55 protein-coding genes (1 of these 55 only partly in view) are annotated in these 56,700 nt (G+C 63.3%); 30 read left to right on the top strand and 25 right to left on the bottom strand.

The genetic code is table 11. The annotated features are described in order from the left end of the window. The 8 genes from hisG to RR51_RS04505 all read right to left on the bottom strand — a co-directional run. Positions 1–385, bottom strand: the 5' portion of a protein-coding gene (gene hisG / locus RR51_RS04540; protein WP_003257924.1) for an ATP phosphoribosyltransferase. The gene continues 251 nt to the left of window position 1, outside the view; the window shows 385 of its 636 coding nt (coding positions 1–385); the start codon lies at positions 383–385; its stop codon lies off the left edge, out of view. A 123-nt stretch (positions 386–508) separates the two neighbouring features. Next, complete coding sequence (gene murA, locus RR51_RS04535; protein ID WP_013971085.1) at positions 509–1,774, bottom strand: UDP-N-acetylglucosamine 1-carboxyvinyltransferase; 1,266 nt, start codon at positions 1,772–1,774, stop codon at positions 509–511. A 23-nt stretch (positions 1,775–1,797) separates the two neighbouring features. Next, a complete protein-coding gene (locus RR51_RS04530) occupies positions 1,798–2,037 on the bottom strand; it encodes a BolA family protein (RefSeq protein WP_003255121.1) in 240 nt (79 codons plus the stop codon). 117 nt (positions 2,038–2,154) lie between these two features. Beyond that, entirely contained in the window at positions 2,155–2,457 is a 303-nt protein-coding gene (locus RR51_RS04525) for an STAS domain-containing protein (protein ID WP_015269065.1), read from the bottom strand. Next, on the bottom strand, positions 2,454–3,101 hold the full coding sequence (locus RR51_RS04520) for an MlaC/ttg2D family ABC transporter substrate-binding protein (RefSeq protein ID WP_003257922.1): 648 nt from the start codon (positions 3,099–3,101) through the stop codon (positions 2,454–2,456). Before RR51_RS04520 ends, RR51_RS04525 begins: the two co-directional genes overlap by 4 nt. Before the next feature lie 9 nt (positions 3,102–3,110). After that, positions 3,111–3,596: an outer membrane lipid asymmetry maintenance protein MlaD gene (gene mlaD / locus RR51_RS04515; RefSeq protein ID WP_003257921.1), complete on the bottom strand. Its 486-nt coding sequence runs from the start codon at positions 3,594–3,596 to the stop codon at positions 3,111–3,113. Continuing rightward, the gene (gene mlaE / locus RR51_RS04510; protein WP_039612747.1) at positions 3,596–4,393 is read right to left on the bottom strand and encodes a lipid asymmetry maintenance ABC transporter permease subunit MlaE; all 798 of its coding nucleotides are present in this window, start codon (positions 4,391–4,393) and stop codon (positions 3,596–3,598) included. The genes mlaD and mlaE overlap by 1 nt, the downstream gene beginning before the upstream one ends. Continuing rightward, entirely contained in the window at positions 4,393–5,202 is an 810-nt protein-coding gene (locus RR51_RS04505; protein WP_012270662.1) for an ATP-binding cassette domain-containing protein, read from the bottom strand. The genes mlaE and RR51_RS04505 overlap by 1 nt, the downstream gene beginning before the upstream one ends. 248 nt (positions 5,203–5,450) lie before the next feature. Between RR51_RS04505 and RR51_RS04500 the strand changes: the two genes are divergently transcribed. The 10 genes from RR51_RS04500 (at position 5,451) to RR51_RS04455 (ending at position 12,463) form a co-directional block, all read left to right on the top strand. Continuing rightward, positions 5,451–6,425 (top strand): KpsF/GutQ family sugar-phosphate isomerase, encoded by a 975-nt coding sequence (locus RR51_RS04500; protein WP_003257920.1) that lies wholly within the window; start codon positions 5,451–5,453, stop codon positions 6,423–6,425. Positions 6,426–6,437: 12 nt separating this feature from the next. Next, positions 6,438–6,962 (top strand): KdsC family phosphatase, encoded by a 525-nt coding sequence (locus RR51_RS04495; RefSeq protein WP_039612746.1) that lies wholly within the window; start codon positions 6,438–6,440, stop codon positions 6,960–6,962. Between the two features lie 8 nt (positions 6,963–6,970). Beyond that, positions 6,971–7,543: an LPS export ABC transporter periplasmic protein LptC gene (gene lptC, locus RR51_RS04490; protein ID WP_003257918.1), complete on the top strand. Its 573-nt coding sequence runs from the start codon at positions 6,971–6,973 to the stop codon at positions 7,541–7,543. Then, positions 7,530–8,054, top strand: coding sequence for a lipopolysaccharide transport periplasmic protein LptA (gene lptA / locus RR51_RS04485; protein ID WP_015269063.1), 525 nt, complete (start codon positions 7,530–7,532; stop codon positions 8,052–8,054). The genes lptC and lptA overlap by 14 nt, the downstream gene beginning before the upstream one ends. After that, complete coding sequence (lptB, locus tag RR51_RS04480; protein WP_003257916.1) at positions 8,055–8,780, top strand: LPS export ABC transporter ATP-binding protein; 726 nt, start codon at positions 8,055–8,057, stop codon at positions 8,778–8,780. It abuts the gene before it with no gap. 175 nt (positions 8,781–8,955) lie between these two features. Then, positions 8,956–10,449, top strand: a complete 1,494-nt coding sequence (locus RR51_RS04475; RefSeq protein WP_015269061.1) for an RNA polymerase factor sigma-54 — start codon at positions 8,956–8,958, stop codon at positions 10,447–10,449. 79 nt (positions 10,450–10,528) lie between these two features. Continuing rightward, the gene (gene hpf / locus RR51_RS04470) at positions 10,529–10,837 is read left to right on the top strand and encodes a ribosome hibernation-promoting factor, HPF/YfiA family (RefSeq protein ID WP_003255135.1); all 309 of its coding nucleotides are present in this window, start codon (positions 10,529–10,531) and stop codon (positions 10,835–10,837) included. A 12-nt stretch (positions 10,838–10,849) separates the two neighbouring features. Beyond that, a complete protein-coding gene (gene ptsN, locus RR51_RS04465) occupies positions 10,850–11,314 on the top strand; it encodes a PTS IIA-like nitrogen regulatory protein PtsN (RefSeq protein WP_015269060.1) in 465 nt (154 codons plus the stop codon). Positions 11,315–11,316: 2 nt separating this feature from the next. Further along, positions 11,317–12,171 carry an RNase adapter RapZ gene (rapZ, locus tag RR51_RS04460; protein WP_013971076.1) on the top strand — a complete coding sequence of 285 codons (855 nt, stop codon included), beginning with the start codon at positions 11,317–11,319 and terminating at the stop codon, positions 12,169–12,171. A gap of 19 nt (positions 12,172–12,190) precedes the next feature. Then, on the top strand, positions 12,191–12,463 hold the full coding sequence (locus RR51_RS04455) for an HPr family phosphocarrier protein (protein WP_039612745.1): 273 nt from the start codon (positions 12,191–12,193) through the stop codon (positions 12,461–12,463). Between the two features lie 350 nt (positions 12,464–12,813). On the opposite strand, the gene RR51_RS04450 is transcribed toward RR51_RS04455, so the two are convergent. From RR51_RS04450 to pmbA, 4 genes are all read right to left on the bottom strand, one after another. Further along, a complete protein-coding gene (locus RR51_RS04450; RefSeq protein WP_039612744.1) occupies positions 12,814–13,425 on the bottom strand; it encodes a superoxide dismutase in 612 nt (203 codons plus the stop codon). Between the two features lie 75 nt (positions 13,426–13,500). Then, positions 13,501–14,877, bottom strand: a complete 1,377-nt coding sequence (locus tag RR51_RS04445; protein WP_039612743.1) for a class II fumarate hydratase — start codon at positions 14,875–14,877, stop codon at positions 13,501–13,503. Next, entirely contained in the window at positions 14,870–15,271 is a 402-nt protein-coding gene (locus RR51_RS04440) for a hypothetical protein (protein ID WP_039612742.1), read from the bottom strand. Before RR51_RS04440 ends, RR51_RS04445 begins: the two co-directional genes overlap by 8 nt. Before the next feature lie 242 nt (positions 15,272–15,513). Further along, positions 15,514–16,860, bottom strand: a complete 1,347-nt coding sequence (gene pmbA / locus RR51_RS04435; protein ID WP_039612741.1) for a metalloprotease PmbA — start codon at positions 16,858–16,860, stop codon at positions 15,514–15,516. 108 nt (positions 16,861–16,968) lie between these two features. Between pmbA and yjgA the strand changes: the two genes are divergently transcribed. After that, on the top strand, positions 16,969–17,490 hold the full coding sequence (gene yjgA, locus RR51_RS04430; RefSeq protein ID WP_003255152.1) for a ribosome biogenesis factor YjgA: 522 nt from the start codon (positions 16,969–16,971) through the stop codon (positions 17,488–17,490). 108 nt (positions 17,491–17,598) lie between these two features. Here the strand turns inward: yjgA and tldD are convergent, their stop codons facing one another. The 8 genes from tldD to mreB form a co-directional block, all read right to left on the bottom strand. Continuing rightward, complete coding sequence (gene tldD / locus RR51_RS04425; protein ID WP_024086333.1) at positions 17,599–19,038, bottom strand: metalloprotease TldD; 1,440 nt, start codon at positions 19,036–19,038, stop codon at positions 17,599–17,601. 2 nt (positions 19,039–19,040) lie between these two features. After that, the gene (locus tag RR51_RS04420) at positions 19,041–19,892 is read right to left on the bottom strand and encodes a carbon-nitrogen hydrolase family protein (protein ID WP_039612740.1); all 852 of its coding nucleotides are present in this window, start codon (positions 19,890–19,892) and stop codon (positions 19,041–19,043) included. A gap of 8 nt (positions 19,893–19,900) precedes the next feature. After that, positions 19,901–23,734, bottom strand: a complete 3,834-nt coding sequence (locus RR51_RS04415) for a YhdP family protein (protein ID WP_039612739.1) — start codon at positions 23,732–23,734, stop codon at positions 19,901–19,903. An 82-nt stretch (positions 23,735–23,816) separates the two neighbouring features. Further along, positions 23,817–25,274 (bottom strand): ribonuclease G, encoded by a 1,458-nt coding sequence (gene rng / locus RR51_RS04410; protein WP_013971067.1) that lies wholly within the window; start codon positions 25,272–25,274, stop codon positions 23,817–23,819. Between the two features lie 54 nt (positions 25,275–25,328). Further along, complete coding sequence (locus tag RR51_RS04405; protein ID WP_039612738.1) at positions 25,329–25,940, bottom strand: Maf family protein; 612 nt, start codon at positions 25,938–25,940, stop codon at positions 25,329–25,331. A 33-nt stretch (positions 25,941–25,973) separates the two neighbouring features. Then, positions 25,974–26,462 (bottom strand): rod shape-determining protein MreD, encoded by a 489-nt coding sequence (mreD, locus tag RR51_RS04400; protein WP_015269051.1) that lies wholly within the window; start codon positions 26,460–26,462, stop codon positions 25,974–25,976. Beyond that, on the bottom strand, positions 26,462–27,496 hold the full coding sequence (gene mreC / locus RR51_RS04395; protein ID WP_236693253.1) for a rod shape-determining protein MreC: 1,035 nt from the start codon (positions 27,494–27,496) through the stop codon (positions 26,462–26,464). The genes mreD and mreC overlap by 1 nt, the downstream gene beginning before the upstream one ends. A gap of 196 nt (positions 27,497–27,692) precedes the next feature. Next, positions 27,693–28,730, bottom strand: coding sequence for a rod shape-determining protein MreB (gene mreB, locus RR51_RS04390; protein WP_003255163.1), 1,038 nt, complete (start codon positions 28,728–28,730; stop codon positions 27,693–27,695). 205 nt (positions 28,731–28,935) lie between these two features. Between mreB and gatC the strand changes: the two genes are divergently transcribed. The 6 genes from gatC to RR51_RS04360 all read left to right on the top strand — a co-directional run bounded on the left by gatC (position 28,936) and on the right by RR51_RS04360 (position 34,154). Next, the gene (gene gatC, locus RR51_RS04385) at positions 28,936–29,223 is read left to right on the top strand and encodes an Asp-tRNA(Asn)/Glu-tRNA(Gln) amidotransferase subunit GatC (protein WP_003255165.1); all 288 of its coding nucleotides are present in this window, start codon (positions 28,936–28,938) and stop codon (positions 29,221–29,223) included. Between the two features lie 15 nt (positions 29,224–29,238). Next, positions 29,239–30,690 carry an Asp-tRNA(Asn)/Glu-tRNA(Gln) amidotransferase subunit GatA gene (gene gatA, locus RR51_RS04380; RefSeq protein ID WP_039612736.1) on the top strand — a complete coding sequence of 484 codons (1,452 nt, stop codon included), beginning with the start codon at positions 29,239–29,241 and terminating at the stop codon, positions 30,688–30,690. Positions 30,691–30,701: 11 nt separating this feature from the next. After that, the gene (gatB, locus tag RR51_RS04375) at positions 30,702–32,147 is read left to right on the top strand and encodes an Asp-tRNA(Asn)/Glu-tRNA(Gln) amidotransferase subunit GatB (RefSeq protein ID WP_039612735.1); all 1,446 of its coding nucleotides are present in this window, start codon (positions 30,702–30,704) and stop codon (positions 32,145–32,147) included. Positions 32,148–32,290: 143 nt separating this feature from the next. Continuing rightward, entirely contained in the window at positions 32,291–32,665 is a 375-nt protein-coding gene (locus RR51_RS04370) for a septal ring lytic transglycosylase RlpA family protein (protein ID WP_023662789.1), read from the top strand. A 60-nt stretch (positions 32,666–32,725) separates the two neighbouring features. After that, positions 32,726–33,769 (top strand): calcium/sodium antiporter, encoded by a 1,044-nt coding sequence (locus RR51_RS04365; RefSeq protein ID WP_039612734.1) that lies wholly within the window; start codon positions 32,726–32,728, stop codon positions 33,767–33,769. A gap of 10 nt (positions 33,770–33,779) precedes the next feature. Beyond that, positions 33,780–34,154 carry a carboxymuconolactone decarboxylase family protein gene (locus tag RR51_RS04360; RefSeq protein ID WP_013971059.1) on the top strand — a complete coding sequence of 125 codons (375 nt, stop codon included), beginning with the start codon at positions 33,780–33,782 and terminating at the stop codon, positions 34,152–34,154. A gap of 126 nt (positions 34,155–34,280) precedes the next feature. Here the strand turns inward: RR51_RS04360 and RR51_RS04355 are convergent, their stop codons facing one another. The 4 genes from RR51_RS04355 to RR51_RS04340 all read right to left on the bottom strand — a co-directional run bounded on the left by RR51_RS04355 (position 34,281) and on the right by RR51_RS04340 (position 38,668). Then, the gene (locus tag RR51_RS04355; protein WP_013971058.1) at positions 34,281–35,639 is read right to left on the bottom strand and encodes an amino acid permease; all 1,359 of its coding nucleotides are present in this window, start codon (positions 35,637–35,639) and stop codon (positions 34,281–34,283) included. A 55-nt stretch (positions 35,640–35,694) separates the two neighbouring features. Then, complete coding sequence (locus tag RR51_RS04350; RefSeq protein WP_015269046.1) at positions 35,695–36,636, bottom strand: AEC family transporter; 942 nt, start codon at positions 36,634–36,636, stop codon at positions 35,695–35,697. A 215-nt stretch (positions 36,637–36,851) separates the two neighbouring features. Continuing rightward, positions 36,852–37,412, bottom strand: a complete 561-nt coding sequence (locus RR51_RS04345) for a response regulator transcription factor (protein ID WP_015269045.1) — start codon at positions 37,410–37,412, stop codon at positions 36,852–36,854. Next, complete coding sequence (locus tag RR51_RS04340; RefSeq protein WP_003257889.1) at positions 37,412–38,668, bottom strand: ATP-binding protein; 1,257 nt, start codon at positions 38,666–38,668, stop codon at positions 37,412–37,414. The genes RR51_RS04345 and RR51_RS04340 overlap by 1 nt, the downstream gene beginning before the upstream one ends. A gap of 202 nt (positions 38,669–38,870) precedes the next feature. On the opposite strand from RR51_RS04340, the gene RR51_RS04335 reads away from it, so the two are divergent. The 13 genes from RR51_RS04335 to RR51_RS04275 all read left to right on the top strand — a co-directional run bounded on the left by RR51_RS04335 (position 38,871) and on the right by RR51_RS04275 (position 54,868). After that, positions 38,871–39,587: an SIMPL domain-containing protein gene (locus tag RR51_RS04335; protein ID WP_015269044.1), complete on the top strand. Its 717-nt coding sequence runs from the start codon at positions 38,871–38,873 to the stop codon at positions 39,585–39,587. A 470-nt stretch (positions 39,588–40,057) separates the two neighbouring features. Further along, positions 40,058–41,683 (top strand): ABC transporter substrate-binding protein, encoded by a 1,626-nt coding sequence (locus RR51_RS04330; protein ID WP_013971054.1) that lies wholly within the window; start codon positions 40,058–40,060, stop codon positions 41,681–41,683. Positions 41,684–41,829: 146 nt separating this feature from the next. Continuing rightward, positions 41,830–43,422, top strand: coding sequence for an ABC transporter substrate-binding protein (locus RR51_RS04325; protein ID WP_039612733.1), 1,593 nt, complete (start codon positions 41,830–41,832; stop codon positions 43,420–43,422). A 233-nt stretch (positions 43,423–43,655) separates the two neighbouring features. Then, positions 43,656–45,035: an OprD family porin gene (locus RR51_RS04320; RefSeq protein WP_025337802.1), complete on the top strand. Its 1,380-nt coding sequence runs from the start codon at positions 43,656–43,658 to the stop codon at positions 45,033–45,035. 77 nt (positions 45,036–45,112) lie between these two features. Next, positions 45,113–46,723 carry an ABC transporter substrate-binding protein gene (locus RR51_RS04315; protein ID WP_177328641.1) on the top strand — a complete coding sequence of 537 codons (1,611 nt, stop codon included), beginning with the start codon at positions 45,113–45,115 and terminating at the stop codon, positions 46,721–46,723. A 91-nt stretch (positions 46,724–46,814) separates the two neighbouring features. After that, positions 46,815–47,825: an ABC transporter permease subunit gene (locus tag RR51_RS04310; protein WP_012316108.1), complete on the top strand. Its 1,011-nt coding sequence runs from the start codon at positions 46,815–46,817 to the stop codon at positions 47,823–47,825. Positions 47,826–47,835: 10 nt separating this feature from the next. Then, on the top strand, positions 47,836–48,762 hold the full coding sequence (locus RR51_RS04305; RefSeq protein ID WP_015269040.1) for an ABC transporter permease subunit: 927 nt from the start codon (positions 47,836–47,838) through the stop codon (positions 48,760–48,762). A 10-nt stretch (positions 48,763–48,772) separates the two neighbouring features. Beyond that, a complete protein-coding gene (locus RR51_RS04300) occupies positions 48,773–49,741 on the top strand; it encodes an ABC transporter ATP-binding protein (RefSeq protein WP_003257886.1) in 969 nt (322 codons plus the stop codon). Continuing rightward, positions 49,741–50,709, top strand: a complete 969-nt coding sequence (locus RR51_RS04295; RefSeq protein WP_024086321.1) for a peptide ABC transporter ATP-binding protein — start codon at positions 49,741–49,743, stop codon at positions 50,707–50,709. Before RR51_RS04300 ends, RR51_RS04295 begins: the two co-directional genes overlap by 1 nt. Positions 50,710–51,080: 371 nt before the next feature. Then, complete coding sequence (locus tag RR51_RS04290) at positions 51,081–51,890, top strand: AraC family transcriptional regulator (protein ID WP_039612731.1); 810 nt, start codon at positions 51,081–51,083, stop codon at positions 51,888–51,890. 64 nt (positions 51,891–51,954) lie between these two features. Continuing rightward, positions 51,955–53,361, top strand: a complete 1,407-nt coding sequence (locus tag RR51_RS04285) for an NAD(P)/FAD-dependent oxidoreductase (protein ID WP_039612730.1) — start codon at positions 51,955–51,957, stop codon at positions 53,359–53,361. Between the two features lie 33 nt (positions 53,362–53,394). Then, positions 53,395–53,736 (top strand): cupin domain-containing protein, encoded by a 342-nt coding sequence (locus tag RR51_RS04280; RefSeq protein WP_039612729.1) that lies wholly within the window; start codon positions 53,395–53,397, stop codon positions 53,734–53,736. Positions 53,737–53,788: 52 nt separating this feature from the next. After that, entirely contained in the window at positions 53,789–54,868 is a 1,080-nt protein-coding gene (locus tag RR51_RS04275; RefSeq protein ID WP_039612728.1) for a polyamine ABC transporter substrate-binding protein, read from the top strand. Positions 54,869–55,005: 137 nt separating this feature from the next. Here RR51_RS04275 and RR51_RS04270 read toward each other — a convergent pair whose 3' ends face one another. Further along, positions 55,006–56,589, bottom strand: a complete 1,584-nt coding sequence (locus RR51_RS04270) for a peptide chain release factor 3 (protein WP_003257876.1) — start codon at positions 56,587–56,589, stop codon at positions 55,006–55,008. Positions 56,590–56,700: the final 111 nt, after the last annotated feature.

The following is a 56,700-nucleotide window of genomic DNA, read 5'->3' as shown; positions in this document are numbered from 1 at the left end:
GGCCCTGTTCGGCGTAGTAGCGCTTGGCTACGTTGACGAACTTGGTAGCCACGCGCAGACGGCCCTTGGGCTCGGGTGCGCCGACCACGCCAGCGGTCATCAGCTTGCAACGGGCAATCTGCAGGTCCAGGGGCTCGTAAAGGCCCTGGCCGCCGTACTCCATCAGCACATCCTTGCCGGCCACACCCAGGTCGGCGGCACCATGCTCGACATAGGTCGGCACGTCGGTCGCACGCACGATCAGCAGGCGCACATCGTCCTGCGTGGTGGGGATGATCAGTTTGCGGCTCTTGTCCGGGTTCTCGGTCGGCACGATACCGGCCTCGGCCAGCAACGGCAGGGTATCGTCGAGAATACGGCCTTTGGAAAGCGCGATGGTCAACATTGGAACGTCGGTCCTTAAGCGGCTACTGCCGGCCGGGCGTCGAGCCCGACCGCATTCAATTCGTTAGGCACATCCTGTGAAAGCGGGCAAATCCCACCCCCACAGGATGCACCAGGCAGACGACTAGCCCGGTACGCGACGGATCTTCGCGCCCAGCATCTGCAGTTTTTCTTCGATGCACTCGTAACCACGGTCGATGTGGTAGATGCGATCGATCAGGGTATCGCCTTCGGCTACCAGCGCCGACAGCACCAGGCTGGCGGAAGCACGCAGGTCGGTGGCCATTACCGGGGCACCCTTCAGCGCCTTGACGCCAGTAACGATGGCAGTGTTGCCTTCGACCTGGATCTGCGCGCCCATGCGGTGCATTTCATAGACGTGCATGAAGCGGTTTTCGAAGATCGTCTCGATCACTGCACCGGTGCCTTCGGCAATGGCGTTGAGCGAAATGAACTGCGCCTGCATGTCGGTCGGGAACGCCGGGTACGGGGCGGTACGCAGGTTGACGGCTTTCGGCCGCTTGCCGTGCATGTCCAGCTCGATCCAGTCTTCGCCAGTGTTGATGTCGGCGCCGGCTTCCTTGAGTTTTTCCAGTACGGCTTCAAGGATGGTCGGATCAGTGTCCTTGACCTTGACGCGGCCGCCGGTCACGGCAGCGGCAACCAGGTAGGTACCGGTCTCGATACGGTCCGGCATCACGCGGTAGTTGGCCGAGTGCAGGCGCTCGACGCCATCGATGACGATGGTGTCGGTACCAGCGCCCTGGACCTTGCCGCCCATGGCGTTGATGAAGTTGGCCAGGTCGACCACTTCCGGCTCGCGCGCGGCGTTCTGCAGCACGCTGCGGCCCTTGGCCAGGGCAGCGGCCATCATGATGTTCTCGGTACCGGTCACGCTGACGGTGTCGAAGAAGAAGTGCGCACCGCGCAGGCCACCCTCAGGTGCCTTGGCCTTGATGTAGCCGCCTTCGACTTCGATCTTCGCGCCCATGGCCTCGAGGCCACGGATGTGCAGGTCGACCGGGCGCGAACCAATTGCGCAACCGCCAGGCAGGGCCACTTCGGCCTCGCCGAAACGGGCAACCATCGGGCCCAGCACCAGAATCGAGGCGCGCATGGTCTTGACCAGCTCGTAAGGTGCAACCAGTGTCTTGATGGTGCGAGGGTCGATCTCGACCGCCAGCTTTTCGTCGATCACCGGCTCGATGCCCATGCGGCCGAAGAGCTCGATCATGGTGGTGATGTCGTGCAGGTGCGGCAGGTTGCCCACGGTGACCGGGCCGTCGGCCAGCAGGGTCGCCGCCAGGATTGGCAAGGCTGCGTTCTTCGCGCCCGAAATGCGGATCTCGCCATCAAGGCAAGCGCCGCCAGTAATAATCAGTTTGTCCATTGGAATCTCGCCGCCACGTTGGCTCAGGTGCGCTCAGCCCAGGCTGCGCTGCTGAAAAATTTCATGGTTACCGCATGGATGCTGCCATTGGCGATCCACGGATTCAGGTGAGCATAGATCGCCTGCTGGCGTTTGACCGGGCTCAGGCCAGCCAACTCGTCGCTGATCACGTTCAACTGGAAGTTGCAGCCTTCGCCTTCAACTTCGACCCGGGAACCCGGCAATTTCTCTTCAAGGAAGCTTTTAACTTCTACGGCCTGCATGCTCAACCTCAATCGGCGCCCGATGCGCACGGGTCGGCCATCATACAAAAAAGCCCCTCGCCTGCGAAGCCCAACGAGGGCTTCGCTGACCGAGGGGCCATCATCCGTGCCAGGCCATCAGGTTGCCAGCACTTCATCGAGGTCATAGACCTCGGCAATTTCCCGCATGTCGTCTGGCATGCTGCGCACCTGGCAACCCTTGCCTGCGGCCTGGGCATCGCGCATGAAGGCCAGCAGCAACGACAGGCCGACACTGGTGGAACGCTGCACTGCCGAACAATCGAGCACCAGCTGCGCCTCGCGGCAGGCCGCGATCAGCGCCTTGCCCTGCTTGCGCAGGACCGGCCCGCTGCGGTAGTCCAGCACGCCGGCCAGGCGCAGCACGCCCGGCTCGGCCATGCTTACACCGGCCTCACTCATTTGACGGTCTTCTCCGGCGAGTTGTCGGCGGCCTGCTTGGCCTTGGCCACTTCGCCGGCCCAGCCGTCGATGGTCTTGTCCAGGTCGTTGCCATTGCGCTGCATGGCGTCGGCGAACTGGTCGCGGAACAGCTTGCCGATGTTGATGCCGTTAACGATCACGTTGCGCACCTTCCACTCGCCACCGATGTTCTCCAGGGTGTACTGCACTGGATACACGGCACCGTTGTTGCCGGTGACTTTCATACCAACGCTGGCGCGCTTGCCGTCATCAGCCTTGGCCGGGTCGACGGTGATGCCCTGATTGTTGTACTCGAGCAGGGCATTGCCATAGAACTGCATCAGGCTGCGCTTGAAGTTTTCCTGGAAGCGCTGCATCTGCTCGGGGGTAGCCTTGCGCGAATACTTGACGGTCATGATGCTTTTGGAAATACCGTCAGCGTCCACCACCGGGCCGAGGATGCGGTTCAGCGCATCGTAGAAGGCGTTGGGGTTGGACTTGTACTGTTCCTTGTTGGCCTTGAGGTCGCCCAGCAGCTCAGTGGTGGTGCCCTGAACCACATCGTGTGGCGTCTGCGCAGCCACGGTCAGCAGGGGGAAGGCTGCCAGCAGGACCAGCAGGCCACGTCGCAGGATGGAAATCATGGAAACTCCTTAATTAGCCGGTTGCGCTTCTTTCGGTTCCTTGCCAACGGAGTTGAGCAGGAACTTGCCAATCAGATCTTCCAGCACCAGTGCCGACTGGGTGTCGTGGATGGTCCCGCCGTCCTTGAGCACCTGGTCCTCACCGCCGACGCTGATGCCGATGTACTTCTCGCCAAGCAACCCGGCGGTCAGGATCGAGGCAGTGGAGTCGGTCGGCAGGTTGTCCACCGACTTGTCCAGCTGCAGCGTCACCCGACCGGTGTACGAGTCACGGTCCAGATCGATGGCGGTAACCTTGCCGATGGTCACACCGGCCATGGTCACTTTAGCTCTGACCGTCAAACCGGCGATATTGTCGAAGTAGGCATAAACTTTATAGGTATCGCTGCTCGGGCTGGCCGACAGCCCGCTGACACGCAGGGCGAGCAGCAGCAGCGCCAGGATCCCGGCCAGGAGGAACAGGCCGACACCGATTTCCAGGGTGCGGTTTTGCATCAGAAATCTCCAAACATCAAGGCGGTCAGAATAAAGTCCAGACCCAGCACTGCCAACGAGGCATAGACCACGGTCTTGGTGGTGGCACGGCTGATCCCTTCTGAGGTGGGCTCACAGTCATACCCCTGGAATACGGCGATCCAGGTCGTGACGAAGGCAAATACCAGGCTCTTGATCAGCCCGTTGAGCACGTCGTCGGTGAACGAAACACTGTTCTGCATGTTGGCCCAGAACGAGCCCTCGTAGACGCCCAGCCAGTCCACCGCCACCCACGAGCCACCCCAGATGCCGACCACGCTGAAGATCAGCGCCAGCAACGGCAGCGAGATGAAACCGGCCCACAGGCGTGGCGCGACGATGTACTTGAGCGGGTCGACGCCGATCATTTCAAGGCTCGACAACTGCTCGGTGGACTTCATGTTGCCGATTTCTGCGGTCAGCGCCGAACCGGCACGGCCGGCGAACAGCAATGCCGTCACCACCGGGCCGAGCTCACGCAGCAGGGTCAGGGCGACCATCTGCCCCACTGCCTGCTCCGAGCCGTACTTGGTCAGGATGCTGAAGCCCTGCAGCGCCAGCACCATGCCGATGAACACGCCGGACACGACGATGATCGCCAGCGATAGCACGCCCACCGCGTACAGCTGCTTGATCAGCAACTGGAAGCCGCCACCGATGCCGCCACGGCCGATCAGCGCATGGAACAGGAACAGGCAGGAGCGCCCCAGCACCGCCAGCACGTCGATGGCCGAGCGCCCCAGCAGGCGGACACGTTCGAGTAAGGATTTTCTGCGCATCAACGCGCTCCCAGCAGGTCGGCGCGGTAGTCAGGCGCAGGGAAATGGAAAGGCACCGGGCCGTCCGGGTCGCCCTTCATGAACTGGCGAATGCGCGGGTTATCCGAGCCCATCAGCTCGTCAGGCGTCCCCTGGCCCAGCACCTGGCCGTCACCAACCACATAGATGTAGTCGGCGATGCTGGCGGTTTCCGCCAGGTCGTGGGAAACGACGATGCTGGTGATACCCAAGGCATCGTTGAGCAGGCGGATCAGACGCACCAATACACCCATGGCGATCGGGTCCTGGCCGACGAACGGCTCGTCGTACATGAGAATCTGCGGGTCCAGGGCAATCGCACGGGCCAACGCCACACGGCGTTTCATGCCACCGGACAGCTCGTCGGGCATCAGGTCGATGGCACCGCGCAGCCCCACGGCCTGCAGCTTCATAAGCACGATATCGCGGATCATCTCATCCGACAGCTGGGTATGCACGCGCAGCGGGAACGCGACGTTCTCGAACACATCGAGATCGGTGAACAGCGCGCCGCTCTGGAACAGCACCCCCATTTGCTTGCGGGCGTCGAACAGGTCGCTGCGCGACAATGTCGGCAGGTTCTGCCCGGCAACCCAGACCTCACCGCTGGAGGGGCGCAACTGCGCGCCCATCAGGCGGAGCAACGTGGTCTTGCCGCAACCCGATGGCCCCATGATGCCGGTGACCTTGCCGCGCGGGATGCGAATGTCGACGTTGCTGAAAATGCTGCGCGAACCACGTTTGAAGGTAACCCCCTTCAACTCGACCGCGTAGGCGCTATCCACACTCATCTAGACTCCTTGCTGGTGCAGCCTCGTCCTAATGGACGCCGGCCTCCACCTGGAAGGCACAAGCGCCCCTGGCAGGCCGAATAGCGGCGAACTATAGCACCGCTGACAGCGCCGCCCCAAGGTCGGCTAGCGAGTCGTTCAGCCCTGCGACAGGCTGGCGAGACATTCACCACGGCAATCGAAAGCGTGAGGGTTTCTTTCATTGCAGCTATAATCGCCGCCTTTTCATCAGGCATTGCTTTTTCGACATGAGCCAATCCAGCGAGCTGATCCAATCCGCCCAACGCACCCTGCGCCTGGAACTCGAGGCCGTAGAGGCCCTGCTGGCGCGCATCGACGACAATTTCGTCAAGGCCTGCGAACTGATCCTGGCCAGCAAGGGCCGGGTCGTCGTGGTCGGCATGGGCAAGTCCGGGCACATCGGCAACAAGATCGCCGCCACCCTGGCCAGCACCGGCACACCGGCATTTTTCGTGCACCCGGCCGAAGCCAGCCATGGCGACATGGGCATGATCACCCGCGATGATGTCATCCTTGCCCTGTCGAATTCCGGCAGCACCGCCGAAATCGTCACCCTGCTGCCGCTGATCAAGCGCCTGGGCATCAAGCTGATCAGTCTGACCGGCAACCCGGACTCGCCCCTGGCCCAGGCTGCCGAGGTCAACCTCGACGCCCGCGTCGAACAAGAGGCCTGCCCGCTGAACCTGGCCCCTACCTCTTCCACCACCGCATCGCTGGTGCTGGGCGACGCGCTGGCCATTGCCCTACTCGAAGCCCGCGGCTTCACCGCCGAGGACTTTGCCTTCTCGCACCCGGGTGGTGCACTGGGCCGCCGCCTGCTGCTCAAGGTGGAGAACGTGATGCACGCCGGCGACGAACTGCCCCAGGTGCCCCGCGGCACCCTGCTCAAGGACGCACTCCTTGAAATGTCCCGCAAAGGCCTGGGCATGACCGTGATCGTCGAAGCCGACGGCAAGCTGGCCGGGATCTTCACCGACGGCGACCTGCGCCGCAGCCTGGACCGCAACATCGACGTCCACACCACCCTGATCGATCAAGTCATGACCGTGCACGGCAAGACGGCCCGCGCCGAGATGCTCGCGGCCGAGGCCCTGAAGATCATGGAAGACCACAAGATCGGCGCCCTGGTGGTGGTGGACCGCGAGGACCGCCCCACCGGCGCCCTGAACATGCACGACCTGCTGCGCGCCGGTGTGATGTAAAGGAGCAATGGAATGAACCAGGACCTCATGCAACGCGGCAAAGGCATCAAGCTGGCAGTGTTCGACGTGGACGGCGTGCTCACCGACGGGCGCCTGTACTTCCTCGAGGACGGCAGCGAGTTCAAGACCTTCAACACCCTCGACGGCCAGGGCATCAAGATGCTCATGGCCTCGGGCGTGACCACCGCGATCATCAGCGGGCGCAAGACCCCGGTGGTCGAGCGCCGGGCGAAGAACCTCGGCATCCCGCACCTGTACCAGGGCCGCGAGGACAAACTGGTGGTGCTGGACGGCCTGCTCGCCGAACTGGGCCTGAGCTATGCTCAAGTGGCCTACCTTGGCGACGACCTGCCCGACCTGCCGGTGATCCGCCGGGTCGCACTGGGCATGGCGGTGGCCAACGCCGCGCCGTTCGTTCGCCAGCACGCCCATGGCGTGACCCAGGCACGTGGCGGCGAAGGCGCGGCCCGTGAATTCTGCGAACTGATCATGCAGGCCCAGGGCACCCTGGACGCTGCCAACGCCAACTACCTGTAAGGCTGCCCATGTTCAGCAAGAAAGCCCGCAACATTGCGCTGCTCGCGGTGATCGCCGCCCTGCTGGTGGCGATCGGCTACTGGAATGTCAGCCCGGAAAGCTTCCTCGACAAGCCTGTGGCCCAGGTCGACGAAAGCGCCATCGACTACTACGCAGTCAACGCCCACAGCGTGCAGTTCCTGCCCGACGGCAAGCTGCAGTACGAAATGACCGCCGACAAGGTCGAACACCTCAAGGCCAGCGAAATCACCCTGCTGACCACGCCGGACCTGCACCTGTACCGCGGTACCGAATACCCGTGGCACGTACAGAGCACCCGCGCCGAGGTCAACCCGGACGGCAGCGAAGTCGAACTGATCGACAACGTACGGGTCGCCCGCACCGACGAAAAGCAGCGTGAAATGATCATTACCAGCTCACGCATGACCGTGTTCCCGCAGAAGCAATATGCGCAGACCGAGCAAGCCGTTAGAATCGACGGCGCCGGTGGCACAACTACGGGCAAAGGAATGAAAGCGTATTTGAAAGAAGGCAAGATGGACTTGCTCTCTAACGTAAGAGGACAGTATGAGGCTCGTTAAAACCCTCCCCCTTTTGCTCAGCCTGAGCGCAGCACTGGGAAGCGCGAGCGCCCTCGCCCTGCCGAATGACCGTGACCAGCCTATCCGCATCCAGGCCGACAACGCCCACCTGGACGACAAGCAGGGCGTGGCCACCTACACCGGCGACGTGATCATCACCCAGGGTTCGATGATGATCAAAGGCAACACCGTGACCATCACCCGTTCCGCCTCCGGCGACATCGACGTGGTGACCTCGGTGGGCAACCTGGCCTACTTCGAGCAGCAGCAGAGCGCAGCCAAGCCGGACAAGATGAAAGGCTGGGCGGTGACCATCCAGTACCAGTCGCAGAAGGACATGGTGATCCTCACCGACCGCGCCAAGGTCGAGAACGAAGGCAACACCACCGAAGGCGAGAAGATCGTCTACAACACCCAGACCCAGGTGGCGACCGCCGGTCGTGGTGGCAACGTGACCTCGCCGCGTCAGCGTATCGACATGGTGATCCAGCCCAAGAAGAAGGCCGAGTAAATGGCAACCCTCAAAGCCCAGCACCTGGCCAAGAGCTACAAGGGGCGGCAAGTCGTACGCGACGTCAGCCTGTCTATCGACAGCGGCCAGATCGTCGGCCTGCTCGGCCCCAACGGCGCCGGCAAGACCACCTGCTTCTACATGATCGTCGGCCTGGTCCAGGCCGATCAGGGGCGCGTGCTGATCGACAACCTCGATGTCAGCCACCAGCCCATGCACGGTCGCGCCCGCGCGGGCATCGGCTATCTGCCGCAGGAAGCCTCGATCTTCCGCAAGCTGTCGGTGGCCGACAACATCATGGCCATCCTCGAGACCCGCAAGGACCTCGACCGCGACGGCCGGCGCAAAGAGCTGGAAAGCCTGCTGCAGGAATTCCACATCAGCCACATTCGCGACAACCTCGGCATGAGCCTGTCCGGTGGTGAGCGCCGCCGCGTGGAAATTGCCCGCGCGCTGGCGACCGCACCCAAGTTCATCCTGCTGGACGAACCGTTTGCCGGTGTCGACCCGATTTCGGTCGGCGACATCAAGCAGATCATCCATCACCTCAAGGCCAAGGGCATCGGTGTACTGATCACCGACCACAACGTGCGTGAGACCCTGGATATCTGCGAAACCGCCTATATCGTCAATGATGGCCGGCTGATCGCCGAAGGCGACGCCGAAACCATCCTGGCCAACGACCTGGTCAAAGAAGTTTACCTGGGCCACGAGTTCCGGCTCTGAGCCCGGCACGCGCCTGGAGTACTGGCAAATAGCCCTGGAACCTGGGGTAAAGTGTTACGGTACTCTAGGCAAACGCTACAATTTAAGGCATAAAACTTGCTTGATCTGGCGCCCCGGCGCCCTCGTGTAGTGGATGGCGCATGCGCGCCGGCGAACAAGGTATTAAGCCCCAGCCATGAAACCATCGCTCGTCCTAAAAATGGGCCAGCAACTGACGATGACACCGCAGTTGCAACAGGCCATCCGCCTGCTCCAGCTCTCCACCCTGGACCTCCAACAGGAAATCCAGGAAGCGCTGGAGTCGAACCCGATGCTCGAACGTCAGGAAGACGGCGACGACTTCGACAACAGCGACCCGATGGCGGACAACGCCGAGAACAAGCCGGCCGCTGAAGTCCAGGACAACAGCTTCCAGGAAAGCACGACCAGTGCCGACACCCTGGAAGACGGTGAATGGAGCGAGCGCATCCCCAACGAACTGCCGGTCGACACCGCCTGGGAAGACATCTACCAGACCAGTGCCAGCAGCTTGCCGAGCAACGACGACGACGAGTGGGACTTCACCACCCGCACATCGGCCGGCGAAAGCCTGCAAAGCCACCTGCTGTGGCAACTGAACCTGGCTCCGATGTCCGACACCGACCGCCTGATCGCCGTCACCCTGATCGACAGCATCAACGGCCAGGGCTACCTGGAAGACACCCTCGAGGAGATCTGCGCCGGTTTCGATCCGGAGCTGGATATCGAGCTGGACGAGGTCGAAGCGGTACTGCACCGCATCCAGCAGTTCGAGCCAGCAGGCGTTGCCGCCCGCACCCTTGGCGAATGCCTGTTGCTGCAATTGCGCCAGCTGCCCGCCAGCACCCCGTGGATGGCGGAAGCCAAGCGCCTGGTCACCGACTTCATCGACCTGCTCGGCAGCCGCGACTACAGCCAGCTGATGCGTCGCATGAAAATCAAGGAAGACGAGCTGCGCCAGGTCATCGAGCTGGTACAAAGCCTCAACCCGCGCCCCGGCTCGCAGATCGAGTCCAGCGAGCCTGAGTACGTGGTGCCCGACGTCATCGTACGCAAGGACAGCGACCGCTGGCTGGTGGAGCTGAACCAGGAGGCCATTCCGCGGCTGCGCGTAAACCCGCAGTACGCTGGCTTTGTGCGCCGGGCCGACACCAGTGCCGACAACACCTTCATGCGCAACCAGCTGCAGGAAGCGCGCTGGTTCATCAAGAGCCTGCAAAGCCGCAACGAAACCCTGATGAAGGTGGCCACGCAGATCGTCGAGCACCAGCGCGGCTTCCTCGACCACGGCGACGAAGCGATGAAGCCCTTGGTGCTGCATGACATAGCCGAAGCGGTGGGCATGCACGAGTCGACCATTTCGCGGGTAACCACGCAGAAATACATGCACACCCCGCGTGGCATCTACGAACTGAAATACTTTTTCTCCAGCCACGTCAGCACCTCCGAAGGCGGAGAATGCTCGTCTACGGCTATCCGCGCGATCATCAAGAAACTGGTTGCGGCGGAAAATCAGAAAAAGCCATTGAGTGACAGCAAGATCGCTGGTTTACTGGAGGCACAAGGCATCCAGGTAGCCCGTCGCACCGTCGCCAAGTACCGCGAGTCCCTCGGCATCGCACCGTCGAGCGAGCGCAAGCGACTGATGTAGCCCCTGAGATGTGCCACAGCGTTTGTGGGGCAGGTGCAAGACCTGCCTCTTTATGCACGGGCAACAAAGGAGAAGCTGTATGCAAGTCAATATCAGTGGACAGCATGTAGAAGTCACCCAGCCACTGCGCGATTATGTGCTTGAAAAGCTCGCTCGCGTGGAAAGTCACTTCGACAAGATCACCAACGTGCAGGTCATCATGAAAGTCGAGAAGCTGCAGCAGAAGGTCGAGGCGACCTTGCAGATTCCCGGCGGCGAAGTGGTTGCCAACGCCGAACACGAAGACATGTATGCAGCGATCGACGCCTTGGCCGACAAGCTCGACCGCCAACTGAAAAAACACAAGGAAAAACAGCAAAGCCTGCTGCAAGGTGCAGCTGCCCGCTGATCCCCCTCATCCATGATCCGACTTGAAACCATCCTGACCCCCGGCCGTTCCCTCGTGAACGTGCCGGGCGGCAGCAAGAAGCGCGCCCTGGAAAAGGTCGCCACCGTCATCGCCGAACAAGTGCCCGAACTGGAGATGCAAGACGTCTTCGAAAAACTGGTCGCCCGGGAAAAACTCGGTTCGACCGGTTTCGGCAACGGCATCGCCATCCCGCACTGCCGGCTTGAAGGATGTTCCGCTCCGGTCAGCGCCCTGCTGCATCTGGAAGCGCCTATCGACTACGACGCCATCGATGGCGCGCCGGTGGACCTGCTGTTCGTCCTGCTGGTGCCAGAAGCCGCCACCGATGCCCATCTGGAATTGCTGCGCCAGATTGCCAGCATGCTCGATCGCAAGGAGGTCCGTGATCGCCTGCGTGCGGCCACCAGCAGCGAGGCCCTGTTCCAGGTTGTCCTGGACGTACAGAACGAGCACTGAACATGCGCCTGATCATCGTCAGCGGCCGGTCCGGCTCCGGCAAGAGCACCGCCCTCGATGTCCTGGAAGACAACGGTTTCTACTGCATTGACAACCTGCCCGCCGGGCTGCTGCCGCAACTGGCGGAAAATGCGCTGATCAACACCGAGTTGCAGCAACCCAAGGTCGCCGTGTCGATCGACGCGCGCAACTTGCCCAGCCACCTGACGCGTTTCCCCGAGTTGCTCGAAGAAGCCCGCGCCCGGCATATCCAGTGCGACGTGCTGTACCTGGATGCCGACGAAGACGTACTGCTCAAGCGTTTCTCGGAAACCCGCCGACGCCACCCGCTGACCAACGCCAACCGCTCGCTCGCGGAAGCGATCCGGGTAGAAAGCGAATTGCTGGGGCCGATTGCAGACCTGGCCGACCTGAAGATCGACACCACCAGCCTGAACCTGTATCAGCTGCGTGATTCGATCAAGCTGCGCCTGCTCAACCAGCCCGAGCCTGGCACCGCGTTCCTGGTCGAGTCGTTCGGTTTCAAGCGAGGAATGCCGGTCGATGCCGACCTGGTGTTCGATGTGCGCTGCTTGCCCAACCCCTATTGGAAACCCGAGCTGCGTGAGCATTCCGGCCTCGACCAACCGGTAATCGACTACCTGGCCGCACAGCCGGATGTCGAAGAGATGTTCAACGACATTTCCAGCTACCTGCTCAAGTGGCTGCCCCGCTTCGCCGCTAGCAACCGTGCCTACGTCACCATTGCCATTGGCTGCACCGGCGGCCACCACCGCTCGGTGTACATCACCGAACGCCTTGGCCAACTGCTGCAGCAATCCCTGAAAAACGTCCAGGTCCGCCACCGCGACCTCTAGCCCAAGGATCCGCCCCACGATGCCCGCCCGTGAAATCACCATCATCAACAAGCTGGGTCTGCATGCCCGGGCGGCAGCCAAGTTCGTCGGCGTTGCCGGCCGCTTCCCCTGCCAGGTCAGGGTTGGCCGTGCGCCGGACAAGTTGGTGGATGGCAAGAGCATCATGGCGGTGATGATGCTGGCGGCCGGCAAGGGCACCCAGGTGCACCTGCATACCGAAGGCGAGCAGGACGACGATGCCATGGCAGCGCTGGTCGAACTGATCAACAACTTCTTCGACGAAGGCGAATGAATTGCAAGCGGTACGCTTACCCTGTGGGAGCGGCTTTAGCCGCGAAGAATCCAACGCGGTGCATGGCACCGGCTGCGCCGGTGTTCGCGGCTAAAGCCGCTCCCACAGAGCCCCCGCTAATTCAATGAGTTATGTGCCGCTCCCACAGCGAAACCGGTGAACACCCCATCATCCGGCGCAAACCGATGCACAGCCCCAAGCGGGCCAGGCCAGGTCCAACCAGGCGAAGCCGCGCGCCAATAGCAATGCAGTCCCTGCGAGCAACAGCAAAGTCCCAAGCGTCATGCGAAACAGGCGAAACAGGCGCACGCGGCTGACGGACATCATCTGGGAGCGCATACCGGGGAGACTCACTTCAGGGTTTCGAGGTAGCGGCGCTCCACTTCCGCCCAGTCAATGACGTTGTAAAAGGCACCGATGTATTCCGGACGACGGTTCTGGTACTTCAGGTAATAGGCATGCTCCCACACGTCCAGGCCGAGGATTGGTGTGTTGCCGTGCATCAGCGGGCTGTCCTGGTTGCCGCTGCTTTCCACTACCAGCGTTTTCTGCGGGGTCACGCTGAGCCAGGCCCAGCCACTGCCGAAGCGGGTCAGCGCAGCCTTGGTGAAGGCCTCCTTGAAGGCATCGAAGCCGTCCAGTTGGGCGTCGATGGCCTGCGCCAGAGCACCCTGCGGCTCTCCCCCGCCCTGCGGCGACATCACGGTCCAGAACAGGCTGTGGTTGGCGTGCCCGCCGCCATGGTTGGTCACCGCACCACGCAGGTTTTCCGGCAGTTGCCCGACCGCGCCGAGCAGTTTTTCCACCGGCCACTCAGCCCACTCGGTGCCTTCGATGGCGGCGTTGAGGCCAGTGACGTAGGTCTGGTGGTGCTTGGTGTGGTGGATTTCCATGGTCTGCGCGTCGATGTGCGGTTCCAGCGCAGCGTAGGCGTAAGGCAGTGCAGGCAAGATATGGGGCATATCAGTGAATTCCGTAGGCATAGGTTGCGCGATGACCAACGCGGCCACCGCTGGCGCTTGGGCCGTGACTCAGTGTCAGATACCACCGGCGGTGAGTTTTTCCGGGTCCAGTAGCGCTTCCAGCTGGTCACGCGATAGGTCGGTGTGCTCCAGCGCCACGTCGATGATCGGACGGCCCTGCTTGTAAGCGGTCTTGGCGATTTCAGCGGCCTTGAGGTAGCCGATGATCGGGTTCAGCGCCGTGACCAGAATCGGGTTGCGTGCCAGGGCTTCCTTGAGCTTGCTTTCGTTGACCTTGAAGCTGGCGATGGCCTTGTCGGCCAGCAGGCGGCTAACGTTGGCCATCAGCTCGATGCTCTCCAGCAGGTTGCGGGCGATCACCGGCAGCATCACGTTCAGCTCGAAGTTGCCGGACTGGCCAGCGATGGCAATGGTGGCGTCATTGCCGATCACTTGGGCGGCGACCATGGCGGTGGCCTCTGGAATCACCGGGTTGACCTTGCCAGGCATGATAGAAGAGCCCGGCTGCAGACCTTGCAGCTCGATTTCGCCCAGCCCGGCCAGCGGGCCAGAGTTCATCCAGCGCAGGTCGTTGGCAATCTTCATCAACGCCACGGCGGCAGTCTTGAGCTGGCCGGACAGGGCCACTGCGGTGTCCTGCGAGCCGATCAGGGCGAACAGGTTTCGCCCGGGGGTGAACTCGACCTGGGTCAGGCCGCTGAGCTGGCGGGCGAAACCGGCAGCGAACTGTGGGTGGGCGTTGATGCCAGTGCCCACAGCGGTGCCACCCTGGGCCAGCGCCTGCAGGCTGGGCAGGGTCGCTTCGATGTGTGCCTTGGCGCCATTGATCTGTGCCGCCCAGCCATCCAGCACCTGGCTCATGCGCACCGGCATGGCGTCCATCAGGTGGGTGCGGCCGGTCTTTACGTACTGATGCACCTGTGCCGACTTGGCCTCGATCACCTGTACCAGGTGCGCCATGGCGGGCAGTAGCTGCTCGTGCAAGGCCAGGGCGGCGCTGACGTGAATCGTGGTCGGGATGATGTCGTTGCTGCTCTGGCCGCAGTTGACGTGGTCGTTGGCGTTGACGGCCTCACCCAGCACGCGGCTGGCCAGAGTCGCGATCACCTCGTTGGCGTTCATATTCGAGCTGGTGCCGGAGCCTGTCTGGAACACATCCACCGGGAAATGCTGGATGAAGTCACCCGCCAGGAGTTGCTCGACTGCCGTGACGATGGCCTGGCCCTGCGCGGTCGACAGCTGTTCCAGTTCGACGTTGGCCTTGGCCGCGGCAGCCTTGGCCAGCAGCAGCGCACGAATGAACTGGGCCGGCATGCGCTGGCCGCTGATCGGGAAGTTGTCGACCGCGCGCTGGGTCTGGGCACCGTACAGGGCCTGGGCCGGCACCTGCAATTCGCCCATGCTGTCACGCTCGATACGGGTATCACTCATCATCAAATCCTTGCATCAGTTCATCGGGAGAAATCGATGGCAGCAGGCGGCAATTGGCCAACTGCAGGGCGTAGGGCTGCCAGCGCTGGTTCTGGGCCTCGCGGTCGAGGTTGCGCAGGTCCAGCAGCGGGCGCCAGGCCAGGTCCAGGCACAGGCAGCGCCAATGCCAGGGCAGCATGCGGTCGCAGGCGGTATCCAGCAGCAGGCGGAAGGAGGTCAGCGCCACCGTCCATGGCGAGGTCTCGGTGCAGCACACCAGGTAACGGCCTTCAGCCAGGTAATGCTCGATCAGGCGCGGTTCGTCGGGCTCCAGCGCACAGCGGATGCGTCGGCTGAGCCAGCGCCAGTTTTCCAGGTAGGGCAGTTCGCGGAGGACGGGTTTCATGAACATCATCGCCGGGTTTCTGGATAATGATATTCATTATTAGGTGATAAACATAATCACTTCAAGAGAAAGGTGATGAAACAAAAAAACCGGCGTGGGGGCCGGGTCTTCGGTTTCATTGAAAATTCTCTATTGCCTGCACCGGCCTCTTCGCGGGTAAACCCGCTCCCACAGGAATCGCATAAGGCTCAGTCTTGTGCAGTAACTGTAGGAGCGGGTTTACCCGCGAAGAGGCCGGTACAGGCTATGAATCAGCTACCCGCCACAGTCATCCGCTCGATCAGCACCGACCCGGTGTGAATGTTGCTTCGGGTCTCAAGATCGCTGCCGATCGCGACAATCTGCTGGAACATGTCTTTCATGTTCCCGGCAATGGTCACTTCCTGCACTGCGTGCTGAATCTCGCCATTCTCGACCCAGAAGCCTGCCGCGCCACGGGAATAATCCCCCGTCACCATGTTCAGGCCATGCCCCATCAACTCGGTCACCAGCAGCCCGCGGCCCATGCGCCGGATCAGCGCCGCCTGGTCTTCGACACCATGGCTGACGAACAGGTTGTGCACACCACCAGCGTTGGCTGTGCTTGGCAAACCCAGCTTGCGCCCGGAATAGGTACCTAGCAGGTACGACACCAGCTCACCCTTGTCGACGAACGGCTTGGCATAGGTAGCCAGGCCATCGCCGTCGAATGCGGCACTGCCCAGTGCCCGCGGAATGTGCGGGCGCTCGTCGAGGGTCAGCCAGGTGGGGAACAGGCGCTGGCCGATGGTCCCCTCCAGGAACGACGACTTGCGGTACAGGTTGCCGCCGGAGATGGCCGACAGGAAGCTGCCGAACAAGCCACCGGCCAGCTCGGCCGAGAACAGCACCGGCACTTCGCAGGTCGGCACCGGACGCGCACCCAGGCGGCTGGCGGCACGCTGGGCAGCGCGCACGCCGATGCTACGCGGGTCGGCCAGCAGGTTGCCCTGGCGGTTCACGTCGTACCAGTAGTCACGCTGCATCTGGCCGTCGCCTTCGGCGATCATCACGCAGCTCAGGCTGTGCCGGGTCGAGGCGTAGCCACCGATGAAACCATGGCTGTTGCCATACACGCGGCAGCCCTGGTGGGTATTGAGGGTGGTGCCGTCGGCATTGAGGATGCGCGGGTCGGCGTCGAACGCCGCCGCTTCGCAGGCCAGGGCCATCTCGATGGCCTTCTCTGGCTCGAGGTTCCAGTCGTGGTACAGGTCCAGGTCCGGGATCTCGCGGGCCATCAACGCTGCGTCGGCCAGGCCGGAACATTCGTCCTCGGAGGTATGCCTGGCAATCGCCAAGGCCGCGGCGACGGTTTCGCGGATCGCTTCCGGGCCACTGGCCGAGGTGCTCGCCGAGCCTTTGCGCTGGCCCACATAGAGGGTGATACCAAAGCCCTGGTCGCGATTGAATTCGACCGTCTCGACCTCTCGTTGACGTACCGTGGTGGACAGGCCCTGCTCCAGCGACACCGCAACTTCGCAGGCGCTGGCCCCCTGACGGCGCGCCTCGGCGATGATCGCCTCGACCTGCTCCTGCAATGCTGGCAGGTCCTTCGGACCTACGCTCTGGACTGCACTCATGGTTCTCTCCACTCAAATTCTGCGTTCGGCGAGGGTCATTCTACGACCGGGCCGGACAAGCGGCCCCCGACTGGTTATCATGGCGGCGATTTCTAGCGGACTGCCACCATGGTTGATTCAAACGACGACGCCTTCGACGGCGAAAAAAGCAAAACCCAGATCAAGCGCGAGCTGCATGCGCTGGTCGAACTCGGCGAGCGCCTTACCACGCTCAAGGCCGATACTCTGGCTCGCCTGCCGTTGACCGACGAGCTGCGCAAGGCCCTGGCCGAAGCCAGCAAGCACACCGCTCACGGTGCCCGCAAACGCCACATGTCGTTTGTCGGCAAGCTGATGCGCGTGCAGGATCTGGATGCCATCCACGCCCTGCTCGAACAGATGGACAGCTCGACCCGCCAGTACAACGAGCGCTTCCACAGCCTGGAGCGCTGGCGCGACCGGTTGATCGACGGTAATGACGAAGACCTCGAACGCTTCGTCAACGAATACCCCGACACCGACCGCCAGCAGCTGCGCTCGCTGGTACGCCATGCCCAGCACGAGAAGGCCCGGAACAAGCCGCCTGCCGCCGCGCGCAAGGTGTTCAAGTACATCCGCGACCTCGACGAGCTGCAGCGCGGATTGCGCTGACAGGCTGGGCCCCTGTGGGAGCGGGCAAGCCCGCGAACACCGGCGAAGCCGGTGCCATGCACCGCGTCGCCTGCTTCGCGGGCACGCCCGCTCCCACACCTGAAGCCATCACGCCCCTGTACCGCCTACGGTGATCGCATCCAGCTTCAAGGTTGGCTGCCCGACCCCCACCGGCACCGACTGCCCGTCCTTGCCGCAAGTCCCTACCCCGCTGTCCAGCGCCAGGTCGTTACCGACCATCGACACCCGGCTCATCGCCTCCGGGCCGTTGCCGATCAGGGTCGCCCCCTTCACCGGCGCGGTAATCTTGCCGTCTTCGATCAGGTAGGCCTCACTGGTCGAGAACACGAACTTGCCGCTGGTAATGTCCACCTGGCCACCGCCGAGGTTGGCGCAGTAGATACCCTTCTTCACCGAAGCGATGATTTCCTGCGGGTCGCTTTCGCCCGCACGCATGTAGGTGTTGGTCATGCGCGGCATCGGCAGGTGCGCGTAGGATTCGCGGCGGCCGTTGCCGGTCACCGCCATGCCCATCAGGCGCGCGTTCAGCTTGTCCTGCATGTAGCCCTTGAGCACACCGTTCTCGATCAATGTGGTGCACTCGGTCGGGGTGCCTTCGTCATCCACGCTCAGCGAGCCACGGCGGCCTTCGAGGGTGCCGTCGTCGACAATGGTGCACAGGCTCGACGCCACTTTCTCGCCAATGCGGCCGCTGAACGCCGAACTGCCCTTGCGGTTGAAGTCACCTTCCAGGCCATGGCCGACAGCCTCGTGCAGCAGCACGCCCGACCAGCCCGAACCCAGCACCACCGGCAGGGTACCAGCCGGTGCCGGGATCGCCTCCAGGTTCACCAGGGCCTGGCGCAGCGCTTCGCGGGCATAGCCCATGACCCGCTCTTCGGTGAAGAAGCGGTAGTCGGTACGCCCGCCACCGCCCTGCCCGCCACGCTCGCGGCGGCCGTTCTGCTCGACGATTACGCTGACGTTGAAGCGCACCAGCGGGCGCACGTCGGCGGCCAGGCTGCCATCGGCCGCAGCGATCAGGATGCGTTCCCATACCCCGGCCATGCTCACACTGACCTGCTGGATACGCGGGTCCAGCGCGCGGGTGGCGGCGTCGACACGCTTGAGCAGCTCGACCTTCTCGGCACGGCTGAGCACATCCAGCGGGTTGTCCGCCGGATAAAGGGCAGTCACGTCCTGGCTGCGGAAGGCCTGCACCTTGCCGTTCTGCCCGGCACGGGAGATCGAACGGGCGGCACGGGCGGCCGAGGTCAGCGCTTCGAGGTTGATTGCGTTGCTGTAGGCAAAGCCGGTCTTTTCACCGGACTGGGCACGCACGCCTACGCCCTGGTCGAGGTTGAAACTGCCCTCTTTGACGATGCCGTCTTCCAGCGCCCAGGTTTCCGAGATCTGGCCCTGGAAATACAGGTCGGCGGCATCGATGCCGGGGCCGGCCAACTCACCCAGCACGCTCTGCAGGCTGTCCAGGGTCAAGCCGCCTGGGGCCAGGAGCTGCTCGCTGACGGTGGATAACATCTGGCTCATAGTCACTCCGAGGTGTGCGCAGGCCGCAACGCGCCCTGCGAGAAAAAGCGCCGGTGCGATACCACCGGCATGCGCGCCCGGATGGACGCTTGTTCGTCAATGTCGCGTTCGGCGAGCAATACTGCTTCACCTTGCGCCTGTTCAGCGACGATGCGCCCCCAGGGGTCGACGATCGCCGCATGGCCATGGGTTTCCCGTGGCCCCGGGTGGGTGCCGCCCTGTGCCGCAGCCAGCAGGTAGCACTGGGTCTCGATGGCCCGGGCGCGCACAAGCACTTCCCAATGTGCCGCGCCCGTTACCGCAGTGAAGGCAGCCGGCGCAGTGATCAGTTCCGCGCCGGCGGCGCGTAGTGCGCTGTACAGTTCGGGGAAGCGCAGGTCGTAGCACACGCTCAGCCCCAGCCGCCCTACTGGCGTATCGGCCACCACTACCTGGGCGCCGTGGGCATAGTCGTCGGACTCGCGGTAACGGCCACGATTGTCGGCAACGTCCACATCAAACAGGTGCAGCTTGTCATAGCGTGCCGCTACCTCACCGTGTTCGTCGATCAGCAGCGAGCAGGCATGGGCCTTGGCTTCAGGTTGGCCGACCGGTGGCAATGGCAAGGTACCGGCGACAATCCATAACTTGAGGTCGAGGGCGGTGCGTTTCAACCATGGCAGGATCGGCCCTTCGCCCAACGCTTCGGCGCGGCCGATGGCAGCGGCGTCCTTGCGGCCCATGGCAGCGAAGTTTTCCGGCAGCACCGCCAGCCGTGCGCCGCCAGAGGCGGCCTGCTCCAACAGGGCACCGGCGCGCTGCAGGTTGGCCAGCACATCGTCCTGGCTGACCATCTGGATTACCGCTGCCTTCATGGGCACTCCTAGCGGGATTTCTCGAAAGGTTTCACAAATGTGATTCTAGGCTCTTTCACCGGACCTTCGACACGGTAGTGCACGCTGGCGAAGCGTGACACCCGGTCACCGATCAGCCGGTCCACCAGGAATAGCGCCCCGCCCACGGCTGGCGCGCCGACAATCAGGGCTGCCAGCGGCAGGTTGTTGGTCACTGGCAGACTTACCTGCAGGTTGGCATCGACCCGGTCGCGCACCAGGTCCAAGGTGCCGTCCAGCTCGAAGTTGCTCGACGGGCCAGTCACGGCGATTGGCTCGCGCGTCACATAGACACCGTCACTGGCTACCAGCAAGCCTTTGACACGGTCGTAGGCCAGGCCCTTGTCGAACAGGTCGGAGAAGTCCAGGCGCAAGCGCCGGCCGATGGAGTTGAAGTTCAGCAGGCCGAACACCCGCAGCGCCTGGGCACTGCCCTCGACCTCAACGAACTGGCCGGTGCGCAGGGCTGCGTCCATGCTGCCGGAGAAGCGCTTGAGGCTCACCGAGGCCGGCGAACCCGGCCAGCGGCCATCCACATCCAGGCGGAAGTCGCGGCTGGTCACGGTCGGTGCAAAACCCCAGGCCTTGAGCACATCCGCCAGGTTCTTGCCGTCCAGGCGCCCTTTGTACCAACTGCCGGTTTTTCCCGGTTCGCCTTCCCAGCCACCGCCACCATCGATACGCAGGCCTTTGAAGTCGAGGTCTATATCGCTGGCGGTCACGCCACGCGCGGTCGGCCGCAGCTTGAGCGACGCACTGCCGTACAGGTCGTCACCGCGATAGAGCTTGTCAATGCTCAGGTCCAGCGCCGGAACCTTGCGCGGGTCGAACGAAGCCAGCGGGTCCGGGCCCTCCTCGGCCTGTGCCTCTGCCTGCTTTTCCGCCGCGCTGGCGGCGGGCAGGCGCAAGGTCTGCATGCGCACCACCATTGGCGCACCCTTGGCATCCGGCACCCGGGCGTTGCCGATGACTTCCTTGCTATCGAGGCGCAAATCCCAGGCGGGGCCGCCACGGGCCAGGCGCACCACGGCCTGGTTCAGGTCCAGGCCAAAGGCTTTCAGCTGGCCGATGCTCAGGTCTACGCCTTGCAGGTTCTGCCTCGCGCTACCGCCCGGGTCATCGCCGGCCAGGCGCGCCGCCTGTTCCTGCCAGGGCCCCAGGTCCAGCGTCTCCAGGTGCCCGCGCACTCGCAGGCCCTGGCCGGCAGGTACCTGGGCGTCACCGGTGCCCAGCAGCAACTCGCCACGGCCCTGCCCCAGCTTCTCGGCCGGCGCGGCGTAGGCAAAGCGGGCAAGGTCGGTGTAGGCGACATCGAAGCGCCGCTCCGGCCCCTGCAGGGTCATGCTGAAACGGGTGTCACGGGTATCGGACGCTGCCTTGCCAAAGGGTGCTGGCAGGTCGATGGCCAGGCCCTTCAGGCTGGAATTGACGCTCAGGCGGTTGTCTCGGCTACCCAGGCTGACCTGCAACTGGTACGGCAGGTCGCCGGAAGCCGGCAAGGCCTGGTTGAACTGCAGCCAGTCGGTCAGTGCCTTGAGCGACACCTGGCCGCTGGCGTTGACGCGTGTCTGCATCTGCCCGGGCTGGCCTTCGGCGGTGATTTGCGCCGTCACCGGCTTGCCGAAGGCCTGCAGGCTGATGCCCTTGCCGCTCAGGCCCTTGTCCAAATCGAAACTGAAGTCACCCTTCAGGCGGCTCAACTCCAGGCTCGGCGGCGCCACCTTCAGCCGGGCATCGTCGGTGGCAAAGTCCACCTGCACTTTCGGCCGCTGCCCGCGGGCCAGCGGAATGTCGAGCTTGACCTTGCCCTTGAGCGGCCCCTCGCCCTCCCAGCCGGCAAATATCTCGCCAATGCCGATTGGCGCCTCCTTGAGGATCTTCAGGCCATCGCCCAGGCTCCCGTCGAAGTCACCATCGAGGTACAGGTGGCTTTGCTGGCCCTCGTCGACATGCGGGATGTCGACGCTCACATTACTTACCTTGGTGTCGAGGAGTACGCCACGCTGGGCCTTGATGCGCACACCACTGTCCTCGATGAACACATCGCCATCTACGTGCTGCACCTGCGGCCAGCCCGGCTGGAAGTCCAAGGCTGCATCACGCACCTTGAAGAACAGGCTGATGCTGCGGGCTTCCGGCGCGACACCATGGTTCAGCGAGCCTTGGTACTGGAAGTAGCCTTCGTCCACCGTGCCTTTGACGATCGCACTGCGCAGCCATTCGTCGAGTGCCGGGCTGAGCACCTCGGGCAGGTACTTGGCGGTGTAGCGGCCATCGCCTTCGGTCAGGCCGACGCGCAGGTCCATGTAGTCTTCACGGCCTTCTTCGAACAACAGGCGAATGAGGAAGTCACCGGCGATCTTGCCCTCCTCGCCCAGTACCTTGAGGTAAGGCGCGACCAGGGTGAAGCCCTCCTTGTCCAGGGCCCAGGTCAGGCGCGCATTGGCCTTCTGGTAATGCCAGGGTTTGGCGAAGATCGGGTAAAGGTGCAGCATGAACGCATCGGTATCAAGGCGCAGTTCGCCATGACCAAGGTCTCCGCTGATGCTGCCGCTGACGTTACCGGCTGCCGGGGCATTGTGATAGGCATCGAAACCGACCTTCTCCAGGTTGGCTTCGAACTGCAGGCGCTGGTCACCCTCAGCCTTGGGCCGGGCTACCAGACGCACATTGCGCAACGCGCCGGTCACATTCAGGCCATCGACCACAGCCATGACCTTGTCCGGCAGTGGCGCCAGGGCATCGACGAGCGGTGTCAACGGCGTGAGGTCGAGGCGGTCGGCCTGCACGTTCCAGCTTTCCGCGGCAGCGTCCTCGCCTGGACGCTGCTGCAATTGCAGGTGCGACTCCCAACGGGTCTTGCCGACGTCCATGGCCAGGGAGTCGACTACCACATCGAAGCCTTGCTCCTGGCGCTGGAACCAGGCACCCAGGGCCAGGTTGTTCAGCCTGGCCGCCTTGCGCCCGGCATAGGCACCGTGTAGCTCCGGTGCATTGAGGCGTACAACGGCCTGCTGCAACTGCCCCTTGCTCCAGTCGACCCAGAACTCGCCGCCCGCCCGCAGGGCGTCGGCATGCCACTGGCCCAGCAGGCGTGGCGGCAACCAACGCGCCCAGTCACTCTGTGGCAGGCTCAGATAGGCTTCGACCTGGCCGTCGCGCCAGGCGCTGGGCGTGGCACGACTGCGCAGGTTCAGCGACAAGGGTTGGCCATCGGGCAGGGTCGCGCGCAGGTCCAGGGCATGGCGCGAAGCTCCGGCCTGCAGGCCAACGCTCACATAAGTGAGGGTCAACGGGTCGCGCTGCCAGGGGTGCAGGGTGACCTGACTGTCGAACACATCGATGCGGCCCAACTGGCGCAGGCGCTGCAACAACTCGGCAGGGTCAAGCGGCGCATCGTCCTTCTTCGGCAGGCCTTCGAGGCTCCAGGCGCCCTGCTCGTTCTCGCGCAGGATCAGTTGCAGGCCGCCCAACTGAATGCGTGCCAGGCGTACCTCGCGGGCGGTGAGGCTGGCCCAGACATCGGGTACCACCTTGACGTCGTCCAGGCGCAGGGCCGTGGCCCCCTCGCCCAGTTGCAGGTCGCGCACCCGCAGCACCGGTGCCAGGCCGCTCCAGCGGCCTTCCAGGGCACCAACGTGCACGGGCAGGCCCAAAGCCTGCTCGGCCTTGCTTTCCACATCGGCGCGATACTCGGCCACCAACGGCACCAGTTCGCGGCCGAGGCTGACATACAGTGCCACCAGTACCGCCAGCAGAGCGCAAACGCCCAGCCCCCAGCGGGTCAAGGCGACAAGAACGCGGGTCAGACGTCCCATGGCCATTGCCCTCCAGGTCGTTTATCCATGATGGCCCGTAGCCCCGGATTTTCCAGCCCGGGCCACCTGCGGCGCGTTTCAGAAGGCCTCAGAGCAGCACCACATCGTATTGTTCCTGCGAATACATCGACTCCACCTGGAAACGAATGGTTCGGCCGATAAAGGCCTCCAGCTCCGCGACGTTACCGGATTCTTCATCCAGCAACCGATCGACCACCTTCTGGTTGGCGAGCACGCGGTAGCCTTCGGCCTGATATGCACGGGCCTCGCGCAGGATCTCGCGGAAGATTTCGTAACAGATGGTCTCGGGGGTTTTCAGCTTGCCACGGCCCTGACAGGCCAGGCAGGGCTCGCACAGCACCTGTTCCAGGCTTTCGCGTGTGCGCTTGCGGGTCATCTGCACCAGGCCCAGCTCGGTGATGCCGATGATGTTGGTCTTGGCGTGATCGCGCTCCAGCTGCTTTTCCAGCGTGCGCAGCACCTGGCGCTGGTGCTCCTCGTCTTCCATGTCGATGAAGTCGATGATGATGATGCCGCCGATATTGCGCAGGCGCAGTTGCCGGGCGATGGCGGTGGCGGCCTCGAGGTTGGTCTTGAAGATGGTCTCTTCAAGGTTGCGATGGCCGACGAAGGCGCCGGTGTTCACATCGATCGTGGTCATCGCTTCAGCCGGGTCGACCACCAGGTAGCCACCGGACTTCAGCGGCACCTTGCGCTCCAGTGCACGCTGGATCTCGTCCTCGACGCCATACAGGTCGAAAATCGGCCGTTCGCCCGGGTAGTGTTCGAGGCGGTCGGCGATTTCCGGCATAAGTTCGCCAACGAACTGCGTGGTCTTCTGGAAGGTTTCCCGCGAGTCGATGCGGATCTTCTCGATCTTCGGGTTGACCAGGTCACGCAAGGTACGCAGGGCCAGGCCCAGGTCCTCGTAGATGACCGTGGGCGCACCGCAGGTCTTGATCTGGGTGCCGATCTGCTCCCACAGGCGGCGCAGGTAGCGAATGTCCTGCAGGATCTCTTCAGCGCGTGCGCCTTCGGCGGCGGTACGCAGGATGAAGCCACCGGCGTCCTTGATGTTCTCGCTTTCCATGCAGTCGCTGACTACCTGCTTGAGGCGCTCGCGCTCGGCTTCGTCTTCGATCTTCAGGGAAATGCCAACATGGCTGCTGCGCGGCATGTATACCAGGTAGCGCGACGGGATCGACAGCTGGGTGGTCAGGCGCGCGCCCTTGGTGCCGATCGGGTCCTTGGTCACCTGCACCACCAGGGCCTGTCCCTCGTGCACCAGGGCGGTGATGTTCTCTACCGCCGAGCCTTCGCGCTGGGATATTTCCGAGGCATGGATGAATGCCGCGCGCTCCAGGCCGATGTCGACGAAGGCCGCCTGCATGCCCGGCAGCACACGCACCACCTTGCCTTTGTAGATATTGCCGACGATGCCCCGGCGCTGGGTGCGCTCGACATGCACTTCCTGCAGCACCCCGTTTTCCACCACCGCCACGCGCGACTCCATCGGGGTGATGTTGATCAGGATCTCTTCACTCATGGCAGGCTCTCGTCAAAGGTCTTGGATAATGATGGATGGCGTATGCAGTGCTGGCTACCGCTGGTTTGTTACCTCTGGCGTATGCGGGGGCGATTGCCAGCAGGCAATGCCGAATTGGCCAAGCAGTTCGGCCGTTTCACTGAGGGGCAAGCCGACCACCGCCGAGTAGCTGCCGGAAAGGCCGGTGACGAACACCGCGCCCAAGCCCTGGATGGCATAGCCGCCGGCCTTGTCCGCGGGCTCGCCGCTGGCCCAGTAGCGTTGCGCTTCCTCGGCGCTGATCGCACGGAAGCGCACCTTGCTGGTGACGCACAGGCTGTGCACGCGCTGGCCATCGCTCAGGGCGACCGCGGTCAATACCTGGTGCTCGCGGCCCGAAAGGTCGGCCAGCATGGCCAGGGCATCATCGCGGTTTTCCGGTTTGCCGAGAATACGACCATCGAGCACCACGGCAGTGTCTGCGCCCAGCACCACAGCCGGACCTTCGAGGCAGGCCAGGCCGGCGGCAGCCTTGGCCCGGGCCAGGCGCTCGACGTAGGCCGGTGCGCTTTCATCGGGCAGTGGGGTTTCATCGATGGGGGCACTGACGACACTGAACGGCACACCGATCTGGGTCAGCAGTTCACGACGACGGGGCGAGCCGGAGGCCAGGTGTAGCGGGTTCATGCAGACATCTCCCTGTCAGTCGCGGCGGCGCCGTCAGTTGATATGCAAGCGTCGGCGCAGGTCGCGTAGGGCGAAACTGATCCACGGCCAGAGCAAGGCACTGATCACCGCTGACCAGACCAGCGCCAGGGTGGGCAGCCGGTTGCCGGTCAGCGCGCTGAGCCACAGCTGGATCAGCTGGGCAATGCCGAAGATCACCAGGATCACCAGGCTCTGCTGCCACATGGGGAACATGCGCAGGCGCTGCTGCAAGGACAGCACCAGGAAGGTGATGAGGGTGAGGATCAGCGCGTTCTGACCCAGCAGGGTGCCGTACAGCACATCCTCGGCCAGGCCCAGCACGAACGCGGTGGTCATGCCGACCTTGTTCGGTACGGCGAGGGTCCAGAACGACACCAGCAAGGCCAGCCACATGGGCCGGAATACTTCCATGAACTGTGGCATGGGCGAGACGCTGAGCAGCAGGCCGATGGCGAAAGTCAGCCAGATGACCCAGCCGTTGTTGCGGCGTGATGCAGCCATCATTGCCTCCGGGTGTGAGCGGGTGCGGCAGGCGCGGCAGCCGGCGTGGCAGGTGCGACCGCCGGAGCTGCAGGCTGCGCAGCCGGGGCTGTCGGGGCCGCTGGTGTGGCCGGCGTGGCAGGGGCGCTGCCAGCTGGTGCGCCCTGCTCACCCGTCGTGGCCGGCTGGCCTGGGGCCGAGGTGCCCTTGCGGTCAGCCTCTTCCTGGGCAATGGCGGCATCGGTGGCGCGCTGTTCCGGGCTGCGCCGGTCGCTGAACACCAGCAGCATGTAGCGGCTGCGGTTGAGCGCGGCGGTTGGGATGGCACGAACGATGGCGAACGGCTGGCCGGAATCGTGGATCACTTCGTTGACCGTGGCCACCGGGTAACCGGCCGGGAAGCGTTGCCCCATGCCGGAACTGACCAGCAGGTCGCCTTCCTTGATGTCGGCGGTATCGGCCACATGGCGCAGCTCCAGGCGCTCCGGGTTGCCGGTACCGCTGGCGATGGCGCGCAGGCCGTTGCGGTTGACCTGCACCGGGATGCTATGGGTGGTATCGGTCAGCAACAGTACCCGCGAGGTGTACGGCATCAGCTCGACCACCTGGCCCATGAGGCCACGGGCATCGAGCACCGGCTGGCCGAGGAACACGCCATCACGTTCGCCCTTGTTGATCAGGATGCGGTGGGTGAACGGGTTGGGATCGACACCGATCAGCTCCGCCACTTCGACCTTTTCGTTGACCAGCGCCGAAGAGTTGAGCAACTCGCGCAGGCGCACGTTCTGCTCGGTCAGGGCCGCCAGTTTCTGCAGGCGCCCCTGCAGCAGCAGGGCTTCGGTCTTGAGCTTTTCGTTTTCGGCGATCAGTTCGGTGCGGCTGCCGAACTGGCCGGCCACACCTTGCCACGCACGCTGCGGCAGGTCGGTGATCCAGTACGACTCCATGAGTACCAGGCCCATCTGGCTGCGCACTGGTTTAAGCACGTCGAAGCGCGCGTCGACAACCATCAACGCGACCGACATCACCACCAGGACGAGCAGGCGAACGCCCAGCGAAGGGCCCTTGGAGAAAAGCGGTTTAATGGGCCGTTCCTCGTGGACGACTCAGGAGGTCATTGGACATGGGACAACGCACCAGCCTGGTTGCGGGTTGACGGATACGGCGCCCCGAACGGGCGCCAGCCCAGCACATACAGGTAGCACTGTGCGTACTACCTGTAAACCGGGCGCTCGTGAACAGCGAGCGGAATCACTCGCTGGAGAGCAGGTCCATCGCGTGCTTGTCCATCATCTCCAGGGCGCGACCGCCGCCACGGGCGACACAGGTCAGCGGGTCTTCGGCGACGATCACCGGCAGGCCGGTTTCCTGGGCCAGCAGCTTGTCGAGGTCACGCAGCAGCGCGCCACCACCAGTCAGCACCAGGCCACGCTCGGCGATGTCCGAGGCCAGCTCGGGCGGCGATTGCTCCAGGGCACTCTTGACCGCCTGGACGATGGTCGCCAGGGATTCCTGCAGCGCTTCGAGCACTTCGTTGGAGTTCAGGGTGAAGGCACGCGGTACGCCCTCGGCCAGGTTGCGGCCGCGCACGTCGACTTCACGTACTTCGCCGCCCGGGTAGGCAGTACCGATTTCCTGCTTGATGCGCTCGGCGGTGGACTCGCCGATCAGGCTGCCGTAGTTGCGGCGCACGTAGGTGACGATGGCTTCGTCGAAGCGGTCGCCGCCAACGCGGACGGATTCGGCATAGACCACGCCGTTCAGGGAGATCAGCGCGATTTCAGTGGTACCACCACCGATATCGACGACCATCGAACCGCGGGCTTCTTCGACCGGCAGGCCGGCACCGATGGCGGCGGCCATCGGCTCTTCGATCAGGAACACTTCACGGGCACCGGCACCCAGCGCCGATTCGCGAATGGCGCGGCGCTCTACCTGGGTCGACTTGCACGGCACGCAGATCAGCACGCGCGGGCTCGGCTGCAGGAAGCTGTTCTCGTGAACCTTGTTGATAAAATATTGCAACATTTTTTCGCAGACGCTGAAGTCGGCGATGACGCCGTCCTTCATCGGACGAATGGCAGCAATGTTGCCAGGCGTACGGCCCAGCATGCGCTTGGCTTCGGTACCGACGGCGACGACGCTTTTCTGGTTGCCATGGGTACGGATGGCAACAACCGAGGGCTCATTCAGGACGATACCGCGCTCACGCACGTAAATAAGGGTGTTGGCAGTACCCAGGTCGATGGACAGATCGCTGGAAAACATGCCACGCAGTTTCTTGAACATGGGAAAGTGACCCTGGGGAAAGCGTGGGTAAAAAAGTGCGGCAAACTCTAACAATGGCAGGGATTTTGGGCAAGGAGCCAATATGTTAAATTGGCTGTTTTTCCGAGCACGCCAGCAGAATTTCGCGGCCGTTAGACCGCCAGAAAGCTGACATGTTCCTCACTGCGGACCCGAATTCCGGTCTTTGTTTCCCCTGGAGATCCCCATGGCGCTTGAACGCTGCGACGTGGAAAAGATCGCCCATCTGGCCCGTCTGGGCCTGAATGATGGCGAACTGCCACGCATTACTGACGCACTGAACAGCATTCTCGGGCTGGTCGACCAGATGCAAGCGGTCGACACTACTGGCATCGAGCCACTGGCCCACCCCCTGGAGGCCAGCCAGCGCCTGCGTCCCGACCAGGTCACCGAAAGCAACCAGCGCGACGCCTACCAGGCCATCGCGCCGTCGACCGAAAGCGGTCTGTACCTGGTTCCCAAAGTCATCGAGTAAGGGATAGTGCCTGCCATGCATCAATTGACCCTGGCCGAGATCGCCCGCGGACTCGCCGACAAGTCGTTTTCCTCCGAAGAGCTGACCGGCGCCCTGCTGGCGCGCATCAAGCAGCTCGACCCGCAGATCAACAGCTTCATCAGCGTCACCGAAGACCTGGCCCTGGGCCAGGCGCGTGCCGCCGACGCCCGTCGCGCCGCTGGCGAAACCGGCGCGCTGCTGGGTGCCCCGATCGCCCACAAGGACCTGTTCTGCACCAACGGCGTACGCACCAGCTGCGGCTCGAAGATGCTCGACAACTTCAAGGCGCCGTATGACGCCACCGTGGTTGCCAAGCTGGCCGAAGCCGGCATGGTCACCCTGGGCAAGACCAACATGGACGAATTCGCCATGGGTTCGGCCAACGAATCCAGCCACTACGGCGCGGTGAAGAACCCATGGAACCTTGAGCACGTCCCGGGCGGCTCGTCGGGCGGTTCGGCCGCGGCAGTGGCTGCACGCCTGCTGCCAGCCACCACCGGCACCGACACCGGCGGCTCCATCCGCCAACCGGCGGCACTGACCAACCTCACCGGCCTCAAGCCAACCTACGGCCGCGTGTCGCGCTGGGGCATGATCGCCTACGCCTCCAGCCTCGACCAGGGTGGCCCGCTGGCCCGTACCGCCGAAGACTGCGCCCTGTTGCTGCAAGGCATGGCCGGTTTCGACGCCAAGGACTCCACCAGCATCGAAGAGCCGGTGCCGGACTACAGCGCCAACCTGAATGCTTCGCTGCAAGGCCTGCGCATCGGCCTGCCGAAGGAGTACTTCGGTGCCGGCCTCGACCCACGCATCGCCGACCTGGTCCAGGCCAGCGTCAAGGAGCTGGAAAAGCTCGGCGCGGTGGTCAAGGAAATCAGCCTGCCGAACATGCAGCACGCCATCCCGGCCTACTACGTGATCGCCCCCGCTGAAGCCTCGTCCAACCTGTCGCGTTTCGATGGCGTGCGCTTCGGCTACCGCTGCGAGAACCCGAAAGACCTCACCGACCTGTACAAGCGTTCGCGTGGCGAAGGCTTCGGTGTCGAAGTGCAGCGCCGCATCATGGTCGGCACCTACGCCCTGTCGGCCGGCTACTACGACGCCTACTACGTGAAGGCGCAGCAGATCCGCCGCCTGATCAAGAACGACTTCATGGCCGCCTTCAACGAAGTCGACCTGATCCTCGGCCCGACCACGCCAAACCCGGCCTGGAAGCTCGGCGCCAAGAGCAGCGACCCGGTCGCCGCCTACCTGGAAGACGTCTACACCATCACCGCCAACCTGGCGGGCCTGCCGGGCCTGTCGATGCCGGCCGGCTTCGTCGATGGCCTGCCGGTCGGCGTGCAGCTGCTGGCGCCATACTTCCAGGAAGGCCGCCTGCTCAACGTCGCGCACCGCTACCAGCAAGTGACCGACTGGCACACCCGCGCCCCCAACGGCTTCTGAGGAATTCACACATGCAATGGGAAGTTGTGATCGGGCTGGAAATCCACACTCAGCTCGCCACCCAGTCGAAGATCTTCTCCGGCAGCGCCACCACCTTCGGTTCCGAGCCGAACACCCAGGCCAGCCTGGTTGACCTGGGCATGCCTGGCGTACTGCCAGTACTGAACCAGGAAGCCGTGCGCATGGCGTGCATGTTCGGCCTGGCCATCGATGCCGAGATCGGCAAGCGCAACGTGTTCGCGCGCAAGAACTACTTCTACCCGGACCTGCCAAAGGGCTACCAGATCAGCCAGATGGACTTGCCGATCGTCGGCAAGGGCCACCTGGACATCGCCCTGGAAGACGGCACCATCAAGCGCATCGGGGTAACCCGCGCGCACCTGGAAGAAGATGCCGGCAAGAGCCTGCACGAAGACTTCAGCGGCTCCACCGGCATCGACCTGAACCGTGCCGGCACCCCGCTGCTGGAAATCGTCTCCGAGCCCGACATGCGCAGCGCCAAGGAAGCCGTGGCCTACGTCAAGGCAATCCACGCGCTGGTGCGTTACCTGGGCATCTGCGATGGCAACATGGCCGAAGGCTCGCTGCGTTGCGACTGCAACGTGTCGATCCGCCCGAAAGGCCAGGCCGAGTTCGGCACCCGCTGCGAGATCAAGAACGTCAACTCGTTCCGCTTCATCGAACGCGCGATCAACAGCGAGATCCAGCGCCAGATCGACCTGATCGAGGACGGCGGCAAGGTGGTACAGGAAACCCGCCTGTACGACCCGAACAAGGACGAGACCCGCTCCATGCGCAGCAAGGAGGAGGCCAACGACTACCGTTACTTCCCCGACCCGGACCTGCTACCGGTGGTGATCGAGGACAGCTTCCTCGAAACCGTCCGCGCCGGCTTGCCGGAACTGCCGACGCAGAAGGTCGAGCGCTTCCAGAACCAGTACGGCCTGTCGGCCTACGACGCCAACGTGCTGGCTTCCAGCCGCGAGCAGGCGGACTACTTCGAGGAAGTGGTGAAGATCGGTGGCGATGCCAAGCTGGCTGCCAACTGGGTCATGGTCGAACTGGGCAGCCTGCTGAACAAGCTGGGCATCGAGATCGACCAGGCGCCGGTCAGCGCCGCACAGCTGGGCGGCATGCTGCTGCGTATCCGTGACAACACCATCAGCGGCAAGATCGCCAAGACCGTGTTCGAGGCCATGGCCGCCGGTGAAGGCGATGCCGACAGCATCATCGAAAGCAAGGGCCTGAAGCAGGTCACCGATACCGGTGCGATCGACAAGATGCTCGACGAGGTGCTGGCGGCAAACGCCGAGCAGGTCGAACAGTACCGCGCGGCCGACGAGGCCAAGCGTGGCAAGATGTTCGGCTTCTTTGTCGGCCAGGCGATGAAAGCCTCCAAAGGCAAGGCCAACCCGGGGCAAGTGAACCAATTGCTCAAGACCAAGCTCGAAGGGTGATTGTTTTACCCCTGTAGTCCTGCGAGGGCTTCGCCCTCGTTCGCGGCTAAAGCCGCTCCCACAGGTACAGCGCAGCTCGCCAGTGCAGCGCCGTACCTGTGGGAGCGGCTTTAGCCGCGAATGGCCGCACCGGAGCATTCGAATTGCTAAAGCGATCCCTGAGCACCCTCGCCCTCTTCTCCCTGCTGGCCGGCTGCGCCAGCCAGGACATCGACCCCGACGGTTACGACAAGACCGGCACCGCCTCCTATTACGGCTCTCGCCACCACGGCAAACGCACCGCCAGCGGCGAACCGTTCAACCAGCACGGCCTCACCGCCGCCCACCGCAGCCTGCCCTTCGGCACCCGGGTACGGGTGACCAACCTGGCCAACCAGCGCAGCGTCGTGGTGCGCATCAACGACCGTGGCCCACACACCCGCGGCCGCCTGATCGATCTTTCACGTGCCGCCGCAGAAAAAATCGGCATGATCCGTAGCGGAACCGCGCGCGTGCGAGTACAAGGGCTTAGCGACTGACGCGACAGGAGTCCGACCATTTTCGACCTGGCTACCCTACCTACCACCAGCCTCCTGCAACTGGGCATCGCCCTGCTGTTGCTGGTCGGCGGTGCCGAACTGCTGGTACGCGCAGCCCTGCGCCTGGCCCAGCGCCTGCACGTACGCCCGCTGATCATCGGCCTGAGCCTTGTGGCCTTCGGCAGCACAGCACCACAGATGACCGTCAGCCTGCAGGCCGCCTACCAGGGTGCGCCAGATGTGGCGGTAGGCAGCGTGATCGGCAGCAACATCTTCAACGTGCTGGTCATTCTCGGCCTGGCCGCACTGATCATCCCGCTGCGCGTGTCGCGGCAACTGGTGCGCCTGGACATTCCACTGATGATCGTCGCCAGCGGCCTGGTCTACGCGTTATCCGCAAACGGCCACCTGGGCCGGGCCGAAGGGGTGTTGCTGCTGACCGGACTGGTCGGCTACCTGGCAATGCTTTGGCACCAGTCGCGCCACTACGCCCGCACCTACCCCGCACCGACCACCGTCACCAGCAGCGCCGGGCGCTTCTGGTCGGGCACGCTGCTGCAGGTGCTGGCCGGCCTGGGCCTGCTGAGCCTGGCAGGTCACTTGTTGCTGGAAGCCGCCGTGGAGGTGGCCACCGACCTGGGCCTGTCCGAGCGCATCATCGGCCTGACCGTCGTTGCCATTTGCACCTCCCTGCCGGAACTGGCCGCTGCGCTGATCGCCGCCCTGCGCGGTGAACGGGAAATCGCCGTGGGCACAGTGATCGGCAGCAACCTGTTCAACCTGCTGGCCGTGCTGGGCCTGACCGCGCTGGTCACTCCCGAGCCGCTGTCGATCTCGCCCAACGCCTTGGCCTTCGATCTGCCGGTAATGCTGGGTGTTGCTGCGCTGAGCCTGCCGGTGTTCTATTCCGGCTACCGCATCACTCGCGCCGAAGGCTTGGTGTTCCTCTGCCTGTACCTGGCCTATGGGCTGCACGTGGCGGCGTTCACCATGGGCATGCCACTGGCCGGCCGCCTGGAGCGGTTGATGCTGTTCTACGTACTGCCGGTGCTCGCCATGGTGTTGCTGTACACCACCGCACGAGCCTGGCGCCGCCAACACTAAGGAAAACAACATGGCTGATAGCAAGAAAACCGGCGAACAGATTCGGCGGCAGGTGATGGGCGATGCGTTCGTCGACCGCGCCCTGGGCAATGCCACCGACTTTACCCAGCCGCTGCAGGACTTCGTCAACGAACATGCCTGGGGCAGCGTGTGGGCCCGCGATGGGCTGCCGTTGAAAACCCGCAGCCTGATTACCCTGGCCACGCTGACCGCACTCAAGTGCCCGCAGGAGCTCAAGGGGCATGTGCGCGGGGCGCTGAACAATGGCTGTACGGTGGAGGAAATTCGCGAAGCGCTGCTGCATTGCGCGGTGTATGCGGGGGTGCCGGCGGCGATTGATGCGTTCCGTGCGGCACAGGAAGTGATCGACAGCTATCAAGGCTGACCCAGCCTTTTTCAGGCTCGGCCTCTTCGCGGGTAAACCCGCTCCCACAGGTACTGCACAGGTCTTAGAGCCTGTGGAATCCCTGTGGGAGCGGGCGTGCCCGCGAAGAGGCCGGTACTGTGTTACCTACCTGGCCTGGCGAGCCTTCTTCATCTTGAAGGCCACCCACAGCACCAGGATCCACCCCGGAATCAGCATCACCGAGATGCGAATCGGCGGGGTCAGGTACATCACCACCAGGATCAGCACGATGAACGCCAGGCACAGGTAGTTGGTTACCGGGTGCCCCCAGCTCTTGTAGAACGGGGTAATCCCGGCCGCCAGCTTGGCCTTGCGGAACTTCAGGTGGGTGATGCTGATGCTCGCCCAGTTGATCACCAGCGCCGACACCGCCAGGGCCATCAGCAAACCAAAGGCTTCACCCGGCATCAGGTAGTTGATCAGTACGCATAGCCCGGTGGCAAAAGCCGACACACCCAGCGCGGTCAGCGGCACGCCGCTACGGCTTACCTTCAGCAACTGACGCGGTGCATCGCCCTGGCTGGCCAGGCCGAACAGCATGCGGCTGTTGGCGTACACGCAGCTGTTGTACACCGACAGCGCCGCCGTCAGCACCACGATATTGAGGATGGTCGCCACCAGGTCACTGTCCAGTTCATGGAAGATCATCACGAACGGGCTGCCACCCTGCACCACCTTTTGCCATGGGTACAGCGACAGCAGCACCGCCAGGGCACCGATATAGAAAATGAGGATACGGTACACCACCTGGTTGGTGGCCTTGGGGATGCTCTGACGCGGGTTGTCGGCCTCGGCGGCGGTGATGCCCACCAGCTCCAGGCCACCAAACGAGAACATGATCACTGCCAGTGCCATCACCAGGCCGGTGACGCCGTTGGGGAAGAAACCGCCGTACTGCCAGAGGTTGGCCACGCTGGCGTCCGGGCCGCCATGGCCGCTGGTCAGCAGCCAGGCGCCGAAGCCGATCATGCTGACGATGGCCACCACCTTGACCAGGGCGAACCAGAACTCCATCTCGCCGTAGACCTTAACCTGGGTGAGGTTGATCAGGTTGATCACCACGAAGAAGATCGCCGCCGTGGCCCAGGTCGGGAAGCCGGGCCACCAGTACTGCACGTAGATGCCCACCGCGGTAAGCTCGGCCATGCCGACCAGTACGTACACCACCCAGTAGTTCCAGCCCGAAACAAACCCGGCAAACTCGCTCCAGTACTGGTGGGCGAAGTGGCTGAAGCTGCCGGCCACGGGCTCTTCAACAACCATTTCACCGAGCTGGCGCATGATCAGGAAGGCCATCAGGCCGGCAATGGCGTAGCCCAGCAGGACGGAGGGGCCAGCCAGCTGGATGGTCTGGGCAATGCCCAGAAACAACCCGGTACCGATGGCCCCGCCCAGCGCGATCAGCTGGATATGGCGATTCTTCAGCCCGCGCTGTAACCGCTCGGGCGTGCTCTGGTCTTGCATGAAGTGTCCTTTAGCTCAGTGAGGCTGTGTTTTTGTGTTGTTTGCAGTCAAGGATCTAGATCCATCCGCCCCACTGCAAGATGAAAATACCAATGTTGGTGGTGATCGCCGCCATTAGCGTGGTAATCACGATGATCGATGCAGCCAGCTCATGGTTGCCGTTCGCCGCCCGCGCCATGACGTAGCTGGCAGCTGCAGTCGGGCTGCCGATGTACAGGAACAGGATGCCCAGCTCGGCGCCGCGGAAGCCGCATAGCCAGGCACCGAGGGTACCCAGCAGCGGTAGCCAGACCATCTTCACCAGGCTGGCATCGATGGCCAGCCTGCCACTGTCGCGCAGTGCCGCCATCGACAGCGTGCCACCGATGCAGATCAGCGCCAGCGGCAGGGTCATCTGCGCCAGGTAATCGCCCGAGGTCAGCAGCCAGTTGGGCAGCGGCACCTGGCCGTAGGCCATGGGCGTGGCCACCAGCACACTGATGATCAGCGGGTTGCTGAAGATGCTCTTGCAGATGCTCCACGGGTCGGATTTCAGGTCCGGGCTGTAAACCGCCAGCACCACTGCCGACAACGAGTTGTACATGAGGATGACCAGGCCGGCGAGTACCGCCCCCAGGGAGATGCCGTAGTCGCCGTAGAGACTGGCGGCCAGGGCCAGGCCGATCACGCCGTTGTTCCCACGGAATGCGCCCTGGGTATAGATGCCCCGGTCGGCCAGCGGGCTGCGCCAGATGGCCATGCCCCAGGCAATGGCGAAGCCGGCCAGGGTGGCGACGATGAAATAGAGAAGGACGCCGGGTTTGACCGCCGTGGCCAGGTCGGCGTGGTAGATGCCGAGGAACAGCAACGCCGGCATGCACACGTTGAACACCAGTTGCGAGGCTACGCGGTTGAAATTGTCGTCGATCAGGCGGATACGTTTGAGCAGCACGCCCATGAACAGCATGGCGAAGACCGGGGCCGTGATGTTCAGTGTCTGGATAAGAAGGGCGAGCATGCGCAAGCGATCCTGGAAGGGTTGCCGTTAGGGGGCTAATGATACGCCAACGGCCGGGACTTGCGGGGATCGCGGGGTGATAAAGAGAAGTTTCTGGCAGTTACGGCCCTTTCGCGGGTAAACCCGCTCCTACAGGTAATGCACAGGTCTGGAGGCCTGTGAACACGTGTAGGAGCGGGTTTACCCGCGAAGAGGCCGGCACTGCCAGTACTGAATCAGCGCCGAACCGGGCGCTTCTGCAGTTTGCGCTGCAAGGTCCGCCGGTGCATGCCCAGCGCCCGCGCGGTGGCCGAGATATTGCCCTCGTGCTCGTTCAGTACGCGCTGGATATGCTCCCATTGCAGGCGGTCGACCGACATCGGGTTTTCCGGCACCAGGCTGTCCAGGTCGGTGTGCTCTGACAGCAACGCAGCCAGCACATCATCGGCATCGGCCGGCTTGCACAGGTAGTTGCACGCACCGCGCTTGACCGCTTCCACCGCAGTGGCAATGCTCGAGTAACCGGTCAGGATCACCACGCGCATTTCCGGGTCCAGCTCCAGCAGCTTGGGCAGCAGCACCAGGCCGGAGTCGCCCTCCATCTTCAGGTCCAGCGTGGCGTAGTCCGGCAGGTCTTGCTGGGCCAGGATCAACCCTTCCTCGGCAGAGCTGGCGGTGCTTACGCGGAAACCGCGGCGGCTCATGGCCCGGGCCATGACCCGGGTGAAGGTGGCATCGTCATCCACCAGCAGCAGGTGCGGCAGCTCTTCGCCTTCGACCTGGTTTTCTTCGCTCATCATTCATCTCCTCGCTTGCCATAGGGCAGGCGCAGTTCGGTCAGGGTGCCACCCTGTTCATGACTATAGAGTTTCACCGAACCGCCCGCACGGGTCACGCTGGCCTTGCTCAAGAACAGGCCCAGGCCGAAGCCTTTGCCCTTGGTGGTAATGAAGGGTTTGCCGATGGCCTCGGCGATCGCCGGCGGCACGCCGGGGCCGTGGTCACGGATGCTGATGACGATGTCATGGGTGTCCCAGTCCAGGCGCACTTCAAGGTCGTCGGGGCAGGCATCGGCGGCATTGTTCAACAGGTTCAACAGCGCCTGGGTCAGGTCCGGCGGCGGGGTCAGGCGCGGCACCTGGCCGTCGCGCAAGCGCTGGAAGCGGTAGCTGGCTTCCGGGCGCATCAGGTGCCAACGGTTGAGCGCTTCGTCCAGCCAGGCCGTGACATCCTGCTCCACCACGGCCAGGCGGCGGTTGGCTTCGGCGGCGCGTACCAGCTGTTGCAGGGTTTCCTTGCACAGCTTCACCTGGTCCTGAAGGATCTGCAGGTCTTCCTGCAGCAAGGGGTCGGCGTGGTCCTGGCGCATTTCGTTCAGCAGCACGCTCATGGTCGCCAACGGTGTGCCCAGCTCATGGGCGGCACCGGCGGCCTGGGTGGCCACGGCCAGCAACTGCTCGTCGCGCAGGCTTTCTTCACGCCGCTCGGAACGCAGTTGCTCCTGGCGACGCAGCTCTTCGGCCATGCGTGCGGCAAAGAAGGTGATCACCGCCGCGGCCAGGGCAATACTCAGCCACATGCCATACACCTGCATCTTGTCCCGCGCCATCGGCAGGCCTTCGAGCGGGTAGAACTGCACCAGCAGCAGGCTGTAGGCGGTCAGGGCAATGCCGGACAGGATCAGCGAATACAGCCACGGCAAGGTAACTGCGGCAATCGCCAGCGGCACCAGGTAATACGATACGAACGGGTTGGTCGAGCCGCCGGAGTAGTACAGCAAGGCACTGTGGATCAGCAGGTCGCAGGCCAGTTGCAGGGCATATTCCAGCTCGGTGACTGGCAGCGACAGGCGCAGGCGCAGGGCCGTGAAGGCGCACAGCAGCGAAGACAAGGCCAAGGTGCCGGCCAGCGACAGCCAGGGCAAAGGCAGCAGTTCGGTCCAGTAGGCGACGCCCACGGAGCCGGCCTGGGCAGCCAGGACCAGGACCCGAATGACGGTCAGGCGCCAGAGGTTCTGGCGAGTAGCAGACAGCGGTTGTACGGCGGCGAGCATGAGCTCTCCTGATGAGTGCTCCAGAAAAATCGGCTGGAGTATACCGAAGCCAGGCGCCTCGCTGCAGCGATGCGGCAAAGCGCCACACTTTGTCACAGGTTCATGATGGCACTTTTGAACCCACTACACTGTTGCCGGTCTGATGGGCCATGCGTGGAATGGATGGCCACAACCCACGCCTTATATTGCCAAGGAGTACCACATGCAAATCCCACGTCGCGGCACCGCCCTGATCCTGTCCTGCGGCCTGCTCGCCAGCCTGCCGGCGCTGGCTGCCGATGAGCCGCGCTACAATCAGGTCTCGCTGCGTGCCGAGGTCAGCAAGGAAGTGGCGCGCGACCTGATGGTCGTTACCCTGTACAGCGAAGCGCAGAACACCGACCCGGGCAAGCTCGCCAAGCAGATCACCGAGACCATGAACAAGGCCGTACAGCAGTCGCGCCAGGTCAAGGACGTGAAGATCAGCCAGGGTAGCCGCAACAGCTACCCGGTATATGACAGCAAGGGCCAGAAGATCACCGGCTGGCGCGAGCGCGCCGAGTTGCGCCTGGAAAGCGCCAACTTCCCTGCCCTGTCGCAGCTGACCGCCGACCTACTGCAAGAGCTGAAGATGGGGGGCATGGACTTCTCCATCGCCCCGGCCACGCGCAAGGCCAGCGAGGATGCACTGCTCAAGGATGCGGTGGATGCCTTCAAGGCACGCGCGCAATTGGCTACCGAGGCGCTGGGTGGCAAGGGCTACAAGGTGGTCAGCCTGAACCTCAACAGCAGCGGTTACCCGCGCCCTTACCTGCGCAGTGCGCCGATGGCGATGAAGGCCATGGGGGCTGATGAGTCGGCACCGGCGCCGGATATCGAGGCCGGGACCAGTGAAGTGAGCATGAATGCCGATGGCCTGATCGAAGTGCAGATGCCTTAAATTCACGAAACACCTGTGGGAGCGGGCTTGCCCGCTCTCATGGAACTGCACATGGCTCATTGAATTAGCAGGGACCTTGTGGGAGCGGCTTTAGCCGCGAACACCGGCGCAGCCGGTGCCATGCACCGCGTTGGATTCTTCGCGGCTAAAGCCGCTCCCACAGGGTACGCGGATCGCTTGCGAATCCAGCTCTCTGCCAAATCAGCATTTTCGGAAGTTTCCTACGCACCAATAAGGTGCTTCCTACGCCAACCCCGCCTCGAAATATCCCGCAAAAAGCCATCATTTTGCCTACGCAAACGTTTAACTTCTTCGAAAGTTATATCAATGCGACATCCATGTACGCCCGTACCACTTTTCTGGCGCCAACTATCCCTCCGCATATTGCATTGGGAACACCCCCTGCATAAGTATCCGCAGGTCGGCTCACGAGGCCACCTCAATCGAAAAATGACAACAATGAGGCCACCATGCTCAAACACGCAGTCATTCCGTTCCTGCTAGGCGCAGGCTTGCTCTCCGGCGCACCTTCGGCCCTCGCAGCGTCCAACCTGGTGTTCTGCTCCGAAGGCAGCCCGGCCGGCTTCGACCCGGGCCAATACACCACAGGGACTGACTTTGACGCCTCGGCCGAGACCGTGTTCAACCGCTTGACCCAGTTCGAACGTGGCGGCACGGCAGTCATCCCGGGTCTGGCGACCAAGTGGGAAGTCTCCGACGACGGAAAGACCTACACCTTCCACCTGCGCGAAGGGGTCAAGTTCCACACCACCGACTACTTCAAGCCCACCCGCAACTTCAACGCCGACGACGTGCTGTTCACCTTCAACCGCATGCTCGACAAGGACCACCCGTTCCGCAAGGCCTACCCCACCGAGTTCCCATACTTCACCGACATGGGCATGGACAAGAACATCGCCAAGCTGGAAAAGCTCGACGAACATACCGTCAGGTTCACCCTCAACGAAGTCGACGCCGCATTCATTCAGAACCTGGCCATGAGCTTCGCCTCGATCCAGTCCGCCGAATACGCCGACCAGTTGCTCAAGGACGGCAAGGCCGCCGACATCAACCAGAAGCCGATCGGCACTGGCCCGTTCGTATTCAGCAAGTACCAGAAGGACGCGCAGATCCGCTTCAAGGGCAACAAGGACTACTGGCAACCTGATGACGTGAAGATCGACAACCTGATCTTCGCCATCACCACCGACGCCTCTGTGCGCATGCAGAAGCTGAAGAAGAACGAGTGCCAGGTCACCCTGTTCCCGCGCCCTGCCGACATCCAGCCGCTGAAACAGGACCCCAAGCTGCAGATGCCGCAGCAAGCCGGTTTCAACCTCGGCTACATCGCCTACAACGTGATGGACAAGGTCAAGGGCAGCAACGAGCCCAACCCGCTGGCCCAGCTGAAAGTCCGCGAGGCGCTGGACATGGCCGTGGACAAGAAAAAGATCATCGAGTCGGTCTACCAGGGCGCCGGCCAACTGGCGGTCAACGCCATGCCCCCGACCCAGTGGTCCTATGACGACAGCATCAAGGACGCGCCATTCGACCCTGAAAAAGCCAAGCAACTGCTCAAGGAAGCCGGCATCAAGGAAGGCACCGAAATCACCCTGTGGGCGATGCCCGTGCAACGCCCGTACAACCCCAATGCCAAGCTGATGGCCGAGATGCTGCAATCCGACTGGGCCAAGGTCGGCATCAAGGCGAAGATCGTCAGCTATGAATGGGGCGAGTACATCAAGCGCTCCAAAGGCGGCGAACAGGGCGCCATGCTGATCGGCTGGAGCGGTGACAACGGTGACCCGGACAACTGGCTGGGCACCCTGTACGGCTGCGACGCCATGAACGGCAACAACTTCTCCAAATGGTGCTACAAGCCCTACGACGACCTGATCAAGCAGGCCAAGGCCACTTCCGACCAGGCCAAGCGCACCGAGTTGTATCAGCAGGCACAGCACATCCTCAAGGAGCAGGTGCCGATCACCCCGATCGCCCACTCCACCGTGTACCAGCCCATGAGCGCCAAGGTGAAGGACTTCAAGATCAGCCCGTTCGCGCTGAACTCCTTCTACGGCGTCAGCGTGGACAAATAGGCTAGCCAAGGCACCCGCCGAGCGGCGGGTGCCCCGCCATCCTCGTACCCGTTCATGTCGTCCTGCTGCCATCCGCAGCGGGGTCGGCGACCTGTTGCCGCCATTCGTACCCCGAGGCGGCGCAAACAGACGTAAAAGGACTTGCCATGCGCCATACCACCCGAGTTTCCGCCCTGCTGGCCCTGGGCCTGATCAGCCAATCGCCGGCCCTGCTGGCCAACAACCTGGTGTTCTGTTCCGAAGGCAGCCCCGCCGGCTTCGACACTGCCCAGTACACCAGCGCCACCGACAATGACGCCGCCGAACCGATCTACAACCGCCTGGTCGAGTTCGAACGCGGCGGCACTGCCGTGCACCCTGCCCTGGCGACCCGCTGGGAGGTGTCCGAAGATGGCCTGCGCTACACCTTCCACCTGCGCGAAGGGGTGAAGTTCCACAGCAACAAGGCCTTTGCACCGAGCCGCGACTTCAACGCCGACGACGTGCTGTTCACCTTCAACCGCATGCTCGACAAGAATCACCCGTTCCGCCAGGCCTACCCGACCGAGTTCCCCTATTTCATCAGCATGGGCCTGGACAAGAATATCGCCCGTGTCGAAAAGACCGGTCCACTGACCGTGGTGTTCACCCTGAACAAGGTCGATGCCGCGTTCATCCAGAACCTGGCCATGAGCTTCGCCTCGATCCTCTCTGCCGAATACGCCGAACAGTTGATGACCAGCGGGCGCCCCAGCGACATCAACCAGCAACCGATCGGCACCGGCCCGTTCGTGTTCCAGCGTTATCAGAAGGATTCGCAGATCCGCTACAAAGGCAACAAGGCCTATTGGTCACCGCAGGACGTGAAGATCGACAACCTGGTGTTCTCGATCAACATCGACCCTTCGGTGCGCATCCAGAAGCTGCGCCGCAACGAATGCCAGGTCACCCTGAACCCGCGCCCCGCAGACCTCCCGGCGCTCAAGGCCGACAGCAAACTGCAGGTGCTGCAACAGCCTGGCTTCAACCTCGGCTATATCGCCTACAACACTCAACACCCACCGTTCGACCGGTTGGAAGTGCGCCAGGCAATGGATATGGCAGTGAACAAGCAGGCGATCATCCAGGCTGTGTATCAGGATTCCGGCCAGCTGGCAGTCAACGCCATGCCGCCAACCCAGTGGTCCTATGACGACAGAATCAAGGACGCCCCCTTCGATCCGGAAAAGGCCAAACAGCTACTGCAGCAGGCCGGAGTCAAGCCGGGCACCGAGATCACCCTGTGGGCCATGCCGGTGCAGCGCCCGTACAACCCAAACGCCAAGCTGATGGCGGAAATGCTCCAGGCCGACTGGAGCAAGCTCGGCTTCAAGGTGCGCATTGTCAGCTATGAATGGGGCGAGTACCTCAAGCGCATGAAAAGCGGCGAGCACGATATCGCCCTGATCGGCTGGACCGGGGACAACGGCGACCCGGACAACTGGCTGGGCACCCTCTACAACTGCGATGCCATCGGCAGCAACAACTACTCGCTGTGGTGCGATCCGCAGTACGACAGCCTGGTCAAGCAGGCCAAGCAGGTCACCGACCGCGCGCAGCGCACCGCCCTGTACCAGCAGGCCCAGCAGCGGCTCAAGCAGCAGGTGCCGATTACCCCGGTGGCACATTCAACGGTCAACCAACCGCTGAGCATCAAGGTTTCCGAATTTAAGGTCAGCCCTTTCGGGCGCAACGACTTTTCCGGTGTGAGTGTTGATTGATCTTTGACCCTCAAGGGCCTCTTCGCGGGTAAACCCGCTCCCACAGATACGGCGCACATGCCGAAACCTGTTGTGCCCCTGTGGGAGCGGGTTTACCCGCGAAAGGGCCGGCACAGCCAACACAACGCCCCGATTCTGCCCGGTGACCCCGGGCAACACTGGCAACACCGCAGCAAGAAGCCCGGCCCACAAGGCCAGGCAATAACTAGAAGAACAGAAAGGGAGCTTTAACCTTGAGACTATTCACCTTGACCGCACTGGCTTTATCCATCAGTGCCTTATCCACCGTGACCCAGGCCGACCCGCAAAGCCAGGAATACGTGCCCATCACACTAAAAGGCAGCAGCGAGCAGGAGCAGGCCAGCGGCTTCGTCGACGGCCAGAGCCTGTCCGGCAGCACCCGCAACTGGTATGCCCGCGAGCGCGCCGCACGCGCCCCGCTGTGGAAGTACTACAAGAGCGACGGCACCCGCCACGACACCCACAGCCGCGAGAACTGGGTGCAGGGCACCATCCTCAACTACAGTTCCGGTTTCACCCAGGGTACCGTCGGCTTCGCCGTCGAAGCCGCCGGTTACAATGCCATCGCCCTGCTGCAGAACCGCGAGGACGTCGCCGGCCCCAACAACCGCACCCTGACCCACAGCGACGGCGACCCGGTCGGCCAGTGGAGCAAGATGGGCCTGGCCAACGTCAAGGCGCGGGTGTCCAACACCACGCTCACCGTCGGCCGCCAATCGGTGGACACGCCGATGATCGCCTACATCGGCAACCGCGCCCTGCCCTCGAGCTTCCAGGGCGCGTTCCTGCACAGTGCCGAATTCGACAACCTGAGCTTCGACCTGGGCACCTTCGACCGGGTCTCGCCACGTACCGAACAGAGCCTCAGCAAGTTCCGCACCGAGTACAGTGCCACTGGCGTGGAGACCGACCGCGCCAGCACCGCCGGCATCAACTACCAGCCGTTCAAGAGCCTGAGCACCAGCCTGTACGCCACCAAGGTCGACGACTTCTGGAACCAGTACTACTTCGGCGCCAACCACGTGCTCGGCGACAGCGCAGTGCTCAGCCTGAGCACCGGCCTGAACTACTACAAGACCGTCGACGCCGGCAGCAAGAAGATGGGCGAGATCGACAATGACACCTACAGCCTGTCGTTCGGCCTGACCCACCAGGCCCACACCCTCAGCGCCTCCTGGCAGCAGGTCAACGGCAACGAATACTTCGACTACCTGCACGAAACCAACGGCATCTACCTGGCCAACTCGCTGCTGTCGGACTTCAACGGCCCCAACGAGAAATCGCTGCAGATTTCCTACGTGCTGAACATGGCGCCGTACGGCGTGCCGGGCCTGAAGTTCAACCTGTACAACGCCCGCGGCTGGGGCATCGATGGTACCCATTACCGCGGTACCGCCTACGACGTGAACGGCCTGGATGGCGAAACCCACTACGAGTGGGGCTTCGGCACCAGCTACGCGGTACAGAGCGGGCCATTGAAAGACACCAGCATCCGTGCCACCTACACCGCGCACCGCGCCAGCAAGGCCCAGGGCGATGGCAGCCTGGATGAGTTCCGGGTGGTTACCACCATTCCATTCAACATTCTCTGACCGCCGGCGCCACGGCCTGCTTCGCTGCGGGCCGTGGCGGCTACGCTGGAATCAATGCAAGCAGGGAGTTTCAACCCATGCAGAGAGCTTTCATGAAATCGCGGCCACTGCGCCTGGCCCTGGCCGCACTGCTTCTGGGCGGTGCCACGCAACTGGCGGCCAAGCCATTGGTGGTGTGCACCGAAGCCAGCCCGGAAGGGTTCGACATCGTCCAGTACACCACTGCGGTCACCGCCGATGCCTCGGCCGAGACGGTGTTCAATCGCCTGGTCGACTTCAAACCCGGTACCACCGAAGTCCAGCCGGCCCTGGCCGAGCGTTGGGACATTTCAGCCGATGGCCTGACCTACACCTTCTATCTGCGCCAGGGCGTGAAGTTCCACACTACCGACTACTTCAAGCCGACCCGCGACTTCAACGCCGATGACGTCCTGTGGAGCCTCAATCGCCAGCTCGATCCGAACCATCCATGGCATGACAAGACCAGCGTCGGATACCCGTACTTCGAGAGCATGGGCTTCAAGGACCTGCTCAAGTCGGTCAGCAAGGCCGACGAGCACACCGTGGTAATTACCCTTACCCGCCCGGAAGCGCCGTTCCTGCGCGACATGGCCATGGGCTTCACCTCGATCTACTCCGCCGAATACGGCGACCAGTTGCTCAAGGCTGGCAAGGCTGCCGAGTTGAACAGCAAGCCGATCGGCACCGGCCCGTTCATCTTCCAGCGTTACAACAAGGATGCCCAGGTTCGCTTCAAGCCCAACCCGGACTATTTCCGCGGCAAGCCGCCGGCGGATGCGCTGGTCTTCGCCATCGCTACCGACAGCAATGTGCGCCTGCAGAAACTGCGCGCCAACGAGTGCCAGGTAGCGCTCTACCCCAAGCCCGATGACGTGCCGTCGATCAAGCAGGACCCGAAACTCAAGGTCGAGGAGATCGAGGCCTTGGTCACCGGTTACATCTCGATGAACACCGAACACAAATACCTGAGCGACGTTCGCGTGCGCAAAGCCATCAACATGGCCTTCGACCGCCAGACCCATGTCGACCAATTGTTCGGCAAAGGCAACGCATTGCTCGGCGTGAACCCGTACCCGCCGACCATGATCGGCTACAACAACGAGAACAGAAACCCACCCCGCGACCTGGCCAAGGCGCGCGATCTGCTCAAGCAGGCGGGCGTGCCCGAAGGTACGGTAATCACCCTGTTCACGCGCAACGGCGGCGGCCCGACCAACCCCAACCCGCGCTTGTCTGCCGAGATGCTGCAGGCCGACCTCAAGCAGATCGGACTGAAGCTGGACATCCGTGTGATGGAGTGGGCCGAAATGCTACGCCGGGCCAAGAAGGGCGAGGCCGACCTGGTGTCCACCGGCTGGGCCGGCGACAACGGCGACCCGGACAATTTCCTCAGCCCGCTGCTCAGTTGCGATGCCGCCAAAAGCGGCGAGAACTATGCACGCTGGTGCAACCCCAAGTTCCAGGAGCTGATCAGCCGCGCCCGCGAAGTGATCGACAACGACGAGCGTGCAAGGCTCTATAACGAGGCATTGAAAGTGTACGATGACGAACAACCCTGGATCAGCATGGCCCATCCGAAGATGTTCACCGCCATGCGTGACAACGTGGAGGGCTACGTGATCAACCCTCTGACCAACAACAACTTCGCCACCACCAAGGTGAAGTAGAACAACAACGACCGCCGGCAACCCACACGGGGACCGGCGGCACCACCGTAGCGGGCTGATCGCCCCACGGCCTGATGAGGTAACCCCGACAATGTTGAGCTTTATTGCCCGGCGCCTTGGCCTGCTGATACCGACCTTTTTCGGTATCACCTTGCTGACCTTCGCGCTCATACGCCTGATCCCCGGCGACCCGGTGGAAGTGATGATGGGCGAGCGCAGGGTCGACCCCGAAATGCATGCCCAGGCCATGGAGCGCCTGGGGTTGAACAAGCCGCTGCCGGTCCAGTACCTGGACTACGTCGGCAAGCTGGCCCAGGGTGACCTCGGTGAATCGCTGCGCACCCGCGAGAGCGTGTGGAGCGAGTTCCTCACCCTGTTCCCGGCCACACTCGAACTGGCCTTCGCCGCCCTGCTGTTCGCTGGCATCGTCGGCCTGCTGGCCGGGGTGATCGCCGCGCTCAAACGTGGTTCGCTGTTCGACCACGGGGTGATGGGCATTTCCCTGGCGGGTTATTCGATGCCGATCTTCTGGTGGGGCCTTATCCTGATCATGTTCTTCTCGGTAAGCCTGGGCTGGACCCCGGTGTCCGGGCGCATCGACCTGCTCTACGACATCGAGCCGAAGACCGGCTTCATGCTCATCGACACCCTGCTCAGCGACGAGGAAGGTGCATTCAAGGACGCGGTGATGCACCTGATCCTGCCGGCCATCGTGCTCGGCACCATCCCGCTGGCGGTGATTGCCCGCATGACCCGCTCGTCGATGCTCGAAGTGCTGCGCGAGGACTACATCCGCACCGCCCGCGCCAAAGGCCTGTCGCCGGCACGCGTGGTGTTCGTGCACGGCCTGCGCAACGCGCTGATCCCGGTACTGACCGTATTCGGCCTGCAGGTCGGCACGTTGCTGGCCGGTGCGGTGCTGACCGAAACCATCTTTTCCTGGCCGGGCATCGGCAAGTGGCTGATCGAAGCCATCGGTGCCCGTGACTACCCCGTGGTCCAGAACGGCATCCTGTTGATCGCCTGCCTGGTGATCCTGGTCAACTTCGTCGTGGATATCCTCTACGGCCTGGCCAACCCACGCATCCGTCATCAGCGCTGAGGCCTTCGCCATGACTAGCCCGATTCCGAAATCCGTCACGCCGGCCAGCCCGGTGGACCAGAGCCTGCTCTACCCCTCGCCATACAAAGAATTCTGGCAAGCCTTCGCCCGCAACAAAGGCGCGGTGATGGGCCTGGCCTTCATGTGCCTGGTAGTGTTCTGCGCGCTGTTCGCGCCGTGGGTCGCCCCGCACGACCCGAGCGAGCAGTACCGCGAATTCCTGCTGACCCCACCGGTGTGGCTCGAAGGTGGCAGCTGGCAGTTCATCCTCGGCACCGACGAACTGGGCCGCGACCTGCTTTCGCGGCTGATCCAGGGCGCGCGGCTGTCGCTGCTGATCGGCCTGTCGTCGGTGGTGATGTCGCTGATCCCTGGCATCCTGCTGGGCCTGCTGGCCGGTTTCTTCCCGCAACTGCTCGGCCCGTCGATCATGCGCCTGATGGACGTGATGCTGGCCCTGCCCTCGCTGCTGCTGGCAGTGGCCATCGTCGCCATCCTCGGCCCAGGCCTGATCAACACCGTGATCGCCATCGCCATCGTGTCGTTGCCATCCTACGTGCGCCTGACCCGCGCCGCCGTGATGGGCGAGCTTAACCGCGACTACGTCACCGCCGCACGCCTGGCCGGTGCCGGGCTGCCACGGCTGATGTTCGTCACCGTGCTGCCCAACTGCATGGCACCGCTGATCGTGCAGGCCACCCTCAGCTTCTCCTCGGCCATCCTCGACGCCGCCGCCCTGGGCTTCCTCGGCCTTGGTGTACAGCCGCCGACCCCGGAGTGGGGCACCATGCTGGCTTCGGCCCGTGACTACATCGAGCGCGCCTGGTGGGTGGTGAGCCTGCCCGGCCTGACCATTCTGCTCAGTGTGCTGGCAATCAACCTGATGGGCGACGGCCTGCGCGATGCGCTGGACCCGAAACTCAAGAATGCCGCCTGAGGAGAACGCCATGTCACTGTTGCAGATCAACAACCTGAACGTGCGCTTCGGCGACGCCAATGCGGTACCGGTGGTCGATGGCCTGGACCTGACGGTGGAGGCCGGCGAGATCCTGGCCATCGTCGGCGAATCCGGCTCGGGCAAGTCCGTGACCATGATGGCCCTGATGGGCCTGATCGACGCCCCCGGGCGCATCACCGCCGACTCGCTCACCTTCGACGGCACCGACATGCTCAAGCTCAGCGGTCGCCAGCGACGCAAAGTGGTGGGCAAGGACATCGCCATGGTCTTCCAGGACCCGATGACCGCGCTCAACCCCAGCTACACCGTGGGCTACCAGATCGAGGAAGTGCTGCGCCAGCATCTGGGCCTGAAGGGCAAGGCCGCGCGCCAGCGTGCCCTGGAGCTGCTGAAGAAGGTCGAGATCCCGGCTGCGGAAAGCCGCCTGGACGCCTACCCGCATCAGCTGTCCGGCGGCATGAGCCAGCGCGTGGCGATTGCCATGGCGATTGCCGGCGAACCAAAGCTGCTGATTGCCGACGAACCTACCACTGCGCTGGACGTGACCATCCAGGCGCAGATCATGGAGCTGCTGGTCAACCTGCAGAAGGAGCGCAACATGGCGCTCATCCTGATCACCCACGACCTCGCCGTGGTCGCCGAAACGGCCAGGCGGGTATGCGTGATGTACGCCGGCCAGGCCGTGGAAGTGGGCCAGGTGCCGGAGCTGTTCGACGTGCCCGCCCACCCCTACAGCGAAGCGTTGCTGGCGGCGATCCCCGAGCACAGCATCGGTGCCGAACGCCTGGCCACCCTGCCCGGCATCGTCCCCGGTCGCTACGACCGCCCCGTGGGTTGCCTGCTGTCACCGCGCTGCCCGTACGTGCAGGACAACTGCCGGCGCCAGCGCCCGCCCCTCGATCCCCAGGCCCATGGCCTGGTGCGTTGCTTCTACCCGCTGAACCAGGAGGTGGCGTGATGGCCGTCGTTCTATCCGCCCGGGAGCTGACCCGGCATTACGAAGTCTCCCGCGGGCTGTTCAAGGGCCACGCCCTGGTCCGAGCGCTGAATGGCGTGTCGTTCGAACTGGAGGCCGGCAAGACCCTGGCTGTGGTCGGCGAGTCCGGCTGCGGCAAGTCGACCCTGGCCCGCGCCCTGACTCTGATCGAAGAGCCGTCGTCCGGCTCGCTGCAAATTGCCGGCACCGAAGTGAAAGGCGCCAGCAAGAGCGAGCGCAAGCAACTGCGCCGCGACGTGCAGATGGTGTTCCAGAGCCCCTACGCCTCGCTCAACCCACGGCAGAAGATTGGTGACCAGCTGGCCGAGCCGCTGCTGATCAACACCTCGCTGAGCAAGGCCGAGCGGCGAGAAAAGGTACAGAAGATGATGGAACAGGTCGGCCTGCGCCCCGAGCATTACCAGCGTTACCCGCACATGTTCTCCGGTGGCCAGCGCCAACGTATTGCCCTGGCACGGGCAATGATGCTGCAGCCCAAGGTGCTGGTGGCGGACGAGCCGACCTCGGCGCTGGACGTGTCGATCCAGGCCCAGGTGCTGAACCTGTTCATGGATTTGCAGAAGGAGTTCAACACTGCCTACGTGTTCATCTCGCACAACCTGGCGGTGGTGCGGCATGTGGCCGATCAGGTGCTGGTGATGTACCTCGGCCGACCGGCGGAGATGGGGCCGAAAGAAGATATCTACGAAAGGCCGTTGCACCCGTATACACAGGCGCTGCTGTCGGCGACGCCGGCGATTCACCCGGACCCTTTGAAGCCGAAGATCCGCATTGCCGGGGAGTTGCCCAACCCGCTGAACCCGCCGGATGGGTGTGCGTTTCACAAGCGCTGCCCGTATGCGACCGAGCGGTGTGCCAAGGAGGTGCCGGCGCTCAGACAGGTGAGTACCCGGCAAGTGGCTTGTCACTATGCCGAGCAGTTTCTTTAGCCTTTAGATAGCCGGGGCTGCTTTGCAGCCCATCGCGACACAAGGCCGCTCCTACAAGGGACCGCGATCTCCTGTAGGAGCGGCCTTGTGTCGCGATGGGCCGCAAAGCGGCCCCAATAATCTCAATGCATGAAGAACCAGATCAGGATAATCACCGGAATCGGCACCCCAATCATCCAGAGCAGTATCGAGCGCATGGCCTTTCTCCTTGTTCGATGTTGAACAGACCGGTGCACTCGCCATGCCATCCCTTTCAAAAAATCAGTCTCAACAAAATCAACGACTTACGCCCCAGACCGCTTGGCAGAACCGTGCAATATGCCGGATCCGCCCCCTTGCAGCTGGGTGTTCTGCAATGCACTATCAGGCTCATGACCGCCACCACCCTCCGCGACAGCCCCGAGCAGACCCCGCTCACCGCCGACACCGTGCTGCGCTACCACCTGTGCTGGAAGCACCGCGACCTCGACGGCATCATGGCGCTCTACCACCCCGACATTCAGTACCACGACTTCTTCCAGAACCGCGTGCTCGGCTACCAGGAACTGCGCGACTACGTGCGCGCCTGCCTGCCCCATGAAGCTGGCGAAGATATCGTGCACAGCGACCGCATCCGCGTCGATGGCTGTACCGCGTTCATCCAGTACCAGGTCACGGTGCAGGGCGGCGATGGCCTGGTGGCGTTCCAGTCCAGCGAGGCGATTACCGTCAAGGACGGCCTGATCTGGCAGGTCAACGAATATGCCACGCTGGTCCGCCGCCACGGCAGCGGCCACGCCAGAAGTGGCCCACGCCCGGCCACCAGCCGCCTGGGCCTGTCGCCGAGGCAGCTGTCGACCATGGCCCAGGACCTGGAACACTACTTCCAGCGCCAGCGCCCCTACCTGGACCCGGAACTGGACCTGCAGCAGGTGGCCGAAGCCAGCGGCTACAGCCGCAACCAGATTTCCTACCTGCTCAACCAGGTGCTCGGGCAAAGCTTCTACCGCTACGTCAACCAGGCCCGCCTGCAGCACCTGATGGCAAGCCTCAACGACGACAGCATCGAAGCCACGATCGACGAGCTGGCGTTCAATGCCGGTTTCAACTCGTTGTCGGCGTTCTACAAGTGTTTTCGCGAACACACCGGGCTTACGCCCAAGGCGTACCTGAAGCAAATTTCCCTGCGTGCACGCACGTAGGACAGCCGCCCGCCGACACCACTAGGATCGCCCACAGACCTTGACGGATGTGGAGCCGAACCCGATGCAACCCCTGCGCACGCTCAGCCTGTGGATGGACCAGCTCGACGAGCCGTTGTGCGCCCGCCCGGCCCTGCGCGAGGACCTGGACGCGGATGTATGCATCATCGGCGCTGGCTACACCGGCCTGTGGACCGCCTACTACCTCAAGCGCCAGGCGCCACAGTTGAACATCGCGGTAATCGACGCCAACATCGCCGGCTTCGGCGCTTCGGGGCGCAACGGCGGCTGGCTGATGGGCAACCTGCTCGGCGAAGACCGGCTGCTGGCCACCCTGTCGCCGCAACAGCGCCGCGCCAGCATCGACTTGCTGCACGCTATCCCCGATGAAGTGCACGGCGTGCTGCAACAGGAAGGCATCGACTGCGACTACCGCAAAGGCGGCGTGCTGTACTGCGCCGCGCGCTACCCGGAACAGGAGCGCAGCCTGCGCGCCTACCTAGACGACCTTTATCGCCAAGGCATGACCGAGGACGACTACCGCTGGCTGCGCCCCGAGCAACTGGACGCGCAACTGCGGGTCAGCAACGCCTATGGCGCCATCTACAGCCCGCACACCGCAACCATCCAACCCGCCAAGCTGGCGCGTGGCCTGGCCCGGGCGGTAGAAGCGCTGGGCGTACCCATCTACGAAAACACCCCAGCCATCGACTGGCAGCCGGGTGAGGTGCGCACCCCGTTGGCGCGCATCCGTTGCCAATGGACGGTACCCGCCGTGGAGGGCTATGCCGTCAGCCTGCCGCCACTGGGCAAACATCAGCTGCCGGTACAGAGCCTGTTGGTGGCCACCGAACCACTGCCGGAGGCCACCTGGCAACAGATCGGCCTGAACCAGGGCCAGGCGTTCAGCGAAAGCAGCCGCCAGGTCACCTACGGCCAGCGCACCGCCGACGACCGCCTGGTATTCGGCGCCCGTGGCGGCTACCGCTTCGGTGGCCGCCTGCGCGAAAACTTCAACCTCGACGAACAGGAAATCGAGCTGCGCCGCTACCTGTTCAGCGAGTTGTTCCCACAGTTGAAGCACGTGCGTATCACCCATTCCTGGGGCGGCAACCTGGGCATGGCACGGCGCTTCCGCCCGCACATGCTCTGCGACCGTCAACGCGGCATCGCCCTGGCGGGCGGCTACGGCGGCGAAGGCGTCGGCGCCACCAACCTGGGCGGGCGCACCCTGGCCGCGCTGATCCTCAACCAGCACAACGAACTGACCGCGCAACCCTGGGTGCTCGACAACCGCCCGCTTTCAAGCCTGGCCAGCTGGCCACCCGAGCCCTGCCGATGGCTGGGCTACAACGCGATCATCCAGAGCTTCGTCCACGAGGACCGGACCCTCGCCAACCCCGCCAGTGCGCCCTGGAGGCGGCGCCTTGCCAGCAATCTTGCGGACTTCATGGAAGGCTTCATGCGCTGATTTTCCCCCTCACTGACACAGGATTTACCGGTCATGAGCATCACCCATTTCAAGAACACCGACAGCGCCGTGCTCGACAGCTCCAACCCGGTCGCGGTGCCGCTTGGCGCCCCCGTTGCATTGACTTCGGTCACCTGCGTGGAACGCAGCGACGGCGTCGAAACCGGCATCTGGGAGTGCACTCCCGGGCGCTGGCGGCGGCAGATCGTGCAGCAGGAGTTCTGCCATTTCATTAAGGGCCGCTGCACCTTCACCCCCGACGGTGGCGAGCCCCTGCTCATAGAAGCCGGAGACGCACTGATGCTACCGGCCAACAGCACTGGCACCTGGGACATCCAGGAGACCGTGCGCAAAACCTACGTCCTTATTTTCTGATCCGCTGATCGCCTGCCTTCGATAACAACACACAAAGCAAGGTAACCCCGACATGCGCACGCTCCTTCTCGCCCCCCTGATGCTGGCCGCCAGCGTGGCCGGCGCCGCCGAAACGGTGAAGATCTACAACTGGTCCAGCTACGTTGCCCCCGACACACTGAAGAACTTCCAGCAAGCCAGCGGTATAGTGCCCACCTACGACGTTTACGACAGCAACGAAACCCTCGACGGCAAGCTGATGACCGGCAACTCCGGCTATGACGTGGTGTTTCCGTCCAACCATTTCATGGCCCGGCAAATTCAGGGCAAGGCCCTCAAGCGCCTGGACAAGTCGCAATTGCCCAACTGGCACAACCTCAACCCGGTGCTGCTCAAGGCGCTCGAAGTGAACGACCCGGGTAACCAGTACGGTTTCCCATACCTGTGGGGCAGCACCGGCATCGGCTACAACATCGACAAGGTCAAGGCAGTGCTGGGCGACGATGCCCCGGTGGACTCCTGGGACCTGATCTTCAAGCCCGAGTACATGAGCAAGCTGAAAAGCTGCGGCGTCGCGGTGTTGGACAACGGCCCTGAACTGTTACCGATCGCCCTGCACTACCTGGGCCTGCCGCACCACAGCCAGGACCCGGCGGACTATGACAAGGCCAAGGCGCTGCTGATGCAGGTGCGACCGTATATCAGCTACTTCCACTCCTCGAAGTACACCGGCGACCTGGCCAATGGCGACATCTGCGTGGTGGTGGGCTTCTCGGGGGATGTACTGCAAGCGAAGAACCGCGCCGAGGAGGCGAAGAACGGGGTGAAGGTGGGCTACTCGATCCCCAGGGAAGGCGCGCCGATGTGGTTCGACATGGTTGCCATGCCGGCCGATGCACCGGATGAGAAGGCCGGGTATGCCTACATGAACTACCTGCTGCAGCCGGAGGTGATGGCCAACATCAGCAACCATGTGCAATACGCCAACGGCAACCTCAAGGCGGACGGCCTGGTGGAACCGGCGATGAAGGGTAATACGATGATTTACCCGAGCGAGGAAGTAATGGGCAAGCTGTATGCGCTGGAGGCGATGCCGGCCAAGATCGACCGTATTCGCACGCGGATCTGGACCAGTATCAAGGCCGGGAATTGATTTCGGCCTTAACACGGTCCCTGTGGGAGCGGGTTCACCCGCGAATGCGATGTTGAGTTTACCGACGCATTCGCGGGTAAACCCGCTCCCACAAGGGTCAGGAGCAGGCCCTGAAAATCAGGAGCAAGCTCTCGAAATCAGTGATGCTCGCGGGTAGCGCGGAACTTGATGTCCGGCCAGCGTTCTTCCATCAGCGACAGGTTGACCCGGGTCGGCGCCAGGTAGGTCAGGTGCCCGCCACCGTCGATAGCCAGGTTCTCCATGGCCTTGTTCTGGAATTCCTCGAGCTTCTTCTTGTCGTCACAGCCGATCCAGCGGGCCGACCATACGGTGATCGGCTCGTAGGCGCACTCGACCTTGTACTCTTCCTTCAGGCGGCTGGCGACCACGTCGAACTGCAGCACACCGACTGCACCGAGGATGATGTCGTTGCTGCGCTCGGGGAAGAACACCTGGGTAGCACCTTCTTCGGCCAGCTGTTGCAGGCCCTGGCGCAGCTGCTTGGATTTCAGCGGGTCCTTCAGGCGCACGCGGCGGAACAACTCCGGTGCGAAGTGCGGGATACCGGTGAAGCCCAGCGCCTCGCCTTCGGTGAAGGTGTCGCCGATCTGGATGGTGCCGTGGTTGTGCAGGCCGATGATGTCGCCGGCATAGGCCTCCTCCAGCTGCTCACGCTCGGAGGAGAAGAAGGTCAGCGCATCGCCGATACGCAGGTCCTTGTTGATGCGCACGTGGCGCATCTTCATGCCCTTCTCGTACTTGCCCGAGCAGATACGCATGAAGGCGATGCGGTCGCGGTGTTTCGGGTCCATGTTCGCCTGGATCTTGAACACGAAACCGGTGAACTTCTCTTCCACAGGCTCCACGGTGCGCTCGTGAGCCACACGGCCCAGCGGGCGCGGCGCCCAGTCGACGACGGCGTCAAGCACATGGTCGACACCGAAGTTGCCCAGCGCGGTACCGAAGAACACCGGGGTCAGTTGACCGTTGATGAACTCTTCCTGGTTGAACTCGTGGCAGGCGCCCTGCACCAGCTCCAGTTGCTCGACGAACGAATCGTACTGGTCACCCAGGTGGGCACGGGCTTCGTCCGAGTCCAGCTTCTGGATGATCTTGGCTTCGGTGCGCTCGTGGCCGTGGCCTGGGGTGTAGACCACGATGTAGTCACCGGTCAGGTGGTACACGCCCTTGAAGTCGCGGTAGCAACCGATCGGCCAGGTGATCGGCGCGGCCTTGATCTTCAGCACGGCTTCGATCTCGTCCAGCAGCTCGATCGGGTCGCGGATGTCGCGGTCGAGTTTGTTGATGAAGCTGACGATCGGCGTGTCGCGCAGGCGGCACACGTCCATCAGGGCGATGGTACGTGGCTCTACACCTTTACCGCCGTCGAGCACCATCAGCGCCGAGTCCACCGCGGTCAGGGTGCGGTAGGTGTCTTCCGAGAAGTCTTCGTGGCCGGGGGTGTCGAGCAGGTTGATCATGTGCTCGCGGTACGGGAACTGCATCACCGAGGTGGTGATGGAGATGCCGCGCTGCTTCTCCATTTCCATCCAGTCGGAGGTGGCGTGGCGGTCGGACTTGCGCGACTTCACGGTACCGGCGACGGCAATGGCCTTGCCCATCAGCAGCAGCTTCTCGGTGATGGTGGTCTTACCGGCGTCGGGGTGGGAAATGATTGCGAAAGTGCGGCGCTTCGCGACTTCGGCGGCCTGGTTGGTCATGGGAAATCGCCTGACTGGGGGATTAAAAAGGGGCGATATCATACCTGAAGTTGGGCCGGGACCAAAATTTGCTGAACCGGCGGTGCCTGTTCCGGCCCTTTCGCGGGTAAA

The sequence above is a fragment of the Pseudomonas sp. C5pp genome, assembly GCF_000814065.1.
GTDB classification, from domain to species: domain Bacteria; phylum Pseudomonadota; class Gammaproteobacteria; order Pseudomonadales; family Pseudomonadaceae; genus Aquipseudomonas; species Aquipseudomonas asiatica.
Note: the sequence above shows the minus strand (reverse complement) of the source record. Positions and strands in the feature narration are given on the sequence as shown.

Bases quoted from the DNA above. Each gene is read 5' to 3' on its own strand.
- RR51_RS04335 (WP_015269044.1), top strand. From the start codon at position 38,871: ATGCAAATCCCACGTCGCGGCACCGCCCTGATCCTGTCCTGCGGCCTG.
- RR51_RS04270 (WP_003257876.1), bottom strand. From the start codon at position 56,589: ATGACCAACCAGGCCGCCGAAGTCGCGAAGCGCCGCACTTTCGCAATC.
- RR51_RS04450 (WP_039612744.1), bottom strand. From the start codon at position 13,425: ATGCCCCATATCTTGCCTGCACTGCCTTACGCCTACGCTGCGCTGGAA.
- rapZ (WP_013971076.1), top strand. From the start codon at position 11,317: ATGCGCCTGATCATCGTCAGCGGCCGGTCCGGCTCCGGCAAGAGCACC.
- mreB (WP_003255163.1), bottom strand. From the start codon at position 28,730: ATGTTCAAGAAACTGCGTGGCATGTTTTCCAGCGATCTGTCCATCGAC.
- RR51_RS04275 (WP_039612728.1), top strand. From the start codon at position 53,789: ATGCGCACGCTCCTTCTCGCCCCCCTGATGCTGGCCGCCAGCGTGGCC.
- RR51_RS04420 (WP_039612740.1), bottom strand. From the start codon at position 19,892: ATGAAGGCAGCGGTAATCCAGATGGTCAGCCAGGACGATGTGCTGGCC.
- lptA (WP_015269063.1), top strand. From the start codon at position 7,530: ATGAGGCTCGTTAAAACCCTCCCCCTTTTGCTCAGCCTGAGCGCAGCA.
- mlaE (WP_039612747.1), bottom strand. From the start codon at position 4,393: ATGCGCAGAAAATCCTTACTCGAACGTGTCCGCCTGCTGGGGCGCTCG.
- mlaD (WP_003257921.1), bottom strand. From the start codon at position 3,596: ATGCAAAACCGCACCCTGGAAATCGGTGTCGGCCTGTTCCTCCTGGCC.
- RR51_RS04495 (WP_039612746.1), top strand. From the start codon at position 6,438: ATGAACCAGGACCTCATGCAACGCGGCAAAGGCATCAAGCTGGCAGTG.
- RR51_RS04405 (WP_039612738.1), bottom strand. From the start codon at position 25,940: ATGAACCCGCTACACCTGGCCTCCGGCTCGCCCCGTCGTCGTGAACTG.
- RR51_RS04305 (WP_015269040.1), top strand. From the start codon at position 47,836: ATGACTAGCCCGATTCCGAAATCCGTCACGCCGGCCAGCCCGGTGGAC.
- RR51_RS04355 (WP_013971058.1), bottom strand. From the start codon at position 35,639: ATGCAAGACCAGAGCACGCCCGAGCGGTTACAGCGCGGGCTGAAGAAT.
- RR51_RS04300 (WP_003257886.1), top strand. From the start codon at position 48,773: ATGTCACTGTTGCAGATCAACAACCTGAACGTGCGCTTCGGCGACGCC.
- hpf (WP_003255135.1), top strand. From the start codon at position 10,529: ATGCAAGTCAATATCAGTGGACAGCATGTAGAAGTCACCCAGCCACTG.
- lptC (WP_003257918.1), top strand. From the start codon at position 6,971: ATGTTCAGCAAGAAAGCCCGCAACATTGCGCTGCTCGCGGTGATCGCC.
- tldD (WP_024086333.1), bottom strand. From the start codon at position 19,038: ATGAGCCAGATGTTATCCACCGTCAGCGAGCAGCTCCTGGCCCCAGGC.
- RR51_RS04475 (WP_015269061.1), top strand. From the start codon at position 8,956: ATGAAACCATCGCTCGTCCTAAAAATGGGCCAGCAACTGACGATGACA.
- RR51_RS04350 (WP_015269046.1), bottom strand. From the start codon at position 36,636: ATGCTCGCCCTTCTTATCCAGACACTGAACATCACGGCCCCGGTCTTC.
- RR51_RS04285 (WP_039612730.1), top strand. From the start codon at position 51,955: ATGCAACCCCTGCGCACGCTCAGCCTGTGGATGGACCAGCTCGACGAG.
- murA (WP_013971085.1), bottom strand. From the start codon at position 1,774: ATGGACAAACTGATTATTACTGGCGGCGCTTGCCTTGATGGCGAGATC.
- yjgA (WP_003255152.1), top strand. From the start codon at position 16,969: ATGGTTGATTCAAACGACGACGCCTTCGACGGCGAAAAAAGCAAAACC.
- RR51_RS04520 (WP_003257922.1), bottom strand. From the start codon at position 3,101: ATGATTTCCATCCTGCGACGTGGCCTGCTGGTCCTGCTGGCAGCCTTC.
- RR51_RS04345 (WP_015269045.1), bottom strand. From the start codon at position 37,412: ATGAGCGAAGAAAACCAGGTCGAAGGCGAAGAGCTGCCGCACCTGCTG.
- ptsN (WP_015269060.1), top strand. From the start codon at position 10,850: ATGATCCGACTTGAAACCATCCTGACCCCCGGCCGTTCCCTCGTGAAC.
- rng (WP_013971067.1), bottom strand. From the start codon at position 25,274: ATGAGTGAAGAGATCCTGATCAACATCACCCCGATGGAGTCGCGCGTG.
- RR51_RS04455 (WP_039612745.1), top strand. From the start codon at position 12,191: ATGCCCGCCCGTGAAATCACCATCATCAACAAGCTGGGTCTGCATGCC.
- RR51_RS04530 (WP_003255121.1), bottom strand. From the start codon at position 2,037: ATGCAGGCCGTAGAAGTTAAAAGCTTCCTTGAAGAGAAATTGCCGGGT.
- RR51_RS04310 (WP_012316108.1), top strand. From the start codon at position 46,815: ATGTTGAGCTTTATTGCCCGGCGCCTTGGCCTGCTGATACCGACCTTT.
- RR51_RS04280 (WP_039612729.1), top strand. From the start codon at position 53,395: ATGAGCATCACCCATTTCAAGAACACCGACAGCGCCGTGCTCGACAGC.
- RR51_RS04415 (WP_039612739.1), bottom strand. From the start codon at position 23,734: ATGGCCATGGGACGTCTGACCCGCGTTCTTGTCGCCTTGACCCGCTGG.
- mreD (WP_015269051.1), bottom strand. From the start codon at position 26,462: ATGGCTGCATCACGCCGCAACAACGGCTGGGTCATCTGGCTGACTTTC.
- RR51_RS04525 (WP_015269065.1), bottom strand. From the start codon at position 2,457: ATGAGTGAGGCCGGTGTAAGCATGGCCGAGCCGGGCGTGCTGCGCCTG.
- RR51_RS04295 (WP_024086321.1), top strand. From the start codon at position 49,741: ATGGCCGTCGTTCTATCCGCCCGGGAGCTGACCCGGCATTACGAAGTC.
- gatC (WP_003255165.1), top strand. From the start codon at position 28,936: ATGGCGCTTGAACGCTGCGACGTGGAAAAGATCGCCCATCTGGCCCGT.
- lptB (WP_003257916.1), top strand. From the start codon at position 8,055: ATGGCAACCCTCAAAGCCCAGCACCTGGCCAAGAGCTACAAGGGGCGG.
- RR51_RS04500 (WP_003257920.1), top strand. From the start codon at position 5,451: ATGAGCCAATCCAGCGAGCTGATCCAATCCGCCCAACGCACCCTGCGC.
- RR51_RS04505 (WP_012270662.1), bottom strand. From the start codon at position 5,202: ATGAGTGTGGATAGCGCCTACGCGGTCGAGTTGAAGGGGGTTACCTTC.
- gatB (WP_039612735.1), top strand. From the start codon at position 30,702: ATGCAATGGGAAGTTGTGATCGGGCTGGAAATCCACACTCAGCTCGCC.
- RR51_RS04290 (WP_039612731.1), top strand. From the start codon at position 51,081: ATGACCGCCACCACCCTCCGCGACAGCCCCGAGCAGACCCCGCTCACC.
- RR51_RS04445 (WP_039612743.1), bottom strand. From the start codon at position 14,877: ATGAGTGATACCCGTATCGAGCGTGACAGCATGGGCGAATTGCAGGTG.
- RR51_RS04325 (WP_039612733.1), top strand. From the start codon at position 41,830: ATGCGCCATACCACCCGAGTTTCCGCCCTGCTGGCCCTGGGCCTGATC.
- RR51_RS04330 (WP_013971054.1), top strand. From the start codon at position 40,058: ATGCTCAAACACGCAGTCATTCCGTTCCTGCTAGGCGCAGGCTTGCTC.
- RR51_RS04440 (WP_039612742.1), bottom strand. From the start codon at position 15,271: ATGATGTTCATGAAACCCGTCCTCCGCGAACTGCCCTACCTGGAAAAC.
- pmbA (WP_039612741.1), bottom strand. From the start codon at position 16,860: ATGAGTGCAGTCCAGAGCGTAGGTCCGAAGGACCTGCCAGCATTGCAG.
- RR51_RS04315 (WP_177328641.1), top strand. From the start codon at position 45,113: ATGCAGAGAGCTTTCATGAAATCGCGGCCACTGCGCCTGGCCCTGGCC.
- RR51_RS04340 (WP_003257889.1), bottom strand. From the start codon at position 38,668: ATGCTCGCCGCCGTACAACCGCTGTCTGCTACTCGCCAGAACCTCTGG.
- gatA (WP_039612736.1), top strand. From the start codon at position 29,239: ATGCATCAATTGACCCTGGCCGAGATCGCCCGCGGACTCGCCGACAAG.
- RR51_RS04360 (WP_013971059.1), top strand. From the start codon at position 33,780: ATGGCTGATAGCAAGAAAACCGGCGAACAGATTCGGCGGCAGGTGATG.